Origin of the sequence: Erythrobacter sp. WG (assembly GCF_026586795.1) — a bacterium.
Taxonomy (GTDB): domain Bacteria; phylum Pseudomonadota; class Alphaproteobacteria; order Sphingomonadales; family Sphingomonadaceae; genus Erythrobacter.
This window is the reverse complement of record NZ_JAPFGY010000007.1, coordinates 1-55,573: the sequence shown is the minus strand read 5'-3', so window position 1 is coordinate 55,573 and position 55,573 is coordinate 1. Positions and strand designations below refer to the sequence as shown.

At 67.7% G+C, this 55,573-nt stretch carries 58 protein-coding genes and 1 tRNA gene (1 of these 59 cut by a window edge); 38 read left to right on the top strand and 21 right to left on the bottom strand.

Annotated features, from left to right (window positions below; genetic code table 11):
- Both OPU67_RS05415 and radC read right to left on the bottom strand, forming a co-directional pair.
- A protein-coding gene (locus tag OPU67_RS05415; RefSeq protein ID WP_267618187.1) for an acyltransferase family protein crosses the window boundary here: on the bottom strand, positions 1-1,078 show its 5' portion. It extends 809 nt beyond the left edge of the window; only the first 1,078 of its 1,887 coding nucleotides appear in the window; its start codon is at positions 1,076-1,078; its stop codon lies beyond the left edge, outside the window.
- Positions 1,078-1,812 carry a RadC family protein gene (gene radC / locus OPU67_RS05410; RefSeq protein WP_420708956.1) on the bottom strand — a complete coding sequence of 245 codons (735 nt, stop codon included), beginning with the start codon at positions 1,810-1,812 and terminating at the stop codon, positions 1,078-1,080. Before radC ends, OPU67_RS05415 begins: the two co-directional genes overlap by 1 nt.
- Before the next feature lie 81 nt (positions 1,813-1,893).
- On the opposite strand from radC, the gene OPU67_RS05405 reads away from it, so the two are divergent.
- From OPU67_RS05405 to OPU67_RS05365, 9 genes are all read left to right on the top strand, one after another.
- Positions 1,894-5,118, top strand: a complete 3,225-nt coding sequence (locus OPU67_RS05405) for an intermembrane phospholipid transport protein YdbH family protein (protein WP_267618185.1) — start codon at positions 1,894-1,896, stop codon at positions 5,116-5,118.
- A 74-nt stretch (positions 5,119-5,192) separates the two neighbouring features.
- Positions 5,193-5,369, top strand: a complete 177-nt coding sequence (locus OPU67_RS05400) for a YnbE family lipoprotein (RefSeq protein ID WP_267618184.1) — start codon at positions 5,193-5,195, stop codon at positions 5,367-5,369.
- A 26-nt stretch (positions 5,370-5,395) separates the two neighbouring features.
- Complete coding sequence (locus OPU67_RS05395; protein WP_267618183.1) at positions 5,396-5,785, top strand: YdbL family protein; 390 nt, start codon at positions 5,396-5,398, stop codon at positions 5,783-5,785.
- Positions 5,786-5,939: 154 nt separating this feature from the next.
- Positions 5,940-6,287: an AtpZ/AtpI family protein gene (locus tag OPU67_RS05390; RefSeq protein ID WP_267618182.1), complete on the top strand. Its 348-nt coding sequence runs from the start codon at positions 5,940-5,942 to the stop codon at positions 6,285-6,287.
- Positions 6,288-6,381: 94 nt separating this feature from the next.
- The gene (locus tag OPU67_RS05385; protein ID WP_267618180.1) at positions 6,382-7,170 is read left to right on the top strand and encodes a F0F1 ATP synthase subunit A; all 789 of its coding nucleotides are present in this window, start codon (positions 6,382-6,384) and stop codon (positions 7,168-7,170) included.
- 63 nt (positions 7,171-7,233) lie between these two features.
- Entirely contained in the window at positions 7,234-7,458 is a 225-nt protein-coding gene (locus OPU67_RS05380; protein ID WP_054118254.1) for a F0F1 ATP synthase subunit C, read from the top strand.
- Positions 7,459-7,546: 88 nt separating this feature from the next.
- On the top strand, positions 7,547-8,041 hold the full coding sequence (locus OPU67_RS05375; RefSeq protein WP_267618175.1) for an ATPase: 495 nt from the start codon (positions 7,547-7,549) through the stop codon (positions 8,039-8,041).
- Positions 8,034-8,570, top strand: coding sequence for a hypothetical protein (locus tag OPU67_RS05370; protein WP_267618173.1), 537 nt, complete (start codon positions 8,034-8,036; stop codon positions 8,568-8,570). The genes OPU67_RS05375 and OPU67_RS05370 overlap by 8 nt, the downstream gene beginning before the upstream one ends.
- A 158-nt stretch (positions 8,571-8,728) precedes the next feature.
- Positions 8,729-9,337, top strand: a complete 609-nt coding sequence (locus OPU67_RS05365) for a flavodoxin family protein (protein ID WP_267618171.1) — start codon at positions 8,729-8,731, stop codon at positions 9,335-9,337.
- On the opposite strand, the gene OPU67_RS05360 is transcribed toward OPU67_RS05365, so the two are convergent.
- The 3 genes from OPU67_RS05360 to rpsA form a co-directional block, all read right to left on the bottom strand.
- On the bottom strand, positions 9,325-10,302 hold the full coding sequence (locus tag OPU67_RS05360) for an NADPH:quinone oxidoreductase family protein (protein ID WP_267618169.1): 978 nt from the start codon (positions 10,300-10,302) through the stop codon (positions 9,325-9,327). The two genes, OPU67_RS05365 and OPU67_RS05360, sit on opposite strands and share 13 nt — an antisense overlap.
- A 4-nt stretch (positions 10,303-10,306) precedes the next feature.
- Positions 10,307-11,062: a hydroxyacylglutathione hydrolase gene (gene gloB / locus OPU67_RS05355; protein ID WP_267618167.1), complete on the bottom strand. Its 756-nt coding sequence runs from the start codon at positions 11,060-11,062 to the stop codon at positions 10,307-10,309.
- 114 nt (positions 11,063-11,176) lie between these two features.
- Complete coding sequence (gene rpsA, locus OPU67_RS05350) at positions 11,177-12,883, bottom strand: 30S ribosomal protein S1 (RefSeq protein WP_267618165.1); 1,707 nt, start codon at positions 12,881-12,883, stop codon at positions 11,177-11,179.
- A 305-nt stretch (positions 12,884-13,188) separates the two neighbouring features.
- On the opposite strand from rpsA, the gene OPU67_RS05345 reads away from it, so the two are divergent.
- Entirely contained in the window at positions 13,189-13,563 is a 375-nt protein-coding gene (locus OPU67_RS05345) for a hypothetical protein (protein WP_267618163.1), read from the top strand.
- A gap of 10 nt (positions 13,564-13,573) precedes the next feature.
- Here the strand turns inward: OPU67_RS05345 and OPU67_RS05340 are convergent, their stop codons facing one another.
- From OPU67_RS05340 to aroA, 3 genes are read right to left on the bottom strand one after another with little or no spacing between them, the layout of a single operon-like run.
- On the bottom strand, positions 13,574-14,218 hold the full coding sequence (locus tag OPU67_RS05340) for a (d)CMP kinase (RefSeq protein WP_267618161.1): 645 nt from the start codon (positions 14,216-14,218) through the stop codon (positions 13,574-13,576).
- Positions 14,215-14,487 carry a CBU_0592 family membrane protein gene (locus OPU67_RS05335; protein WP_267618158.1) on the bottom strand — a complete coding sequence of 91 codons (273 nt, stop codon included), beginning with the start codon at positions 14,485-14,487 and terminating at the stop codon, positions 14,215-14,217. The genes OPU67_RS05340 and OPU67_RS05335 overlap by 4 nt, the downstream gene beginning before the upstream one ends.
- Positions 14,484-15,800 carry a 3-phosphoshikimate 1-carboxyvinyltransferase gene (gene aroA / locus OPU67_RS05330; protein WP_267618156.1) on the bottom strand — a complete coding sequence of 439 codons (1,317 nt, stop codon included), beginning with the start codon at positions 15,798-15,800 and terminating at the stop codon, positions 14,484-14,486. The genes OPU67_RS05335 and aroA overlap by 4 nt, the downstream gene beginning before the upstream one ends.
- Positions 15,801-15,972: 172 nt before the next feature.
- On the opposite strand from aroA, the gene OPU67_RS05325 reads away from it, so the two are divergent.
- The 13 genes from OPU67_RS05325 to OPU67_RS05265 all read left to right on the top strand — a co-directional run bounded on the left by OPU67_RS05325 (position 15,973) and on the right by OPU67_RS05265 (position 27,078).
- Complete coding sequence (locus tag OPU67_RS05325; protein ID WP_267618153.1) at positions 15,973-16,308, top strand: TIGR02300 family protein; 336 nt, start codon at positions 15,973-15,975, stop codon at positions 16,306-16,308.
- Positions 16,309-16,396: 88 nt separating this feature from the next.
- A tRNA-Ala gene (locus OPU67_RS05320) sits at positions 16,397-16,472 on the top strand.
- A 132-nt stretch (positions 16,473-16,604) separates the two neighbouring features.
- Positions 16,605-18,071, top strand: coding sequence for a signal recognition particle protein (gene ffh, locus OPU67_RS05315; RefSeq protein ID WP_267618151.1), 1,467 nt, complete (start codon positions 16,605-16,607; stop codon positions 18,069-18,071).
- Positions 18,072-18,126: 55 nt separating this feature from the next.
- Positions 18,127-18,597, top strand: coding sequence for a 30S ribosomal protein S16 (gene rpsP, locus OPU67_RS05310; protein ID WP_267618149.1), 471 nt, complete (start codon positions 18,127-18,129; stop codon positions 18,595-18,597).
- 116 nt (positions 18,598-18,713) lie between these two features.
- On the top strand, positions 18,714-19,217 hold the full coding sequence (rimM, locus tag OPU67_RS05305; protein ID WP_267618147.1) for a ribosome maturation factor RimM: 504 nt from the start codon (positions 18,714-18,716) through the stop codon (positions 19,215-19,217).
- 137 nt (positions 19,218-19,354) lie between these two features.
- Complete coding sequence (locus OPU67_RS05300; RefSeq protein ID WP_267618145.1) at positions 19,355-20,173, top strand: TIGR04222 domain-containing membrane protein; 819 nt, start codon at positions 19,355-19,357, stop codon at positions 20,171-20,173.
- Positions 20,174-20,196: 23 nt separating this feature from the next.
- Complete coding sequence (locus tag OPU67_RS05295; protein ID WP_267618143.1) at positions 20,197-21,147, top strand: carbon-nitrogen hydrolase family protein; 951 nt, start codon at positions 20,197-20,199, stop codon at positions 21,145-21,147.
- Positions 21,144-21,983, top strand: coding sequence for a tRNA (guanosine(37)-N1)-methyltransferase TrmD (gene trmD, locus OPU67_RS05290; RefSeq protein ID WP_267618141.1), 840 nt, complete (start codon positions 21,144-21,146; stop codon positions 21,981-21,983). The genes OPU67_RS05295 and trmD overlap by 4 nt, the downstream gene beginning before the upstream one ends.
- On the top strand, positions 21,980-22,348 hold the full coding sequence (gene rplS / locus OPU67_RS05285; RefSeq protein ID WP_069310445.1) for a 50S ribosomal protein L19: 369 nt from the start codon (positions 21,980-21,982) through the stop codon (positions 22,346-22,348). The genes trmD and rplS overlap by 4 nt, the downstream gene beginning before the upstream one ends.
- 161 nt (positions 22,349-22,509) lie before the next feature.
- Positions 22,510-24,741, top strand: coding sequence for a S9 family peptidase (locus OPU67_RS05280; protein ID WP_267618139.1), 2,232 nt, complete (start codon positions 22,510-22,512; stop codon positions 24,739-24,741).
- A gap of 78 nt (positions 24,742-24,819) precedes the next feature.
- Positions 24,820-25,845 (top strand): aspartate-semialdehyde dehydrogenase, encoded by a 1,026-nt coding sequence (locus OPU67_RS05275; RefSeq protein WP_267618137.1) that lies wholly within the window; start codon positions 24,820-24,822, stop codon positions 25,843-25,845.
- Between the two features lie 5 nt (positions 25,846-25,850).
- On the top strand, positions 25,851-26,417 hold the full coding sequence (locus OPU67_RS05270) for an aspartate-semialdehyde dehydrogenase (RefSeq protein WP_267618135.1): 567 nt from the start codon (positions 25,851-25,853) through the stop codon (positions 26,415-26,417).
- Between the two features lie 10 nt (positions 26,418-26,427).
- A complete protein-coding gene (locus tag OPU67_RS05265) occupies positions 26,428-27,078 on the top strand; it encodes a 2-hydroxychromene-2-carboxylate isomerase (protein WP_267618133.1) in 651 nt (216 codons plus the stop codon).
- A gap of 6 nt (positions 27,079-27,084) precedes the next feature.
- Here the strand turns inward: OPU67_RS05265 and OPU67_RS16335 are convergent, their stop codons facing one another.
- The 3 genes from OPU67_RS16335 to OPU67_RS16365 all read right to left on the bottom strand — a co-directional run bounded on the left by OPU67_RS16335 (position 27,085) and on the right by OPU67_RS16365 (position 29,040).
- The gene (locus OPU67_RS16335) at positions 27,085-27,633 is read right to left on the bottom strand and encodes an MFS transporter (protein ID WP_324255343.1); all 549 of its coding nucleotides are present in this window, start codon (positions 27,631-27,633) and stop codon (positions 27,085-27,087) included.
- 76 nt (positions 27,634-27,709) lie between these two features.
- Positions 27,710-28,807, bottom strand: a complete 1,098-nt coding sequence (locus OPU67_RS05255; protein WP_267618131.1) for an HlyD family secretion protein — start codon at positions 28,805-28,807, stop codon at positions 27,710-27,712.
- A 74-nt stretch (positions 28,808-28,881) separates the two neighbouring features.
- Positions 28,882-29,040, bottom strand: coding sequence for a hypothetical protein (locus tag OPU67_RS16365; RefSeq protein WP_420708963.1), 159 nt, complete (start codon positions 29,038-29,040; stop codon positions 28,882-28,884).
- 281 nt (positions 29,041-29,321) lie between these two features.
- Between OPU67_RS16365 and OPU67_RS05245 the strand changes: the two genes are divergently transcribed.
- Genes OPU67_RS05245 through rimK form a run of 3 tightly spaced genes read left to right on the top strand, consistent with a single transcriptional unit; the run spans position 29,322 to position 31,495 of the window.
- Entirely contained in the window at positions 29,322-30,110 is a 789-nt protein-coding gene (locus tag OPU67_RS05245) for an alpha/beta fold hydrolase (protein ID WP_267618127.1), read from the top strand.
- Positions 30,110-30,565, top strand: coding sequence for an ATP-dependent zinc protease (locus tag OPU67_RS05240; RefSeq protein WP_267618125.1), 456 nt, complete (start codon positions 30,110-30,112; stop codon positions 30,563-30,565). The genes OPU67_RS05245 and OPU67_RS05240 overlap by 1 nt, the downstream gene beginning before the upstream one ends.
- 24 nt (positions 30,566-30,589) lie before the next feature.
- Positions 30,590-31,495: a 30S ribosomal protein S6--L-glutamate ligase gene (gene rimK, locus OPU67_RS05235; protein WP_267618123.1), complete on the top strand. Its 906-nt coding sequence runs from the start codon at positions 30,590-30,592 to the stop codon at positions 31,493-31,495.
- 134 nt (positions 31,496-31,629) lie between these two features.
- Here the strand turns inward: rimK and OPU67_RS05230 are convergent, their stop codons facing one another.
- The 5 genes from OPU67_RS05230 to rpsF all read right to left on the bottom strand — a co-directional run bounded on the left by OPU67_RS05230 (position 31,630) and on the right by rpsF (position 35,192).
- Positions 31,630-32,397: an SDR family NAD(P)-dependent oxidoreductase gene (locus OPU67_RS05230; RefSeq protein ID WP_267618121.1), complete on the bottom strand. Its 768-nt coding sequence runs from the start codon at positions 32,395-32,397 to the stop codon at positions 31,630-31,632.
- Positions 32,398-32,407: 10 nt separating this feature from the next.
- Complete coding sequence (locus tag OPU67_RS05225; RefSeq protein WP_267618119.1) at positions 32,408-33,844, bottom strand: AMP nucleosidase; 1,437 nt, start codon at positions 33,842-33,844, stop codon at positions 32,408-32,410.
- A gap of 138 nt (positions 33,845-33,982) precedes the next feature.
- Positions 33,983-34,588 (bottom strand): 50S ribosomal protein L9, encoded by a 606-nt coding sequence (gene rplI / locus OPU67_RS05220; RefSeq protein ID WP_267618117.1) that lies wholly within the window; start codon positions 34,586-34,588, stop codon positions 33,983-33,985.
- Between the two features lie 14 nt (positions 34,589-34,602).
- Positions 34,603-34,827 carry a 30S ribosomal protein S18 gene (gene rpsR, locus OPU67_RS05215; protein WP_017665523.1) on the bottom strand — a complete coding sequence of 75 codons (225 nt, stop codon included), beginning with the start codon at positions 34,825-34,827 and terminating at the stop codon, positions 34,603-34,605.
- Positions 34,827-35,192 carry a 30S ribosomal protein S6 gene (rpsF, locus tag OPU67_RS05210; RefSeq protein ID WP_267618110.1) on the bottom strand — a complete coding sequence of 122 codons (366 nt, stop codon included), beginning with the start codon at positions 35,190-35,192 and terminating at the stop codon, positions 34,827-34,829. Before rpsF ends, rpsR begins: the two co-directional genes overlap by 1 nt.
- 211 nt (positions 35,193-35,403) lie before the next feature.
- Between rpsF and OPU67_RS05205 the strand changes: the two genes are divergently transcribed.
- The 4 genes from OPU67_RS05205 to OPU67_RS05190 all read left to right on the top strand — a co-directional run bounded on the left by OPU67_RS05205 (position 35,404) and on the right by OPU67_RS05190 (position 39,833).
- The gene (locus OPU67_RS05205; RefSeq protein WP_267618109.1) at positions 35,404-36,342 is read left to right on the top strand and encodes a DUF808 domain-containing protein; all 939 of its coding nucleotides are present in this window, start codon (positions 35,404-35,406) and stop codon (positions 36,340-36,342) included.
- A gap of 11 nt (positions 36,343-36,353) precedes the next feature.
- The gene (locus tag OPU67_RS05200) at positions 36,354-37,001 is read left to right on the top strand and encodes a glutathione S-transferase family protein (protein ID WP_267618107.1); all 648 of its coding nucleotides are present in this window, start codon (positions 36,354-36,356) and stop codon (positions 36,999-37,001) included.
- Positions 37,002-37,101: 100 nt separating this feature from the next.
- Positions 37,102-38,907, top strand: a complete 1,806-nt coding sequence (locus OPU67_RS05195) for a DUF1963 domain-containing protein (RefSeq protein WP_267618104.1) — start codon at positions 37,102-37,104, stop codon at positions 38,905-38,907.
- Positions 38,908-39,050: 143 nt separating this feature from the next.
- Positions 39,051-39,833 carry a transglutaminase-like domain-containing protein gene (locus tag OPU67_RS05190; RefSeq protein ID WP_267618102.1) on the top strand — a complete coding sequence of 261 codons (783 nt, stop codon included), beginning with the start codon at positions 39,051-39,053 and terminating at the stop codon, positions 39,831-39,833.
- An 18-nt stretch (positions 39,834-39,851) separates the two neighbouring features.
- Here the strand turns inward: OPU67_RS05190 and OPU67_RS05185 are convergent, their stop codons facing one another.
- Entirely contained in the window at positions 39,852-40,100 is a 249-nt protein-coding gene (locus OPU67_RS05185) for a hypothetical protein (RefSeq protein WP_267618101.1), read from the bottom strand.
- 35 nt (positions 40,101-40,135) lie between these two features.
- Entirely contained in the window at positions 40,136-41,563 is a 1,428-nt protein-coding gene (locus tag OPU67_RS05180; RefSeq protein ID WP_267618100.1) for a glutamate ligase domain-containing protein, read from the bottom strand.
- Between the two features lie 57 nt (positions 41,564-41,620).
- Here OPU67_RS05180 and OPU67_RS05175 point away from each other — a divergent pair, with 57 nt between their 5' ends.
- The 5 genes from OPU67_RS05175 to OPU67_RS05155 all read left to right on the top strand — a co-directional run bounded on the left by OPU67_RS05175 (position 41,621) and on the right by OPU67_RS05155 (position 46,594).
- The gene (locus tag OPU67_RS05175) at positions 41,621-42,451 is read left to right on the top strand and encodes an LD-carboxypeptidase (protein ID WP_267618099.1); all 831 of its coding nucleotides are present in this window, start codon (positions 41,621-41,623) and stop codon (positions 42,449-42,451) included.
- A gap of 38 nt (positions 42,452-42,489) precedes the next feature.
- Positions 42,490-43,428, top strand: coding sequence for an ACP S-malonyltransferase (gene fabD / locus OPU67_RS05170; RefSeq protein WP_267618098.1), 939 nt, complete (start codon positions 42,490-42,492; stop codon positions 43,426-43,428).
- Positions 43,428-44,189: a 3-oxoacyl-[acyl-carrier-protein] reductase gene (fabG, locus tag OPU67_RS05165; RefSeq protein ID WP_267618096.1), complete on the top strand. Its 762-nt coding sequence runs from the start codon at positions 43,428-43,430 to the stop codon at positions 44,187-44,189. Before fabD ends, fabG begins: the two co-directional genes overlap by 1 nt.
- A 166-nt stretch (positions 44,190-44,355) precedes the next feature.
- A complete protein-coding gene (gene dnaN, locus OPU67_RS05160) occupies positions 44,356-45,483 on the top strand; it encodes a DNA polymerase III subunit beta (protein WP_267618094.1) in 1,128 nt (375 codons plus the stop codon).
- 28 nt (positions 45,484-45,511) lie between these two features.
- The gene (locus tag OPU67_RS05155; protein ID WP_267618092.1) at positions 45,512-46,594 is read left to right on the top strand and encodes a DUF2855 family protein; all 1,083 of its coding nucleotides are present in this window, start codon (positions 45,512-45,514) and stop codon (positions 46,592-46,594) included.
- Between the two features lie 12 nt (positions 46,595-46,606).
- On the opposite strand, the gene OPU67_RS05150 is transcribed toward OPU67_RS05155, so the two are convergent.
- A complete protein-coding gene (locus OPU67_RS05150) occupies positions 46,607-48,373 on the bottom strand; it encodes an N-acyl-D-amino-acid deacylase family protein (protein WP_267618090.1) in 1,767 nt (588 codons plus the stop codon).
- 104 nt (positions 48,374-48,477) lie between these two features.
- Between OPU67_RS05150 and OPU67_RS05145 the strand changes: the two genes are divergently transcribed.
- Complete coding sequence (locus tag OPU67_RS05145; protein WP_267618088.1) at positions 48,478-49,431, top strand: glycerophosphodiester phosphodiesterase family protein; 954 nt, start codon at positions 48,478-48,480, stop codon at positions 49,429-49,431.
- A gap of 19 nt (positions 49,432-49,450) precedes the next feature.
- Positions 49,451-49,732, top strand: coding sequence for a DUF427 domain-containing protein (locus OPU67_RS05140; protein WP_267618087.1), 282 nt, complete (start codon positions 49,451-49,453; stop codon positions 49,730-49,732).
- Positions 49,733-49,734: 2 nt separating this feature from the next.
- Here the strand turns inward: OPU67_RS05140 and OPU67_RS05135 are convergent, their stop codons facing one another.
- Both OPU67_RS05135 and OPU67_RS05130 read right to left on the bottom strand, forming a co-directional pair.
- On the bottom strand, positions 49,735-50,595 hold the full coding sequence (locus OPU67_RS05135) for an alpha/beta fold hydrolase (protein ID WP_420708962.1): 861 nt from the start codon (positions 50,593-50,595) through the stop codon (positions 49,735-49,737).
- Between the two features lie 145 nt (positions 50,596-50,740).
- On the bottom strand, positions 50,741-52,438 hold the full coding sequence (locus OPU67_RS05130) for a PHA/PHB synthase family protein (protein ID WP_267618084.1): 1,698 nt from the start codon (positions 52,436-52,438) through the stop codon (positions 50,741-50,743).
- A gap of 202 nt (positions 52,439-52,640) precedes the next feature.
- On the opposite strand from OPU67_RS05130, the gene OPU67_RS05125 reads away from it, so the two are divergent.
- Positions 52,641-55,346, top strand: a complete 2,706-nt coding sequence (locus tag OPU67_RS05125; protein ID WP_267618082.1) for an EAL domain-containing protein — start codon at positions 52,641-52,643, stop codon at positions 55,344-55,346.
- Positions 55,347-55,573 lie beyond the last annotated feature (227 nt).

Below are 55,573 nucleotides of genomic sequence, written 5' to 3'. Positions count from 1 at the left end.
CAAGCGCAAGGCCGCCGACCGCCAGCAGCATCCTTCGCGATCCCAGCAGCGCCTTGCGCCGCACTGGCTGTTCGATAAGGTGATAGGACAGGGCCCCGAGGCCCACCGATCCGGCCACCAGCGCGAGCGTCGCCAAAATGGGCAGCGGGCCGAACCAGACGTAATGCCCGAGCACCAGCAGCGGCTGGTGCCACAGGTAGGTGCCGAAGCTGACGAGGCCGAGCCACACGAAGGGGCGCCATGCGAGCAACCGCCCGGCGGCGTTGGCGGGCGCGGCGAAGAGAATCACCAGCGCGGTGCCGAGTGTGGGCAGCAGGAACATTGCGCCCGGCGCGGGGGTCTCGGGCCGGATCAGGGCGTAGCCCGCCGCGATCAGCGCGATGCCCGCAAGGCCGGGCGCGCCGCGCGGGGCGGGGCGGCGGGGCAGAAGGGCGCAGGCCGCGCCGATCGCGAACTCCCAAAGCCGCGCCGGCAGCAGGTAGAAGGCGCCCTGCGGCCAGCTTTGCGCCATCCACAGCGCGAGGCCGAAGCTGGCGAGCCCGAGCCCCGCCACCACCGGCAGCATCGCCTGTCGCCGCCACCTGAGGCAGGCGATCAGCACCAGCGGGAAGACGAGGTAGAACTGCTCCTCCACCCCCAGCGTCCAGGTGTGGAGCAGCACCTGCATTCCTTCTTCCGAATCGAAGTAGCCCGTCTCGCGCGCGAACAGCAGGTTGGAGGCGAACAGCGCCGAGGCGGTGAGGCTCTGGGCGAAGGGGCGGAAATCTTCCGGGGTGAGGATCGCCCAGGCGGCGCCGGCCGTCACCCACAGCATCAGCGCCAGCGCCGGCACGATGCGGCGGATGCGCCGTTCGAGGAAGCGCCACTGGCTGAAGCGGCCGGCGGCCATCTCGGCGGCGATGATCCCGGTGATGAGATAGCCCGAGATGACGAAGAACACGTCGACCCCGGTGAAGCCGCCCGGCACGATGCCGAGGCCCGTATGGTGCGCGACGACCCCGCCGACCGCGAGCGCGCGCAGGCCGTCGATCTCGGCGCGGTAGCTCGCGCCGCTCGGGTGTCCGGCGGGCTGGTCCATCAGATCAGGCCCCGGGCCCTCAGACTGGTGTGGCCCTCGCGGCCGATGATGACGTGGTCGTGGACGGTCACGCCCATGTGCCGCCCGGCCTCGGCGATGCGCTGGGTGATCTGGATGTCGGCGCGGCTGGGTTCGGGCGAGCCGGAGGGGTGATTGTGGACGAGGATCATGGCGCTGGCGCCAACGTCCATCGCCCGGCGGATCACCTCGCGCGGGTGGATCGCCGCCTCGTCGATGCTGCCGTCGCCCACATGGTGGTCCTCGATCAGGCGGTTCTTGGTATCGAGGTAGAGCACCCGGACGCGCTCGAAATTGAGGTGCGCCATGTCGGTGGTGAGGTAGTCGATCAGCGCCTGCCAGGAACCGAGCACGGGTTTGCCCATGATCTCAGCTCTCGCCATGCGCCGGGCGGCGGTGGCGACGGCCTTCAAGGCCGCGGCCGAGTTTTCGCCCACGCCCTTGACCCGCTGCAAGGCCTTCGGGTCGGCGTTGAGCACGCCCGCAAGGCTCCCGTATTGCGCGAGCAGCGCCTTGGCGATCGGCTTGGTGTTGCCGCGCGGTATCGCGGCGAAGAGCAGGTATTCGAGCACCTCGTAATCGGCGAGCGCCTCCGCCCCGCCGGTCAGCAGCCGCGCCCGCAGGCGCGCGCGGTGCCCGTCGCCCGCGGCCTTCCCGGGCTCGAAATCGGGCACCGCCCCATCCGAAAAATCGAATTCCTCTTCAGCTTCCGGCAAGGTGCCCCTCCGGAAAAGTGCCGTTTTCCTTGTCCCTCATTGCCTTTGCGCGGCGATGCGCGCAAGGGTCGGAGGATGCCGGTGGCACAGGCTGAGACAGTGGAGGCGCCGGACGGCGACGGGCTGGACGCGCCCCGGCGGCGGCGCTGGCCGCGCCGCATCGGGCTCGGCCTTGCCGCAGCGGTGCTGGTGGCGGGCGGCGGCGCGTGGCTGAGCCGCGAGCGAATCGCCCGCGACGTGATCGACGATTACCTCGCCGCGCGCGGCGTGCCCGCGACCTATCGCATCGTCAGCCTCTCGCCCGATCGGCAGGTGGTCGACAACCTCGTCGTGGGCGACCCGGCGCGGCCCGATCTCACCGTCCGGCGCATGGTGATCGACATGGGCTTCGGCTGGAGCGGCCCGGCGGTGCGTCGCGTCAGCCTCAAGGGCGTGCGCCTCTTCGCCACCCAGCGCGGCGGGCGGTTCAGCCTCGGCGCGCTCGATCCGCTGGTGTTCACCGGCAGCAAGGAGCCCGCGGCGCTCCCCGCCATCGCCGTCACCCTCAGTGACGCGCGCGCCCTCGTCGCAAGCGACTTCGGGCGGATCGGGGTGAGCCTCGAGGGAAGCGGGCGGCTCGATGACGGCTTTGCCGGAACGCTCGCGGCGAGCGCGCCGGGGCTGGGCACCGCCGGTTGCCGCACCGAGCGGGCGACGCTCTATGGCGAGCTCACCACCAAGGGCGGCGCGCCCACGCTCGACGGCCCATTGCGGCTCGCGGGCCTTGCCTGCGGCGGCGCGCGGCTTGCGCGGGCGGATATCGGCACCCGCGCGCGCCTCGCCCCCGATCTGGCGGCGGCGCGGGCCGATTTCAGGGTGGACGCCGGGGGCGCCGGGATGGCCGACGTCACCGCCGCCGGGCTCGGTGGGACGGCGCGGGTGGACTGGTCGCAGGGGCGCATCGCGGTGGGCCACGATCTCGCGCTGACCGGGATCGCCAGCCCGCAGGGCCGCCTCGCCCGGCTTGCCGCCGAGGGCAGCTGGCGCGGCGCGGCGGACGGGGCGAGCGGGCAGTGGGAAGGGCAGCTCGAGGGCACGGGCCTCACGCCTGCACCGGGTCTTGCCGCAAGCCTTGCCGAGGCCCAGCGCTCGCTCGAGGGCACGCTTCTCGCCCCGCTCCTCGGCAAGGTCCGCATGGGCCTCGCCCGCGCGCTTGACGGCGGCACCCTGAGGACCGAGGCGGTGGTGCGCCACAAGGGTGGGGAGGCGACCCTGACGCTCCCCGAGGCCAGCCTCGCCGCCCGCTCGGGCACCCGCGTCCTCGCCCTCTCGCGCGCCGGAGCGCGGATCGGCGCGAAGGGCGTGAGCGGGCTTGGCGGCAACCTGCTGGCCGGCGGGGAGGGGCTCCCCAGCCTCAACGGGCGGATCGAACAGAGGCAGGGCGGCGGCTGGACGGCACGCTTCGCGATGGCGGATTACGCCGCAGGCAGCAGCCGCCTCGCCGTGCCGCGCCTGGCGGTCGAGAGCGCGACGGACGGAAGCCTCTCCTTCGCCGGGCTGGTCACGGCCAGCGGCCCGCTGCCGGGCGGGGCGGTGAGTGACCTGACCGTGCCGATCGAGGGGCGTTACGCCCCGGCAAGCGGTCTTGCCGTGGGCACGCGCTGCACCCCTTTGCGCTTCGCCAGCCTCAAGCTCTCGGGCCTCGCGCTCGGCAGCCAGAGCATCACCCTGTGCCCCGAGGGCGGCGCCCCGATCCTCGCCTGGCGCGGCAGCCTGCGCCTTGCCGCTCGCACCGGGGCGCTGAACCTCGCCGGAAAGCTCGGCGAGAGCCCGGCGACCCTTGCCGCCGGCAGCGTCATGCTGCGCTATCCGCAGCCCTTCACGATCGCCAATCTCGCCGCCCGGATCGGCACCGGCGACAGCGAAGTCCGCCTTGCCGCCGCGAGCCTCACCGGGAGCCTCTCGGGCACACCCGGCGGCGAGGTCGCCGGCGGCACGGCAAGGCTCGCCGCCGTGCCCTTGGATCTCGATGCGATCGCCGGACGCTGGGCCTATGCAGACGGGGCGATCACGCTCGCCGATGCCGCCTTCACGCTCTCCGACCGTCCTGCCGATGGCGGCCCGGCGCGCTTCGTCCCGATGGCGGGGCGGGCAGGGCGCCTGACCCTTGAAGGCAACCGTATCGCCGCCGACGCGCGCATCGATCACCCGGCGAGCGGGCGGCAGGTCCTTGCCGTCGAGGTCGAGCACGATCTCGGGACCGCGGCGGGCAACGCGCGGCTGACCGTCCCTGCGCTCGTCTTCGACAAGGGGTTGCAGCCCGACGATCTCACCCCGCTTGCCAAGGGCGTGATCGCGCTTGCCAAGGGGACGATCATCGGCACCGGGCGGGTCGACTGGCGTGACGGCGTGGTGACGAGCGGGGGCACCTTCACCACGCAGGGCCTCGATTTCGCTGCCGCCTTCGGCCCGGTCCGGGGCCTCGCCGGCGCGGTCACCTTCACCGATCTCCTCAGCCTCACCACCGCGCCCGATCAGATGCTGACCATCGCCGCGATCAACCCCGGCATCGAGGCGCTGGGCGGGCGCGTGCAGTTCGAGCTCGCCGATGCGACCCGCCTGACGCTCGAGGACGCGCGCTTCCCCTTTATGGGCGGCACGCTGGTGATGCGCCCGCTCACAATGGAGCTCGGCGCGGCGGAGGAACGGCGCTACGTCTTCGAGATCACAGGGCTCGATGCGGCCAAGTTCGTCGCGCAGATGGAGCTCGGCAACATCAGCGCCACCGGCATCTTCGACGGCAGCGTGCCGATCGTCTTCGATGCGGCAGGCAACGGACGGATCGAGGGCGGGGTCTTGCTCTCGCGCGAAGGCGGGGGCAATGTCTCCTATCTCGGCGAGCTCAGCTACGAGAACCTCGGCGCGATGGGCAATTACGCCTTTTCGGCGCTGCGCTCGCTCGACTACCGGCAGATGAGCGTCGCGCTCGATGGCGCACTGGCGGGCGAGATCATCACCAGCTTCAATTTCGACGGGGTGCGCCAGGGGGCCGGCGCGAGCCGCAATTTCATCACCCGGCGGCTGGCGAAGCTGCCGATCCAGTTCCGCATCATTGTCCGCTCGCAGACCTTCACCCAGCTGGCGATCATCGCGCGTGGCTATTCGGATCCCACCGCCTGGGGCAACCCCTTCGACCGGGGGCTGCTCAGTATCGAGGGCGGCCGGATCATCCGCGGGCCCCGCCGCGAGGGGCCGCCCGTCACCGTGACGCCGGTGCAAAAGCGCGTCACGCCCGTTCAACCTCCAGAAAGCGAACCTCAGCCATGATGATCCCGAATTTGACCTCTCGCCCCGGCGGTGCCACCCCTCAATGCGGGCGACGGCGGGGAAGGGGACGCGTGATGAAGGGGTTGGTTGCCGTGGCCGGGCTGGCGGCGTTGTGCGGAGGGTGCATCAACATCACCGCGCCCGACAAGCCGATCGTCATCCAGCTCGACATCAACGTCCGCGCCGAGGTGCTCTATGCCCTCGCCGAGGACGCGGCCAACACCATCGACCAGAACCGCGACATCTTCTGATGCCGGGTTCGTCAGGGAGTAGAACGATGCGCAGTCCTCTTCACATGACGCTCGCCGCGCTGGGCGGGGCCGCCGTCCTGGCGGCGCCGGCGCTCGCGCAGGATCGCAACCCCACCTATGCCAAGGCGCGTGCCCAGGGCGAGGTGGGCGAGCAGCCCGACGGCTATCTCGGGATTGTCGGCGCGGCGGACGATACCCTGCGCGGTGTCGTCGACGACATCAACATCAAGCGGCGCGCGGTCTATATCGACGGCGCGCAGAAGAACGCCGCCACGCTCGAGGCCTATGCCTTCGCGGCCGGGTGCACCGCGATCCGGCGGACCGTGCCGGGCGAGAAGTATCGCGCGCCGGACGGTTCGTGGCAGACCCGCACCAATGACGCTCCGGTGCTCGATCCGCGCTGCCCGAAAGGCTGAGGGCGCGCGCGGGGTGCCCGCGCGGCTTATTTCGCACTTGCGGCATATCGTGTCCCCTCACGGTTGACACAATTCTGCCCCCCTTCTAAGGGGGCGGCGCCCTCGGCGGGCAGCTTGTTGGATGTGCCGTGTTCTTGCATTCTGGGAGCATGGCATGAGCGACGAGAAACCCGCCCGAGAACCCATTCAAGAGGATGCGCGGATCGACGCGCTCGAAGCGCGGCTCAGGGCCGCACGCGAGCGCGAAGAGGAGCGCAACCGGCGATTGGTCAAGGGCGTCGATGCGAACTATCGCAGCGGCGACCGGGTCCTCGCCAACCTGTTGGGCGGGATCGTCGGCGGCCTGGTGATCGGCTTTGCGATTGACGCATTGCTCGGCATCGCGCCCTGGGGTCTGCTGGCCGGACTGTTCCTCGGAACGGGCTCGGCCTTCAGAAGCATCATCCTGAGCGCGAAGGCGCGTCCCGCAGAGCCGGACCAGGGGCCCGATAGCGACGTCTAGACCCCCGCCAGGGTCGGCCTAGACCCCCGCTACACCCCCTCCACACCCGGCTTGAGGGCGTGTTTCACGTGAAACATCTGGGGTTTTTCCGATCGTGGCAGCCGAAGGCAAGGTCGATCCGATGAAGCAGTTCACCATCCACCCGGTCGCCGGGGCGGATTGGCAGCTGGCCGACGGGGTGGGCATCGCATTCACCAACTCCGCGCTGTGGATGGCGATCACCGCCGTCTTGGTATGGGTGTTCGTCGCGGGCGGCATGAAGCGCGCGCTGGTGCCGGGCCGGTGGCAGATGGCGGTGGAGACCATGACGGGCTTCATCGACAACCTGCTCGAGGCCAACGTGGGCAAGGCCGGGCGCAAGTATGTGCCTTACATCTTTACGCTTTTCATGTTCATCCTGGTCGGCAACCTGCTCGGCCTGGTGCCCCTGGGGCTGATCCCGGGCGTCCATGCCTTCACCTTCACGAGCCACTTCACCGCGACCGGCGTGCTCGCGATCCTGAGCTTCTCGATCGTCCTGATCGTCGGCTTCTGGAAGCACGGGCTGCACTTCTTCTCGCTGTTCTGGCCCGCCAACACCCCGATTTTCCTCGCACTTCCGATCAGCCTGATCGAACTCGTGTCCTTCATGGTCCGCCCCTTCAGCCTCGCTTTGCGCCTGTTCGTGGCGATGATGGCCGGCCACGTGCTCCTGAAGGTGCTGGCGAGCTTCGTCATCGCCGGCGGCAATGGCGGGCTCGGCATCGGCGTCGCGGTCGGCGTACCGAGCTTCATCCTGATGGTCGCGATCAGCGCGCTCGAGATCCTCGTCGCCGGCATCCAGGCCTACGTCTTCGCGCTGTTGACCTCGCTCTACATCAACGACGCGGAAAACCTTCACTGAGAGCCTTGAGCGGCTTTCTTCACTACCCTCGACAACAACCAGAATTTCAACGGAGTTTAAGTCATGGACGCTACTGCTGCAGCTCTTCTCGGTGCCGGTCTCGCGGCGATCGGCGCGGGCCTTGCCGCGCTCGGCGTGGGCAACGTCTTCGCCTCGTTCCTCGAAGGCGCGCTGCGCAATCCGGGTGCTGCCGACGGCCAGCAGGGCCGCCTGTTCATCGGCTTCGCGGCCGCCGAACTTCTCGGCCTGCTCGCCTTCGTCATCGCCGTCCTGCTGATCTTCCGCTAAGATCCGCCACATTGCCGCGCCGGGACCGGGGATGCGTCCCCGTGCCCGGCGCGGCGAAGTCCTCGGCGCTGCCCGCTAAAGGTCCCTCATGCCTCAGATCGCACAACTCTCGGAAACGCTGACGAGCCAGGTGTTCTGGCTGCTGGTGTTCTTCGGCCTCACCTTCGTGGTCGTCGGCCTCGGCATGGTGCCGAAGATCCTCGGCACGGTGGAGATGCGTGACAACCAGATCGCCGGCGACCTCGCCGCCGCCCAGGCCGCCCGCGACGCCGCGACGGCCGAGGAAGAGGCGTGGCGGACCCGCGAGAACGCCAACCGCGCTGCAGCCCAGGCGGTGATCGGCGAGGCCAAGGCGAAGGCGGCCGCCGCCAACGCGGCCAAGCTTGCCGAGACCCAGGCCCGTCTCGACGCCCGGCTCGCCGAGGCAGAAGCCGCCATCGACGCCGCCCGTAGCAGCGCCATGGCCGAGATCGAAGGCGTCGCCGCCGACGCCGCGCGCGACATCGTGGCCCGGGTCGCGGGTGCCCATGTCGAACCTGCCGCTGCCGAGGCTGCGGTCAAGGAGGTAATGGCCCATGTCTGACATCCTGATGCTGCTCGCCGCCGCCGGCGCCGAGGCGCACCATGCCGAGCCGAGCGTGTTGGGGGTCGATTCCTACCAGTGGGTCGCGCTCGCGATGACCGTGCTGCTCGGTGTCTTCCTGTGGAAGAAGGTTCCCGGGGTGATTACCGGCGGGCTCGACGGCCGGATCGCCGCGATCCGCACTGCGCTCGACGAGGCCAAGACCCTGCGCGCCGAGGCCGAGGCCCTGCGCGCCGAATATGCCGCCAAGATTGCATCGGCCGAGAAGGATGCCGAGGCGATGCTGGCGGGCGCGCGTGAGGAGGCAGACGCCATCCTCGCCCGCGCAGAGGCCGACAGCGAAGTGATGGTCGCCCGCCGCCAGCGCATGGCCGAGGACAAGATCGCCGCCGCCGAGCGCGCTGCGGTCGCCGAGGTCAAGGCCCGCGCGGTCACCGCTGCCGCTGCTGCATCGCGCAAGCTGATCGCTCAGGCGCATGACGGTGCGGCCGACCGCAGGCTCGCCGACGAGGTGATCGCCTCGCTCTGAGCGACACGAAGCCTGCATATGGAAAAGGGGGCGGTCCGGCGGGGCCGCCCTTTTTCGTTGCGCGCTCTGCCGGTCGCGGCGAGCGGGCGTGCCGCCGGACGCGATGAAACAATTGCGGTTTGCCCAAGCTTCTTCTTCCTTTGACGAAGGAGATGCCCGTGACCCTCACCGCCTGCGCCATTAATTGCTCGCTCGCATCTTCGGGCAAGCGCGAAAGCTCGACCGACGCGATGATCGCAGTGCTGCGCGAAGCCTTCGCGGAGCATGACGTGACGGTGGGCGAACCGATCCGCATCGCCGATCACGACGTGAAGCCCGGCGTCACCTCGGACGAGGGGGAGGGCGATGCATGGCCCAGAATCCGCGAGCAGATCCTCGCCGCCGACATTCTTGTCTTCGGCACGCCGATCTGGCTGGGCCAGGCCTCGTCCGTCGCCCGGCGGGTGCTCGAACGGATGGACGCCTTCCTATCCGAGACCGACGATAGGGGCCGGATGCCGAGCTACGGCAAGGTCGCGGTGGCGGCGATCGTCGGCAACGAGGACGGCGCGCACTGGGCAAGTTCGCAGCTGTTCCAGTCGCTGAACGATACGGGCTGGACGATCCCGGCAGCGGCGGCCTGCTACTGGGTCGGCGAGGCGATGGGGAGCACCGATTTCAAGGATCTCGCCAAGACTCCCGACAAGGTGCAGGAGACGGCGAAGATGGTGGCGAGCAACGCTGCGCACCTCGCCCGGTTGCTCAAGGACGCGCCCTATCCGGGCTGAAACACGACTTTTCCGACGAGTTCGCGCCGCGCCATCGCCTCGAACCCCTCGCGCCAGCGGGCGAGGGGGAGGATGCGGTCTATCGCGGGGGTGATGCGGCCTTCTTCCGCGAGTTTCGCGATGGCGCTCTGGATCGCTCGGCCTCGTTCGGGGAAGCGGCGGGCATATTCGCCGGCACGCAGGCCGAGGATGCTGAAGCCCTTGATGAGCGGGACATTGGTCGGGATGTCGGCAATCCGGCCCGAGGTGAAGCCGACCACCACCAGCTTGCCGCCGAAGGCGACGCAGCGGGTGGATTCGTCGAAGACGTCGCCGCCAACGGGATCGAAAACGATGTCGGCGAGGCGGCCGCCGGTGAGCTCCGCGACCCGGTCGCGGAAGCGCCCCTCGGCGACGAGCACCGCTTCGGGGCGCGCAAGGGCGGCGATCCGCCCCGCCTTCGCGGGCGAACCGGTTGTGGCGATCACCCGCGCGCCCAATGCGCGGGTAAGATCGCAGGCGGCCAAGCCCACGCCGCCGCTCGCGCCGTGGACGAGCACCCAGTCGCCCTCCTGCATCTGCGCTTGCTCGACGAGTCCCGTAAACGCGGTCGCATAGGTTGCGCCCAGTGCTGCGGCTGCGGGAAAGTCCATGCCGCGCGGCATGAGCGAGAGCTTGCCTGCGGGAATGCAGGCAAGCTCGGCGAAGGCGCCCGTCTTGTTGCTGCCCATCACCCGGTCGCCGGGGGCAAAGCCGCTGGCGGGATCGGCTTCGATCACCTCGCCCGCGAATTCGAGGCCGCTCGTGAAGGGGACCTCCGGCTTAAACTGGTATCCGCCGCGGGTCATCAGCAGGTCGGGAAAGTTGAGCGACGCCGCGCGCACCCGCACCAGCACCTCTTCCGGTGCGCGGTCAGGCGGCGGCACGTCGGCGAGCGTGAGGCCCGACAGGTCGTCGGACAGGCGATCGACCCTGAGGGCCTGCATTACCCTAGAAGTTGTCCTTGGCCGCCCGCAGCGCCGCGAAAGTCTCGTGCGGAGCGCTGCCGCCCCAGCGTTCCATGATGGCCGGATCGTCGGCCCGGAGGAAGGGGTTGGTGGCGAGCTCGCGGCGCAGCGTCGTCGGGACGGTCGGCTCTTGCCTGCCGCGCTTGTCGGCAATCTCGTCGGCATAATCCTGGAGCGCGACGTTGTCGGGATCGGCATGGAGCGCGAACTTCGCGTTCGAGGCGGTGTATTCGTGCGCGCAGTATAGGAGCGTCTCGGCCGGCAAGGCCTTGATGCGCGACAGGCTCGCCCAGAACTGCTTGGGTTCGCCCTCGAACATTCGCCCACATCCCAGCGCGAAGACCGAATCGCCGACAAAGGCGATGCCGTTCTCGGCGAAGTGGAAGGCGATGTGGCCGTTGGTGTGGCCCGAGACGTCGATCACGCGCGCGCGCACCTTGCCGACGGTGACGACATCGCCGTGGGCGACGATGCGGTCGACCGGGAACCTGCCCTCGACCTCGGCGGGGCCGAGGATCGTGCAGCCGGTCTCCTTCTGGATCAGCGCGTTGCCGCCGGCGTGATCGGGGTGCCAGTGGGTGTTCCAGATCTGGGTGATGCGCCAGCCCTTGAGCTCGGCCTCGGCGAGGTAGGCCCTTCCGTCGGGCGTGTCGATCGCGACGGTTTCATGGCTTTCGGTGTCGTGGACGAGAAAGCCGTAGTTGTCGCTGAGACAGGGGAACTGGTGAACATGGATCATGCGCCAACCCTACAGGGGGTGCAGGCAAAGGAAAAGACCCGCCTGCTCGGGTGAGCGGGCGGGCCTTTCCGGATGTCGATGAGACCCGCCGGCAAGCCGGCGGGCCCCACGAAATCAGTCGTCCTTGCGCTTGAGCGCTTCGCCCAGGATGTCGCCGAGCGAGGCACCCGAATCCGACGAGCCGAACTGCGCCACGGCTTCCTTCTCTTCGGCGATCTGACGCGCCTTGATCGAGAAGTTCGGCTTCTTCGAACGGTCGAAGCCGATCACCATCGCATCGACCTTGCTGCCGACCTGGAAGCGGTCCGGACGCTGCTCGTCGCGGTCGCGGCCGAGGTCCGAACGCTTGATGAAGCCGGTCGCGCCGTCTTCGCCGACCTGCACTTCGAGGCCGCCGTCGCGCACTTCCAGCACGGTGACGGTGACGGTCTGGTTCTTGCGCAGCGAGCCGGCGGTCGAGGCGCCTTCAGCCGAGGGCGCGCCCTTCTCGAGCTGCTTCATGCCGAGGCTGATGCGCTCCTTCTCGACATCGACGTCAAGCACGACGGCCTGCACCATCTCGCCCTTGCGGTGCAGCGCCAGCGCGTCCTCGCCCGAAATGCCCCAGGCGATGTCCGACATGTGGACCATGCCGTCGACGTCGCCGTCGAGGCCCACGAACAGGCCGAATTCGGTCGCGTTCTTGACTTCGCCCTCGACGACCGAGCCCACCGGATGCTTCTCGGCGAACTCGTCCCACGGGTTGCGCTGGGCCTGCTTGAGGCCGAGGCTGATGCGGCGCTTGTCGCTGTCGACCTCGAGCACCATCACTTCGACTTCCTGCGAAGTCGAGACGATCTTGCCGGGGTGGACGTTCTTCTTGGTCCAGCTCATCTCCGAGACGTGGACGAGGCCCTCGATGCCCGGCTCCAGCTCAACGAAGGCGCCGTATTCGGTGATGTTGGTGACCTGGCCCGACAGCTTCATGCCGACCGGATACTTGGCCGAGACACCGTCCCACGGATCGCTCTCGAGCTGCTTCATGCCGAGGCTGATGCGCTGCGTTTCGGCGTTGATGCGCACGATCTGCACGGTCACGGTGTCGCCGATGGCGATCACTTCGCTCGGGTGGTTGACGCGCTTGTAGCTCATGTCGGTGACGTGCAGCAGGCCGTCGATGCCGCCGAGATCCACGAAGGCGCCGTAGTCAGTGATGTTCTTGACCACGCCGTCGATGATCTGGCCTTCGACCAGATCGTTGATGAGTTCGCTGCGCTGTTCGGCGCGGGTCTCTTCAAGGACGGCACGACGCGAGACAACGATATTGCCGCGGCGGCGGTCCATCTTGAGGATCTGGAAAGGCTGCGGCACGTCCATCAGCGGAGTGACATCGCGAACCGGGCGGATGTCGACCTGCGAGCCGGGGAGGAAGGCCACGGCGCCGTCGAGATCGACGGTGAAGCCGCCCTTGACGCGGCCGAAGATGCGGCCTTCGACGCGCTTGCCTTCGCCGAATTCGCTTTCCAGCTTGTCCCAGGCGGCTTCGCGGCGGGCACGGTCACGGCTGAGCATGGCTTCGCCGTCGGCGTTCTCGACACGGTCGACATAGACTTCGACTTCGCCGCCGACGGTCAGGCCGTGGTCGTCCTCGCCGCGCGAGAATTCCTTCAAGGAGATGCGGCCTTCGCTCTTGAGGCCGACGTCGATCACGGCAAAGCCATTCTCGATCGCGGTGACGGTGCCCTTGACGACGCGGCCTTCGAAGCCTTCGTCGCCGGCGCCGCCGAGCTGTTCGTTGAGAAGCGCTTCAAAGTCAGCGCGGGTGGGCATCTGGGTTGCCATAAGGTCAGCAGGTCCTGTTTCGTTGTGCTACCGGCCACCGGTTTTTCCGGGGTCTTTTGCCGCTTCCCAGGCACCATTGCCGGGGCTGGCGGGGCAAGAGGCAGACTTCCCCGCGCGGCCCCATGCCGGCGCGAGGGTTCCTTCAACCTTCAGGGATTGCGAGAACGGCCGCGCGCCTAGGGGAAAGTGGAGGCGAAGGCAAGAATTTTCGCCCGGCGCTCACCGGCAGTCAAAGGGCGACGGGCACTAAGTCGATGTAAAGCAATGGCGGCTACCCTGGAATCGGAAACGAGGAGGCTGTCCTGGTGCGTCACGTGCTGATCCCCATCATCCTTGCTGCTCTGTCACTGGCGGGCTGCAACGAAGCCGATGTCTATCCGCTGTCGGTCGATGCGACAAAGAACAGGCTGTCCGACAAGGCCGCCACATACTTCTACAAGGACAACAAGATCCTCATGCGTTTCGAGCGGGGGGCGGGCCATTCGGTCGCGGTTAAGCTGCGCGGCAAGCTGTGGATGGCGGAGTGCACCATCCTGCTCGAGCCGGTGGACGAGACCAGCACGCGGCTGGTTCCGGATTGTGGCAAGTCCGACAACGAGTACCAGCAGAAGGGGCGCGACGCCAAGAAGCCTCTTATCATGGAAAAGGCGAGGGAAATCCTTTCCAGCACGCCGTTCTGACGCAAGCGGGTCAGGCCCCGGGCGGCGTCGGCGGCGCAGACAGCCGCGCACCCACCGCCTCGATCGCGGCTGCGATCGCCTCTTCGCGGCCAAGCGTGGTGGTGTCGAGCACCAGCGCTCCCGGGGCTGCCATCAGGGGGGCGTCGGCGCGGTTCATGTCCCGGTCGTCGCGTGCTGCGATGTCGCGCTCCATCGCGGCGAGATCGACAGCAATCCCGCGCGCGGACATCTCCAGCCAGCGGCGGTGTGCGCGCTCGGCAACGCTCGCGGTGACGAACAGCTTCACCTGCGCCTCGGGCGCGATGACGGTGCCGATGTCGCGCCCGTCGAGCACCGCGCCGCCTGGCTGGAGGGCGAAGGCGCGCTGACGGTCGTAGAGGGCGCGGCGCACCGCAGGATGCACCGAGACGCGGCTCGCCAAACTGCCCGCCGCCTCGGAGCGTAGGGTCTCCTCCTTGAGCAGCGCATCGGGGAAGGTGCAGGCCGCCAGAGCATCCGCAGGGTCGTCCGGGTCGCCGCCGTGCAGCGCCACCTGCCGCCCGACCGCGCGGTAAAGCAGCCCGGTGTCGAGATGCGGGAGGCCGAAATGGGCCGCCAGCGCCTTGGCGATGGTGCCTTTGCCGCTCGCGGTCGGGCCGTCGACGGCGACGATCATTCGGCCACCTCACCTGCGTCCTTGCGGGAGAGCCACGCGCGCGCTAGGCCGACCAGTGCGATCGCGGCCCAGAAGAATTCGAGCACGAGGCTCGCCCAGTTGGTGTGGTAGACGAGCGAGACCGTCAGCAGCGCGGCGCCCATGAAGTTGGTGCCGTGGAGCACGAAGGGGTTGGTCGCCTTGGCGAGCGTCAGGTAGGCGTAAGCGCCGATGATGCAGGCAGTGCCCGCAAAGCCGACGAGGCTCGGCCAGTCGAGCGGGACCGTCACGCGCTCGCCTCGCCGAGAAGGCTCGTGAAGGTCGGGAAGCTGGTGGCGATCGGGGCGATATCGTCGATTTCCACACCGCCGGTGCTGGCGAGCCCTGCGATGGCCATGCTCATCGCGATGCGATGATCGAGCAACGAGCGGACCGCCGCCTCGGTGCTGCCGCGCAGGGGCTCGCCGCCGGTGCCATGGATGGTGAGGCCGTCCTCGTGCTCTTCGACCTGCGCGCCCACGCTGGCGAGCGCGGCGGCCATCGCCGCGAGGCGGTCGCTTTCCTTGACGCGTAGTTCCTCGAGCCCGCTGGTGCGGGTGGTGCCCGATGCGAGCGCGGCGGCGACGAAGAGCACCGGGAACTCGTCGATCATCGCCGGGACGATGGCCGGATCGACCGCGATTCCCGTGAGCGGGGCGTGGCGCACGCGCAGGTCCGCGACCGGCTCGCCGCCGATCTCGCGAGGGCTGATCTCCTCGATATCCGCGCCCATCTGGCGCAGCACCGCAAGGAGCCCCGCGCGGGTCGGGTTGAGGCCGACGTTGAGGATGGTGAGGTCGCTTCCCGGAACGATGCTTGCCGCGACCATGAAGAAGGCGGCAGACGAGGGATCGCCGGGGACGGTCACGTCCATGGGCTTCAGGTCAGCCTCGCCGTGGATGGCGATCACCGTCTCGCCGTTCTCCTCGCCCACCTCGAGCCTCGCCCCGAAGCCCTTCAGCATCCGCTCGGTGTGGTCGCGGGTGGGGACGGGTTCGATCACGCGGGTGATGCCGGGGGTGTTCAGCCCTGCCAGCAGCACCGCGCTCTTGACCTGCGCGCTCGCGACCGGAAGGCGGTAGGTGATCGGCACGGCTGGACTGGCGCCGCGCAGCATCAGCGGGAGGGTGCCGCCGGACGAAGCCTCGATGCTGGCTCCCATGTGCGAGAGCGGATCGATCACCCGCTTCATCGGCCGGCCCGAAAGGCTCGCATCGCCCACGAAGGTTGCGCTGATCGCATGGCTTGCTACCAGCCCCATCAGCAGCCGGGTCGAGGTGCCCGAATTGCCCATCTCGAGCGCTTGGCGCGGCTGGAGCAGGCTGCCCACGCCCACCCCGTCGACCACCCAGTTGCCATCGCCCTCGCGCGCAATCTGCGCCCCGAACTGGCGCATCGCCGCTGCCGTCGCCAGCACGTCCTCGCCCTCCAGCAGGCCGCTGATCCGGCTGCGCCCCATGGCGAGCCCTGCGAACATCAGCGCGCGGTGGCTGATCGATTTGTCGCCGGGCACTCGGATCGCGCCCTTCATCGGGCCCATCGGCAGGAAGCGGTGGCTCGTCATAAGGCGGCGGTCTTTGACAGCGCCCCGCGCTTCTGGCAAGGCGCGCCGCGCTGGTGGGCCGGTCCCCTTGAATCGGGGCTTGCCGGAACCCACAACTTGCGTGCAATCCCGCGAAATCGCGAGCCCGCGCTTCGCCCGCCCTGCATCGGGGCGGCTTATTTGAGGAATACAGATGGCAAAGCCCGAATGGGGTACCAAGCGTACCTGCCCCAAGTGCGGTGAACGCTTCTATGATCTGGGCAAGGATGACCCGGTCACCTGCATCGAATGCGGCGAGACCTGGAACCCCGAGCCCGTGCTCAAGTCCAAGCAACCGATCCCCTTCGAGGAGGTCGAGAAGAAGGTCGATGTCGATGCCGATGCCGATCTCGGCGGTGACGATGATCTGGAGGATATCGAGGACATCGACGAGGACGGCGATTCGCCCGATAACGATGTCGACCTCGGCGGTGACGACGATCTTGGCGTCTCGACCGGCAGCGGCGACGATGACGAGGACGAAAGCTGATTTTTCGCTTGCAAGGGGGAGGTGGTCCTTATAATGGCCGCCTCCCGCGAACAGGGCGCCTTGGCCCGGTTCGCATGATGACTGGCTCGGGGCCTTAGCTCAGCTGGGAGAGCGCAACACTGGCAGTGTTGAGGTCAGCGGTTCGATCCCGCTAGGCTCCACCAGTCACCATCGATCAAAGTCGGGAAGTCCGACCCCCAGAGGGGCGCTTTTCGCAACGCTGGCCGACGAGGTTTCGTCCGCCGGCGTTTTTCGCATGATGCGCACGCGGCCAGCGGCGCGAGGAGAAGTGAGCGATGTTCGACACGCTGTCAGATCGGCTTGGCGGGGTCTTTGACCGCCTCAAGGGCCGCGGCGCGCTGCGCGAGCAGGACGTGCGCGATGCCATGCGCGAGGTCCGCATTGCGCTCCTCGAAGCCGACGTCGCGCTCCCCGTCGCCCGCCGCTTCATCGATGCCGTCACCGAAAAGGCCGTGGGGCAGGATGTCCTGAAGTCGGTCACCCCCGGCCAGATGGTCATCAAGATCGTCCATGACGAGCTGGTCGAAACGCTGGGCGGCATGGAGGTCGAAGGCCTCAAGCTCGATGCGCGGCCGCCGGTGGTGATCATGATGGTCGGCCTTCAGGGTTCGGGCAAGACGACCACCACCGCCAAGCTCGCCAAGCTGATCCGCGAACGCCATGGCAAGAAGGCGCTGATGGCCTCGCTCGACGTGAACCGTCCGGCGGCGCAGGAGCAGCTCGCGGTGCTCGGCACGCAGGTCGACGTCGCCACCCTTCCGATCGTTCCCGGCCAGCAGCCGGTCGACATCGCGCGCCGTGCGATGGAGTCCGCGCGGCTCCAGAACTTCGATGTGTTGCTGCTCGACACCGCGGGCCGCCTGCACGTCGACGATGCGCTGATGGCCGAGATGAAGGCCGTCGCGAGCGTCTCGGCGCCCAACGAGGTGCTGCTGGTGGTCGATTCGCTCACCGGTCAGGACGCGGTCAACGTCGCCCAGTCCTTCAGCGGCGAGGTGCCGCTCACCGGCGTGGTGCTGACCCGCATGGACGGCGACGCCCGCGGCGGCGCGGCGCTCTCGATGCGTGCCGTGACGGGCAAGCCGATCAAGTTCGCGGGAACAGGCGAGAAGCTCGACGCGATCGAGCCCTTCCGCCCGGGTTCCGTCGCCGACCGCATCCTCGGCATGGGCGACGTCGTCAGCCTGGTCGAGCGCGCGGCGGCGACGATCAAGGAGGAAGAGGCCGAAAAGCTCGCCCGCAACCTCGAAAAGGGCAAGTTCGACCTCGATGATCTTGCGATGCAGCTCAGGCAGATGCGCAACATGGGCGGCCTCGGGATGCTCGCCGGCATGATGCCGGGGATGAAGAAGGCCAAGCAGGCCATGCAGGCGAGCGGCATGGACGACAAGGTGCTGGTCCACATGGAAGCGATCATCTCCTCGATGACCGCCAAGGAACGCGCCAACCCCGATCTGATGAACGCCAAGCGCAAGAAGCGCGTCGCGGCGGGCAGCGGCACCGATGTGCAGACCGTGAACAAGGTGCTCAAGATGCACCAGGAAATGGCTCGAGCGATGAAGCAGATCAAGAAGATGGGCGGCCTCAAGGGCCTCGCTGCGATGTTCGGCGGCGGCATGGGCGGCGGCGGCCCGATGGGCGGCCTCGGCGGTTCTCCGTCAGGCGGTCTGCCGGGTCTCGGCGGCCCCGGACCAATGAGCGGTCTGCCCGGGCTCGGCGGGCCTCCGCGGTTCAAGAAATAGTTTCAAGTCAGTCAGTTCAGTCCAAAAGTTCAATCTTCTCGAAAGGTAACTACTCATGTCGATTTCCATCCGGCTCTCGCGCGGCGGTGCCAAGAAGCGTCCTTATTACCGCATCGTCGTCGCCAACAGCCGCAGCCCGCGCGACGGCAAGTATCTCGAGCAGATCGGCACCTACAACCCGCTGCTCGCCAAGGATTCGCCGGAGCGCGTGAAGCTGGTCGAAGACCGCGCCCGCTACTGGCTCGGCGTCGGCGCGCAGCCGACCGACCGCGTCGCCCGCTTCCTCGATGCCGCCGGCATCAAGGAGCGTGCCGCGCGCAACAACCCCAAGAAGGGCGAACCGGGCGAGAAGGCCAAGGAGCGCGCCGAAGAGCGTGCCGCCAAGATCGCCGAGGCCGAGGAAGCCGCGCGCGCTGCCGAGGAAGAGGCCAAGGCCGCTGCCGCCGCTCCGGCTCCGGCCGAAGAGGAAGCGCCGGGCGCTGACGAAGCTGCCGCGGAAGTCACTGAAGAGCAGGCCGAAGGCTGATCACGCGTGCCTCCCTCCGTTCGTCCTGAGACTGCCGAAGGACTGTTCTTCCTTTTGGTTGGCGTGCCGGAAGAAGTGCAGGGCTGCGACAAGCTCAGCCCGAACGGCGGTGGCGCATGAATTCCAAGCCCGTCACCCTTGCCGCCATCGTAGGCGCTCACGGGGTGGCGGGCGAGGTGCGCCTGAAGCTCTTCGGCGAAGGCGTCGCGACGCTTGCGCACCACAAGAGCTTCAATGATGGCGCTCTCACCCTCCTCAAGCTGCGCGAGGACGGCAAAGGCGGGGCGATCGCCCGCCTTGCCCAAAGCACCTCGCGCGCCGATGCCGAGAAGCTGCGCGGCACCGTTCTCACCGTCCCGCGCGAGGCCCTGCCGCCGCTGGCGGAGGGCGAGTTCTACCATGCCGACCTGATCGGCCTGCCGGTCGTCACCGACACGGGCGATACTGTCGGCACGGTTACTGCGATCGAGAATTTCGGCGCAACCGATCTCGTCGAGATCGCCCGCGATCCGGTGCCCGCCAAGGGGCCGAAGACCTTCATGGTGCCGCTCATCCCCACGGCCGTGCTTGGCTGGGATGAGAGCCGGCTGACCATTGCGGCGGCTTTCGCCGAGGATTGACGTGCGCTCGTCGAACAGCGCCACGCGCAGCTTGCGGACGATTAACCTTTTTGATGCTAGATTTGTCCCCGCCGGGTCGCGCTGGCGCCGGTTCCGCTTGCCGCGAGGCGAGACGGGGCCGGGAGAAGGGTGGACTGATGCAGCTGTTCTCGTCCTCGACGGGCAGCGATTTCCTGTTCGTGTACGGCGTCCTGCTGGCTGCGAGCAGCGTGGCGGCGTGGCTGATTCCGGCGCGCTGGCGCGATGCCGGGCGGCACAGCGAGGCGACCGATGCGGAAAGTGCGGCAATGCTCGCCGGGGGCCGCGCCCGTCTCGCCGAGACGGTGATGGCCGATCTCTATGTGCGCGGCGCGCTGGAGGCTTGGTCGGGCCGCAGACTGGTGATTGCGCAGCGCGACGTGTCGGTTGGCCCTGCGGGCGAGGCGCTGCTTGCCCACGAAGGTCCGGTCACCACGTCCACCGCCAAGCGCGCGGTCACGGTTCAAGCCGAGCGGCTCGCCGCGCGATTGCGCCGGGCCGGGCTCCTCATGTGGCCTGACGATCTCCTGCGCTTGCGCTGGCTGTCGGTCGCGCCGCTTCTCGCAGTTCTGCTCTTCGGTCTTTACCGGATGCGCGCGGCGGGTGCCGCGGGTGCGCCGACCGGGATGCTGGCGCTCCTGCTCGCCATCACGGCCGCACTTGCCGTGATCCGCTTCGCACGGAGCGATCCCCGCACCAAGGCCGGCATCGCCATGATCGAGGACCTGCGCGCGCGGCGCGGGGAGAGCGTCGGCTGTGTCCGGGGCGACGAGGTGGCCATGGCGGTGGCGCTCTACGGCACCGGCGTTCTGGTCGGTACGCCATGGGAGGCGCTCCATGCGCTCCGCCATCCAGCCAATTCGGGCGGGGCCGACGGCAGCTCCGGCGACGGGGGAAGCGGATGCGACCTCGGCGACGGGGACGGTTGCGGGGAGTGAGGCGCGCGCCTAAGCGCTCGTCCATGACGAAGCTTCCTGTCGCCGTCGTCCAGGCCGCACCGATCCCGCTCGATTTTCAGGGTGGGATCGACAAGGCCGTGACCCTCGCCCGCGCAGCGGTGGAGAACGGGGCGAGGGTGGTCGCTTTCGGCGAGACCTTTCTCGGCGGCTACCCGCTGTGGCTCGACGAGGCGCCGGGCGCGGCCTTGTGGGACCATCCGGGGGCGAAGGCGCTGCACCGGATCATGTTCGAGCAGGCGGTGGTGCCCCAGGATGAGCGGCTGCTGCCCTTGCAGGATCTCGCCGACGCGAGCGGTGCAACCATCAGCATCGGCGCACACGAACGGGTGCGGCGTAGCCTCGTCAACAACCAGCTGACCTTCCGCCCCGGCCTGCCGGTGTTGGATCACCGCAAGCTGGTCCCCACCCACGGCGAGCGCCTGATCTGGGCGCGCGGCGATGGATCAACGCTGGGCGTGCATCAGGCGGATTGGGGCCGCCTCGGCACGCTGATCTGCTGGGAGCACTGGATGCCCTTGGCGCGCGCGGCGATGCACAACCTTGGCGAGGACGTGCACATCGCCGCATGGCCGACGGTGCGCGAGAGCCACCAGATCGCCTCGCGCCACTATGCGATGGAGGGCCGTTGCTTTGTGCTGGCGGCGGGGCTGGTGCAGACGCGCTACGATTTGCTCGACGGGCTGGAGCGGGTCGGCGGCGATGGCGAAGCGCGCGAGTTGCTGGAGGCGATCCCTTCGCAAGTGCTCAACCGCGGCGGCTCCCTGATCGCCGCTCCCGACACCCGCGTGATCGCGCAGGCAGGCGAGGGGGAGGAGACGCTCCTTGCCGAACTCGATCTTGCCGAAGTGGCCGAGGGGCTGACAAACCTCGATACCGACGGGCATTATGCGCGGCCGGATGTGTTCGAGCTGACGGTCGATACGCGGGCGAAGAATGGGGTTAACTGGCAGTGACCTTCGCCGCTACCGTCGTCACGCTCTATCCCGAGATGTTCCCGGGGCCGCTCGGGCACTCCATTGCGGGGCGCGCGCTTGCCGAGGGCAAGTGGGCCTGCGAGACGGTGCAGATCCGCGACTTCGCCACCGACAAGCACCGCACGGTCGACGATACCCCCGCAGGCGGCGGGGTGGGGATGGTGCTCAAGTGCGACGTGCTGGCGCGGGCTTTGGATAGTGTGACGGGGGAAGAAGAATCCCGTTCGTCTCGAGCGAAGTCGAGAGACAGTGGCGCGGAGCTTACCCAAGGTGTCTCGACTTCGCTCGACACGAACGGAGTTGGGGGGCAGCGCCCCATCCTCGCCATGACCCCGCGCGGCATACCCATCACCCAGTCGCGCATCCGCGAGCTTGCCGCAGGCCCCGGGGTCATCATCCTGTGCGGCCGTTTCGAGGGGTTCGATGAACGCCTGTTCGAGGCCCGCCCGCAGATCGAGCAGGTCTCCCTTGCCGACATCGTCCTTAGCGGCGGCGAGATGGCGGCGCTTACCCTCCTTGACGCTTGCATTCGCCTCATTCCCGGCGTAATGGGCGCCGCTTCAAGCGGGGCGGAGGAGTCGTACGAAAACGGCCTTCTCGAATACCCGCACTATACCCGACCTCAGGAATGGGAAGGGCGCACGATCCCCGAAGTGCTGCGATCGGGGGATCATGCGAAGATCGCGGCGTGGCGCAAGCTGCAAAGCGAAAACGACACACGGTCACGCAGGCCGGACTTGTGGGAGCGCCATGAGGGCGCTCGGGTCCAGTCTGCCTCTGGCGCGCGGCGCAAAACCAAGGAATCGGACCAGTGAACCTGATCCAGCAGATTGAAGCCGAAGAAATCGCCAAGTCTGGCAAGGACATCCCTGAATTCCGCGCAGGCGACACCGTCCGCGTCGGCGTGAAGGTGAAGGAAGGCAACCGCGAGCGTATCCAGGCCTATGAAGGCGTCGTGATCGCCCGCTCGAACCGCGGCATGGGTTCGAACTTCACCGTGCGCAAGATGAGCTTCGGCGAAGGTGTTGAGCGCGTCTTCCCGCTCTACTCGCCGATCGTCGAAAGCATTACCGTGGTCCGCCGCGGCGTGGTGCGCCGTGCCAAGCTCTACTACCTGCGCGGCCGCACCGGCAAGAGCGCGCGCATCGTCGAGCGCAAGGCGACTGCGCCCAAGGCGTAGGCGCTTCCGGCCAGCAATTCGAAGGGCGGCTCCGCAAGGGGCCGCCCTTTTCGATTCCGGCCCCTATTTCGTCATTGCGAGCGTCAGCGAAGCAATCCAAGGACAGACCATGGATTGCCGCGCAACCTAGCGGTTGCTCGCATGACGAGGTGACTTTTGGAATGCGTTTCATCCTTGCTGCCGCCACGCTTTTTCTCGCCGCTCCAGCCATGGCGGAGGCTCCCATGACTGAAGCCGCGCCCACACTGACCTTCGAGCGCGTCTTCGCATCGCCCTCGCTCGACGGGCCTGCTCCGCGGCAGGTCAAGCTCTCCCCCGATGGGCGCTTCCTCACCCTGCTCAGGAACCGGCCCGAGGAGCGTGAGCGCTACGACCTGTGGGGCTACGACATCGAGACCCGCGAATGGCGGATGCTGGTGGACTCGGCGAAGCTCGGTTCGGGCCGCGAACTTTCCGAGGACGAAAAGATGCAGCGCGAGCGGGCCCGCGTCGGCAGCCTCAAGGGGATCATTTCCTACCAGTGGGCGAGCGACGGCGCTGGCGTTCTGGTGCCGCTGGATGGCGATCTGTTCCTCGCCAGGCTCGATGGCACCGTCACCCGCCTCACTGACACCGAGGCGAACGAACTCAACCCGGGCCTGTCGAGCAAGGGCGGATATGTCAGCTTCGTGCGCGATCGGCGGCTGTGGGTCGGCCCGGTCGGCGGGGAGACGCAGCCGGTCACGCCCGCAGGAGAGGCCGAGACGATTCGCTGGGGCGAGGCCGAGTTTGTCGCTCAGGAGGAGATGCACCGGCTCCAGGGTTACTGGTGGAGCCCCGACGACCGGCGCATCGTCGTCCAGCGCACCGAAGAGGCAAGCGTGGGCGTGGTGACCCGCGCAGCGATCGGCGCCACGGGCACCAAGGTCTTCGACCAGCGCTATCCGGCGGCCGGCACCGATAACGCGGTGGTCGACCTCTACGTGATCGACCCGGACGGGGGGAACAAGATCAAGGTCGATCTCGGGCTCAACGCGGACATCTATGTCGCCCGGGTCGACTGGGCGCCCGATGCCTCGGCGATCTATGTCCAGCGACAGGACCGGGCTCAGACCCGGATAGACGTGCTCAAGGTCGATCCCGCGACGGGGGCGAGCGCGATCTGGTTCACCGAGAAGGCGGCGCGGTCCGATTACTGGATCAACCTCACCGACAATTACCGCTTCCTCAAAGACGGCAGCCTGCTGTGGTGGTCCGAGCGCGACGGCTTCGGGCACTTCCACCGCTTCGCGAGCGGGCAATGGACGCAGCTCACCCGTGGCACTTCCCCCACCACCACGCTGGTGGGCCTCGACGAAGCTGCGGGCACCTTCACCTATCAGGCCGTCAAGGACGTGCTCACCCAGCAGGTCTACCGCGCGCGGCTCGACGGGACGGGCGAGCCGGAACTGCTCACCGACCCCGCCTTCACCAACGCCGCGAGCATGGATGGGAAGGGGCGGCTGCTCTATGTCACGCGCTCGGCGCCGGGCCAGCCGCCGCAATCCTACCTCGCCACGCCGGACGGCAAGCAGGTGGCGTGGATCGAGGAAAACCGGGTCGCAGGCGAGCATCCCTACGCGCCCTTCCTCGCGGGCCACGTCGTCCCGGAATACGGCACGATCGCCGCCGAGGACGGCACGCCGCTGCACTGGATGATGCTCAAGCCGAAGATGGAACCCGGCAAGCGTTATCCGGTGTTCTTCAGCCACTATGGCGGGCCGGGCCCGCAGATGGTGACCAAGGGCTGGGGCGGGGCGCTCGCACAGGCGATCGTGGACCGGGGCTATATCTACTTCGTCCTCGACAATCGCGGGTCGGCCAACCGCGGCGTGGACTTCGAACAGCCGATCTACCGCGCGATGGGCGGGGCCGAGGTGCGCGACCAGAAGGCGGGAGCTGAGTTCCTCAAGAGCCTGCCTTTCGTCGATCCGGCCAAGATCGCGACCTATGGCTGGTCCTATGGCGGCTACATGACGCTGAAGATGCTTGAAGCCGACCCTGGCCTTTATGCCGCCGGGATCGCGGGTGCGCCGGTCACCCGTTGGGAGCTCTACGACACCCACTACACCGAGCGCTACATGGGTGATCCGCGCGAGATGAAGGCGGCGTACGACAAGGCGAGCGTCATTCCGGATGCCACGAAGATCGCCGATCCGATGCTGCTGATCCACGGCATGGCCGATGACAATGTCGTGTTCGAAAACGCCTCCGAGCTGATCTCGGTGCTCCAGGAAAACAACGTGCCCTTCGAGATGATGCTCTACCCCGGCTACACGCACCGGGTGTCGGGGCCGAAGATCGGGCCGCACGTCTGGAACGGCATCTTCCGCTTCCTCGCGGCGCACGGGGTGACGCCTCCTACCAAGGAATAGGTCTGCATAGGACCTTTGCGGTTGCGCTCGGGCGAGCGCACGCTATCTCGCGAGGCCCAAGTCTCAGGAGAATGCCAAGTGGGTTACCGGGTGGCAGTGGTCGGCGCGACCGGCAATGTCGGGCGCGAGATGATGCAGGTCCTCGCCGAGCGCGAGTTTCCGTGCGACGAGGTCGCCGCGGTCGCCTCGAGCCGCTCGGTCGGTACCGAGGTCGAGTTCGGGGACACGGGCAAGATGCTCAAGTGCAAGAACATCGAGCATTTCGACTTTGCCGGATGGGACATTGCGCTGTTCGCGGCCGGGAGCGGCCCGGCCAAGGAATATGCCCCCAAGGCGGCCGCTGCCGGCTGCGTCGTGATCGACAATTCCTCGCTCTACCGCATGGACCCCGATGTGCCGCTGATCGTGCCGGAGGTGAACCCGGATGCGATCGACGACTATGCCAAGCGCAACATCATCGCCAACCCCAACTGCTCGACCGCGCAGCTGGTGGTGGCGCTGAAGCCGCTCCATGATGCCGCGACGATCAAACGGGTGGTAGTGAGCACCTACCAGAGCACTTCGGGCGCGGGGAAGGCCGGGATGGACGAGCTCTTCGCCCAGAGCCGCGCGATCTTCGTCGGCGATCCGGTCGAACCCGCCAAGTTCACCAAGCAGATCGCCTTCAACGTCATCCCGCACATCGATAGCTTCCTCGACGACGGCTCGACCAAGGAAGAGTGGAAGATGGTGGTCGAGACCAAGAAGATCCTCGATCCGAAGATCAAGCTCACCGCGACCTGCGTGCGCGTGCCTGTGTTCGTCGGGCATTCCGAAGCGGTCAATATCGAGTTCGAGAACGAGATTTCGGCGAGCCAAGCGATGGACATTCTGCGCGAAGCCCCCGGCGTGATGCTGGTCGACAAGCGCGAGGACGGCGGATACATCACCCCCATCGAATGTGTCGGCGATGCCGCGACCTTCGTCAGCCGCGTGCGCGAGGACCCGACGGTCGAGAACGGGCTCACCATGTGGGTGGTCTCGGACAACCTCAGGAAGGGCGCCGCATTGAACGCGGTGCAGATCGCCGAACTGCTCGGCCGCCGCCACCTGAAGAAAGGGTGAGGCCGATGCGGGGCATCTCGATCGCGCTGGCAGCGGCACTTGTCCTTGCCGGGTGCAACGGCGGCGGGGCGCCCAACGCCCCCGCGACGCCCGAGGCCGGTGATGCGCAGGCTCCGGTCAGCGCCAATTCCGCCGAGTTGCGCGGCAAGGGGCTCGTCGCCGGGGCGGAGGCCTTCTACTTCGACGCCGGCCAGGCCGAGGTCGAGGCGGCGCTCGCCAAGGCCTTGGGGCCGAAACTGCGCAGCGGCGAAAATGGCGAGTGCGGGGCCGGACCGATCACCTTCACCGACTTCGCGGGCGGGCTCACCGCGCACTTCCAGGAGGGCAAGCTGGTCGGCTGGAACTGGCACGGCCCGCAGGACGGCGACCGCGCCGCGACAGGGACCGTCACCTTTGCCGGGCCCGTGCAGCTCGGTGCCCCGCGCGCCGCGGTCGAGGCCAAGCCCGGCTTCGCCAAGGTCGAAGACAGCACGCTGGGCGAGGAATTCATGCTCGGCGAGGATGTCGGCGGCTTCATCGAGGGCGACGCCGTCTCGATGCTCTATGCCGGAACGCAGTGCTTCTTCCGCTGAGGACCAGGCGGTGACTCTGCAGGCGGACCTGTTCTTCAGCTTCCGCTCGCCATATTCCTATCTCGCCATCGGGCGTTATTGGGCACTTGTGCAAGAATACGACCTCGCGATCGCGCTGCGCACCGTGCTTCCCATCGCGATCCGCGATCCTTCGATCCTCTTCACCGGCAACCCGAACGTGGGGCGCTACATCTTCATGGACGCCGCCCGCAGCGCGCAGATGCTTGGCCTGCCGTTCCGCTGGCCGCGCCCCGACCCGGTGGTCCAGAACCTCGCCACCCGCGAAATCGCCGCCGAGCAGCCCTACATCCACTGGCTTTGCCGGATGGGGCAGGCGGCTGAGCGGCGCGGGCTCGGCCTTGCCTTCGCGAACGAAGTCTCGAAGATCATCTGGGACGGCAGCACCGATGATTGGTTCCTGGAGGACCATATGTATCCGGCCTGCGCGCGGGCCGGGCTCGACTTCTGCGAGCTCGACGGGGAGGCGCAATACGAGGCGCAAGCGCTCGATGCGGAGATCGCCGCCAACCAGGCAGCGCTCGAGGCGGCGGGGCACTGGGGCGTGCCGACGCTGGTGTTCAGGGGCGAGCCATTTTTCGGGCAAGACCGAATCGCCATGGCCCAGTGGCGCATGGAGCAACACGGCCTCAGGCGGCGCTGAACCGACCTATTCGGACAGCGCCACGGGCTCGCCCGGACGCTTGTTCTTGCGCATCAGGAAGGCGAGCGGCGCGGCGGCGAGCGTGATCCACATCATCGCCCAGAAATGGTGGATATAGGCGATCATCGCCGCCTGCCGCGTCACCTCGGCATCGAGCAGCACCAGCGCCCTGTCGCCCAGCGCCTGGAAGCGGTCGACGGTGGAGAAGTCAATCACACTGCCCGTCGCCGCCGTCACGTTGATGCCGAGATCGGCGTGGGCGGTCTGCGCAAGGCCGCACATCATCGAGGCGAGGATGAAATCGGCCACCGAGCCGATGAACAGCGTGCGCGCGCCGATGCGGTCGGACAGCCACCCGGTCACCGGCAGCGCCACCGCCGAGGCGATGATGTAGCTGGTCAGCACCCGGGTGATCGTGTCGACCGTCACCCCGAGCGAGCTCTGCATATGCGGCAGGGCGACATTGGCGATAGTGGTGTCGAGGATCTGGAGCAGTGAGGCAGCCATCGCCCCGGCGATCATCAGCGGATAGTTGCGCGAGACCAGTTCGGGCACATCGCCCGCTGGCCCTCGCGCCCGGGTGCCGGCGAGACGTCCGGGAGGCTGTGCGGGCGCGGCCCGGGTCGCCATGTCAGCGCTTCGCGGCCCGGTCGGTGAAGACCGTCACCTCACTCGAGAGCCCCGCGATCAGCCGCCGTGAGCTCTGCCCGTCGATTGCGATGCGCAGCGGCACGCGCTGAGTGACCTTGACCCAGTTGCCGGTGGCATTCTGCGCCGGCAGCACCGAGAACTCGGACCCCGTCCCGGCGCCGATGGTGGCGACCCGGCCCTTGAGCACGACATCGGGGTAGGCATCGAAGCGGATCTCCGCCCGCTGGCCCACCGCCATGTCGGCAAGATCGGTCTCCTTGAAGTTTGCCTCCACATAGGTCGAATTCTCGCGCACCAGCGTCAGCACGGGAAGGTTGGGGACGGCCTGCTGGCCAACCTGCAAACGTTCCGCCTGCGCGATACGCCCGGCGGCTGGCGCGCGCACCTCGGTGCGGCGCAGCGAGAGCTGGGCATTGGCGCGTCGCGCCTCGGCGACGGCGATCTGCGGGTTGACGCCCGGGACCGCCGGACCGCTGGCGAGCCGCGCGCGCGCCTCGCGCTGGCGATCTTGCGCCTGGCGCACCCCCTCGCGGGCCTGCAACACCTGCTGCTCTGCGGCTTCGTATTCGGCCTTCGTCGAGAAGCCGCGCTCACGCAGCGCACGGACCCGCTCGAAGCGCGCCTCGGCAAAGGCGACGTCGCTGCTGGCCGCCTCGATGTCCGTGCCGGTCAATTGGGAAGCGTTGCTGAGCGCGATCACGTTGGCCTGCGCCGAGGCAATCGCCGCGTTTGCCTCGTTGATCTGTAGCCGGAATGGCTCGGGATCGATGCGGAAGAGTAGCTGCCCGGCCTGTACCACGTCGCCGTCCTTGACGAGGACTCCGGTGATCGCTCCACCGACTTCCGCGCTCACCGAGACTATGTCCTGCTTGAGGTAGGCGCTGTCGGTCGAGACCTTGCCGGCAATGCTCTGCCAGTAGAGCAAGGCGCCGATTGCCAGACCGACCGGCACGATCAGCATGAGAGTCCAGCACAGCCACGGGCGGCGCGTGACGGCAGCCTCGGCTGCGGGCGATGCGAGCGGCGTCGCGCTACCGGTGCCGCTGGCGGGGGTGCGGGCGGGATCGGCGTCAGCCATGAAGAGCCTCCGGCTGGCGGGCAGCGACAAGGTTGGCGGCGATCCGGTCGAGCAGATCAGCGCAGACCTCGCGCTCATGGGTGCTGAGGTCGAAGAGCATCTTTTCCGTCATTGCCGCGATGCTGACGCGCGGGCGGGTGACGATTCCCGCGGCTCTTGTCGGTCAGGTGCAGGATTCGCGCACGGCGGCCGGCGGGGTCGCTCTGCCGCTCGATCCAGCCGGCGTCCTCCAGCCGATCGACGATCCGGGTGAGGGTGATCGGCTCGACTGCGAGGCGTTAGGCATAGAAGGCTTGGTTCTGGTCCGGCTGCCGCGCGAGGCTGAGTAGCAGCCGCGCCTGCGGACCAGTTAGGCCGAGCCGCGCACCCGCTCGCCGAAGAGGCGGCGCGAATGGCGCGAATTGTCGGCGAGTCGGTAGCCGATGTCGTCAATCAGAAATCCACATACAATAAGCTTGCTTACTATCTTCAAGCGCGCTGGCGTGCCGGGGCGGGACGCGCTAGCAGGCGCGTGATGACCCTCACGACCGAACATTTCGCCTCCTTCGAAAGGACGTGTCTCGCTGTCCACGCGGTGGGTGAGGGGCCGCCTGTGATCCTGCTCCACGGGCTTTTTTCCTCAGCGCAGATGAACTGGATCAAGTGGGGCCACGGCGATCGACTGGCGGCGGCGGGGTTCCGGGCGATCATGCTCGATTTCCGCGCGCATGGCGAAAGCGCCGCGCCGCACGATCCGGCTGCCTATCCCACGGGCGTGCTGGTGCGCGACGTTGCCGCGCTCGCGGAACACTTTGCGCTTGCCCCCGGCGCCTTCGATCTCGTCGGCTTCTCGCTGGGCGCGCGCACGGCGGTCCATGCGGTCGCCAGCGGCGTACTCGAGCCGCGGCGGCTGGCCGTATGCGGGATGGGTGTGGAGGGTCTCGCCGGCTGGTCGCGCCGGGCGGACCACTTCAAGCGGGTGATCGACGAGTTCGACACGATCAAGCCGGGCGATCCGGCCTACACCGCGCGCACCTTCCTCAAGTCGCAGGGCACCGACCGGGTAGCGGCGCGATTGCTGCTCGATGCGATGGGCAATTTCGACCTCGCCGCGCTCGCCGCCATCGCCATGCCCACCGCCGTCATCTGCGGTGCTGACGACCGCGACAATGGCTCGGCAGAGGAACTTGCCGCGCTGATCCCCGGGGCACGCTATATCGAGGTGCCCGGCGGGCACCTGAACTCGGTCACCTTCCCCGAACTCGGCGAGGCGGTCGCCTCGTTCCTCGCCGAGAGCGGCGACGGGCGCGCAGCACAGCCCTGATGTCGGACCGGCGCCCGCTGACCGTCGTCGGGTGGCGCGAGATCGTCAGCCTGCCGGAACTGGGCCTTGCGGGCATCCCGGCCAAGATCGACACCGGCGCGCGCACCTCTTCGCTGCACGCCCATGTGCTCGAGGATTTTTCCCGGGACGGAAGGCGTTTCGTGCGTTTCGCGGTTGACTGGGACGGCGTGCGTCACCAGTGCGAGGCCGTCCATGTCGATGTGCGCGGCATCACGAGTTCCAACGGCGACCAGCAGACGCGCTTTGTCATCAAGACGCCGCTCAAGATCGGTAAAATGACGTTCCGGGCGGAGATCAGCCTGGCGGACAGATCCCAGATGCAATTCCCGATGCTGATCGGGCGCACCGCGCTCAGGCGCCGGATGGTGGTGGATAGCGGCCATTCCTGGCTGCAATCACATGCGATAACGCATAAGGGGCCCGTCCGCCGGTAAGACGCCGGGTTCGAAAGGGTCTTCATGAAAATCGCGATGCTGGCGCGCAACGCCAACCTCTACTCGCACCGGCGGCTGAAGGAAGCCGCCGAGGCGCGGGGGCACACGCTCGACATACTCAACACGCTGCGCTGCACCGTGCACATCGCCAGCCACCGGCCGCAGGTCTTCTACAACGGCGCGCCGATCGCCGCCTACGACGCGGTGATCCCGCGCATAGGGGCATCGATCACCAATTATGGCCTCGCGATCCTGCGCCAGTTCGAGATGAGCGGGATCTGGTCCCTCAACGAAAGCGTCGCGATCGGCCGGAGCCGCGACAAGCTGAGGAGTTTGCAAATCCTCGCCAAGCATGGGCTGGGCCTACCGCTCACCGCCTATGCCAACGATCCCAAGCAGGCCGAGGAGATCATCAGGGCCGTGAAGGGGCCGCCGGTGGTGATCAAGCTTCTCGAGGGGACGCAGGGCATCGGCGTGGTGCTCGCCGAGACGATGTCGAGCGCCAAGTCGGTGATCGAGGCATTCCGCGGCGCCAACGTCAACATCCTCGTCCAGGAGTTCATCAAGGAGGCGGACGGGGAGGACATCCGGGCGCTGGTGGTCGGCGGCAAGGTCGTCGCCTCGATGAAACGCCGGGGCGCTGCGCACGAATTCCGCTCCAACCTTCACCGCGGCGGGAGCGCCGAGGTGATCAGGATCACGCCGGAGGAACGCTCAACCGCGGTGCGGGCAGCCAGGCGGATGGGCTTGAACGTGTGCGGGGTGGACATGCTGCGCAGCAATCACGGGCCGGTGATCATGGAGGTCAATTCCTCGCCCGGCCTCGAGGGGATCGAGACCGCCACCGGCAAGGACATTGCCGGGCAGATCATCGATTTCATCGTCGCCAACGGCAAGAACGGTTCGACCAAGACCAAGGGACGGGGCTAACCGCCCGCCTGCCGCACCCCGCGCGATGTTTCACGTGAAACACGCCTGCGATGCCGGGTCGAGAGGGGGTCTGGCGGACGCGGAGGGGGATCTGGCGGGGGCCAAGCCGGGGTCTGGCCCCGGTCTAAGCCGGGTCAGGCGTTGCGCACGCTCAGCCCGCCGTCGACCGGGATCGCCGCGCCGGTGATGTAGCTGGCGGCCGGAAGCACCAGGCTAAGGATCAGGTGCGCAACCTCCTCGGGCTCGCCGTAGCGATGCAACGCGGTGCGGCGCCTGGCGAAGGCGCTCTTGTGCTCCTCGGACAGGCGCTCGGTCATCGCGGTGCGGATCGGGCCGGGGCACACGCAGTTGACCGTGATCCCCTCGGGCCCGAGATCGACCGCCAGGCCGCGCGAGAGGCCCACCACCCCGGTCTTGGCGGCGACATAAGGCGTATCCCCCGGCATCGCGCCCAGCCCTTCGGTCGAGGCGATGTTGACGATCCGCGCCGCATCGCTCTGCCGCAGCCACGGGAGCGCCGCGCGCACCATGCGCTGGTGCGCGGTGAGCATCACCGAAACCGCGCGATGCCAGACCTCCTCGTACGCTGGATCCTCGAGCGGGCAGAAGCTCGAGACACCGGCGTTGTTGAGCAGGATGTCGATGCGCCCGAAATCGGCGGCGATCGCGGCGGCGGTGCGGGTGATCGCCTCGCCGTCAGAAACGTCGAGCGCATAGGCCCGGGCGCCGTTCCCGCACTCGGCCACGACCGCCTCGCAGGCGGCAAGATCGAGGTCGGTCACCGCGACATGCGCGCCCTCGGCGGCGAACAGCCGCGCTGCGGCACGGCCCATGCCGCTCGCGGCGCCGGTGACGATGGCGACGCGCCCGGCGATCGAGCGCGAGAGGTTGAGTTCGGTCATGCTGGGCACCTTACCGGAACGGCGGCTCGTTGAAGGCACGCAGCTTGCGGCTGTGCAGCCGGTCGCCCTCGCCGCGCAGCATCGCGCAGGCGACGAGGCCGATCTGGAGGTGCGCCGCGATGGCTTCCTCGTAGAACTTGTTGGCCTGTCCAGGCAGCTTGATCTCGCCGTGCAAGGGTTTGTCCGAGACGCACAGCAGCGTCCCGTAGGGCACCCGGAAACGGTAGCCCTGCGTGGCTATGGTCGCGCTCTCCATGTCGATGGCGATCGCGCGGCTCTGCGAGAAGCGCTTGGCCGAGGAGGAGTAGCGCAGTTCCCAGTTGCGGTCGTCGGTGGTGACGACCGTGCCGGTGCGCATCCGCTGCTTGAGGTTTGCACCCTGCACGCCCGAGACCTGCTCGGCCGCCGCCGCCATCGCTTGCTGGACTTCGGCAATCGGCGGGATCGGCACCTCGGGCGGCAGCACCGGATCGAGCACGTGATCGTCGCGCAGATAGGCGTGGGCGAGCACGAAATCGCCGATCTTCTGGGTGGAGCGAAGCCCGCCGCAGTGGCCGATCATCAGCCACGCGTGCGGGCGCAGCACCGCAAGGTGATCGCAGATCGTCTTGGCATTCGACGGGCCGACCCCGATGTTGACGAGCGTGATCCCGCTGCCGTCCTCCCGGATCAGGTGATAGGCGGGCATCTGGTGGCGGCGCCATGCGGTATCGTTCAGCTGCCCCTGCGCGTGGGGGGTCGGCTCGCGGATGTCGAGACCCGCCGCGCCGGTCAGCGCGACGAAGCCGTCCGTGCCGATCTGGGTTGCCCCCCAGTTCACGAATTCATCGACATAACGGTGGTAGTTGGTGAACAGGATATAGTCCTGAAAATCGCTCACCTCGCTGCCGGTGTAGTGCTTGAGGCGGGCAAGCGAGTAATCGGTGCGAAGCCCGTCGAACAGCGACAGCGGGATGTCCGAGGTGCCGTCGATCTCGATGCCGTCGGCAAGTTCGTCGCCGATGAGGGCAAGGTCGGTCGATGGGAAATGCGCGGCGATGTCCTGCGGGGCGATCCCCACCATCTCCGCCCCCGCCTCGCTGTCGAGGACATAGGGGAAGGGGATTTCCTGGCGCGAGCGGCTGACCGTGATATCGACGTCATAGGCACCGGCGATCAGTTCAAGCTGTTCGGTCAGGTAGCGCGCGAAAAGGTCCGGGCGGGTGATGGTGGTGACATAGGTGCCCGGCAATTCGAGCCGCCCGAAGGCCCGGGCCCGGTCGTGCGGGGCGCCCACGCCGTTGTAGCGCAGGGTAATCTGGGGATAGGCGTAGGATCCGTCGGCGCGGCGCGCGGGCGGGGGGATGGTGCCGTCGCGGCCGAAGGCGATCACATCGTCCCGCAGGGTGCGCACCGCTTCGTCGTAATGCTGCTGAAGCTCCTCGAGGATCCCCGGAATGTCGATCATGGCAGTTGCTCTGCTCCTTTGTTGTTATGGTTGTATGGCAGCACCTTCGCGCGTGCGGGCGCTGTTTACAAGAAGGGCGCGAAGATCATGGTGATCTTCGCGCCCTTCCTTGTTTCGGGCCGGTGAAGGCCGGAGGACTTAGGCGTCCTCGCCGCCTTCGAGCAGTTCGGCGGGGATTTCACCCGGCTCGAGGCTGGTGTCGATGCGGGTCGCTTCGGCCTGCTCTTCGATCTCGCGCTGTTCGTCGGCGAACATCTGGGCGAGCACGTCGACGCCCTCGCTCTGGAGCTTGGCTTCATCGTCCGAACGGGCGACGTTGGCCTTCACGGTCACGCGCACTTCGGGGTGCAGGGCGATGGTCACGTCATGCATGCCGATGGTCTTGATCGGCGCGCCGAGGATGACCATGCGCTTGTCGACGCTGTGGCCCTGATCGGCGAGGCCGGCGACGATGTCGCGCACGCTCACCGAACCATAGAGCTGGCCGGCGTTCGAGGCGGCGCGGATCAGCACGACCTCGGCCCCGGCGACCTTCTCGCCCAGGCCTTCGGCGACAGTGCGACGCTCGGCGTTTTCCTTCTCGAGGCGCTCACGGTTGGCTTCGAAGACCTTCTTGTTGGCTTCGTTGGCGCGAAGGGCCTTCTTCTGCGGCAGCAGGAAGTTGCGCGCATAGCCGTCCTTCACGGTGACCACGTCACCGATCGAGCCGAGCTTCTCGATGCGCTCAAGGAGAATGATGTCCATGTCCCGTTCTCCTCTTACTTCACGATGAAGGGCAGCAGGCCGATCTGGCGGGCGCGCTTGATCGCCTGGGCCAGTTCACGCTGCTTCTTCGCCGAGACGGCGGTGATGCGCGAGGGCACGATCTTGCCGCGCTCGGACATGAAGCCCTGGAGCAGGCGCACGTCCTTGTAATCGATCTTGGGGGCGTCCTTGGCCGCGAACGGGCAGGACTTGCGGCGGCGGAAAAACGGGCGGGCCATCAGTCGCGCTCCTCACGGGTTTCGCGACGCTTACGCTCGCGGTCGTTCTTGCGCATCATCACCGAGGGGCCTTCCTCGTGGGCGTCCACGCGGATGGTCATGTAGCGGATGATGTCTTCGTTGATGCGGGTCTGGCGCTCGAGCTCTGCAACGACCGAGCCGGGGGCATCGATGTTCAGCAGCACGAAGTGCGCCTTGCGGTTGCGCTCGATCTTATAGGCGAGCGACTTCAAACCCCAGGTTTCGGTCTTGGTGACCTTGCCGTTGCCGGCTTCCACGATTTCGGTGGCTTGCGCCGCCAGCGCGTCGACCTGAGCCTGGCTCAGATCCTGACGCGCAAGAAAGACGTGCTCGTAGAGCGCCATCTTCTCGTCCTTTCACTACCTGCCGATCGCTGGCTGATCCTCGCGCTTTGCGCTCGGGGCCCCTCCGGCTTTCTTCCATATCCGCGGGGGCGTATCCCGCCGCGAAGCGCGGCCCCTTACAGCATCGCGGGCCAATTGCAAGTCTTGTCGGCAGGGAACCGGACGGGCAGGCGAGCGGTTTCTTGCCCGAATCGCAAAGGGGGAATTCCAAGTGCCGTCAGGACTGGTCGCACTGCTCGACGATGTTTCCGTGATCGCCAAGGCGGCTTCCGCCTCGATCGACGACGTGGCGGTCGCCGCCGGCCGCGCGGGCACCAAGACCGCGGGCGTGGTGATCGACGATGCCGCCGTCACGCCGAGCTACGTCACCGGCCTCTCGCCGGCGCGCGAGCTGCCGATAATCTGGAAGATCACCAAGGGCAGTTTGAAGAACAAGCTGGTCTTCCTGCTCCCCGGCGCGCTGCTGCTGTCCGAATTCCTGCCCGCCGCGATCACCTATCTGCTGATCGTGGGCGGGGCCTTCCTGTGCTATGAAGGCGCGGAAAAGGTGATGGAAAAGCTCGGCTTCGCCAAGCACGGCGAGACGCTGGAGGACGAGATCACCGATCCCGTCGCCTTCGAGAACGAGCGCGTCACCGGGGCGATCCGCACCGACTTCATTCTCTCGGCCGAGATCATGGCGATCGCGCTCGCCGAGGTCGCCGACGAGAGCCTCGTCATGCGCGGCGCGGTGCTGGCGCTGGTGGCGGTGGCGGTGACGGTCGCGGTCTATGGCGCGGTCGGGCTGATCGTGAAGCTCGACGATATCGGCCTCCACCTCACCAAGAAGGCGAGCGCGGGGGCGCAGGCCTTCGGGCGCTTCCTTCTGCGCTTCGTGCCCAAGCTGCTGACCGCGCTCTCCCTCATCGGCACGGCGGCGATGCTGTGGGTGGGCGGGCATATCGTGGTCGATAGCCTGCACAAGCTGGGCCTCGACTGGTTCTACGGCCCGATCCACGCCGCCGAACACGCGGTCCACGAGGTGGCGGGCGGGGTGCTCGGATGGCTGACGGCGACGACACTCTCGGCGATCTTTGGCCTCATACTCGGGAGCATTATCGCCTTCGTGCTGCACAAAGTGCTGGGTGTGGGCGCCGACAAGCCGCACTGAATCTTCGCCCCATGACCGCACCCGTGCTCTACACCTGCGCAGGATCGCGCGGCCTGCGGGCGACATGGGCGGCGGAAGAGGCAGGGGTCCAGATCGACCTCAACATCCTGCCTTTCCCCCCACGCCACCTCGCACCCGGCTATATGGCGATGAATCCGCTTGGCACTGTGCCGATGCTGGTGGACGGCGAGACGCGCATGACCGAGAGCTGCGCCATCGCCCACTACCTCGCCAGCAAGGACGGCCCGTCGGACCTCGTCATCGCGCCGGGCGAGCTTGATTACGCCGCCTATTGCGATTTCACCCACCACGCCGACGCGACGATCACCTTCCCGCAGACCGTCTTCATGCGCTTCGCCCTGTTCGAAAAGGACAAGGGCTTGCAGGAGGCCGGCCACGCCTATGCCCGGTGGTACTGGAAGCGGCTCGTGAAGGTCGAGCAGCGGCTCGCGGGGCGGAACTACCTGTGCGGCAACCGGTTCACCGTCGCCGACATCTGTGTCGGCTACGCGCTGGTCCTCTCGGCCCGCGTCGGCCTGGACGAGGGCGTGCCCGACAGCCTCAAGGCCTACCGCGAGCGCCTGACTGCGCGCCCCGCCTACCAGCGCGCCGTCGCGCGCGAGGAGGAGGGGCGCAAGGCGCTGCCCAACCGATCCTGACGCCGTCCCCGCCGCAGCGTCGAAGCAGATCGGCTGCATTCGGAATGATTTAAGAGTCTGGTCGTAAGTCTGCCCCCTCCTTTCGATGAGGTGGCGGGCGATGTCTTTCTACGGGTTTCTGGGGCTGGCTGCGGTCGTTTTCGTGCTGGCGCTGCGCTTTGTGGCATTTGTCGCCCGCACGGTGGTTGCAGCCGGAGGCAGGCCCCGGGCCGGTTCCGAGCCGCCCCGCGGGCGGCAGGCCGATTTCCGCACCGCTACCGGGTCAGAACCGCCCGAGAGCGAATGGCTCCGGCCCGAACCTCTTGTCAACGTGCTGCGTGCCGCCGCCGCCCGCGCCGACTTTGCCGCAGACGCTGCGCGCGCTGCCTCCGCCCGAGCCGAAGCCAAACGCAAGCACGAAGAACATTCGGCAGAGCTGCGCGACCGGTGGAACGCCCGCCGCGCGCCCGAGCCGGTGGAAGAACGCGCAACCGTGGTCCTGCGCAAGCAGATTCCCCCGCGCGACGAGCCTCCGCGCTCGTGGATCGGTGGCTTGCCGATGATGCCGGAGCATATCGCCTGGCCGCGCTTGATCAATGACGAGAAAGACGGTGACGAAGAAGAACCCTGTCACTTCATCTGCCAGATCGCCCTCGCCGATTGCCATCCCGACCTGTGGGGCGGGCTTGGCCCGCGCGAAGGCTGGCTCCTGCTGTTTGCCAACAGCAACCACCACGAAGGCAATTACAGCTTCGTCTACACCCGCGAACTTGGCCCCGAACGCACGCCGCCGGCCGATATCGGCCCGATCCATGACGGCACCTATACCGGCCAGACCACATGGACGGCGCGTGAGACGGTCTATCCGCGCTTCCCCGTCGATCTGGTCAGCATGCCCAACCGCACCTATGAACGTGACGGCGTCATCTATGCCTCGCCCGAAAATCTCGCCCAGCTCCTCTATGAAGGTCAGCCCATCGGCAAAACTGGCCCTTATCGCGGACTGAAAGAGCCTTTCACTTGGGGCTGCGTCGCGCTGGCTGCGCGCGCGGCGATCGCCGCGATCGACGATAGGAGCGCAAAGGTGACGTCTGACCGTTACCGGAGGAACATGCGCGAGAAGCTGCTCGCCCCCGGCGGGTTCGAGGGCGTGATCATCGCCAAGCGGTACGATGTCGATCAGATGCTGGCCAGCCAGGGCATGGATGCAGTCCTCGCCGCCGATCCGGCCACGCTCGACGAGGTCGGGCGCGGGCGGCTGGCCACTCTCGAGAAGCGGCGCGAGGCGCTGGCTGCGACCGAGGCGCTGCTCGAACGCTATCGCGATCCCGAGGCGCTGTTGGCCTTCCTTGATGATGAGGGCGAGCAGGCCTGGTGCGACGACGCCCGGGCGGTGCTGGTGGTGCTGGCCGACTATGCCGAGGAAATGGGCCGCGATGCGCCCCTTGGGGAGGCGGAATGGGAAACGATCTGCACACGCCTGGCCGGCTATGACAAGCCGATCTGGACGCTGGCATGGGGTCGCACCAGCGAGCGCGGTCTGCCGGTGACGGTGGACCAGCGCACACTGAGCATTGTCGAGCGTCTTGGTCATCACATGACCGCAGCCTGCGTCGACGAGGCCATGCGGTGCTATCTGGATCAGCGCCTGCGTGCCCTGATCCCGGCGGATGAACTGCCCGGGCTCGAGGCCCACCTGCGCGGCCTCGACGATAATCGCCCGTGCCGCATGGGCGGATACAGCGATGGGGTGCAGCACGACGTCGGTCCGCATCCCCATGGCAAGCTGTTGCTGCTGCAGATGTCCTGCGACTGGAACATGGGAACGCTGTGGGGCGATTGCGGGGCGATCTATGCCTTCATCTCGCCCGGGGATCTCGCGGCAGGCCATTTCGACAGGGCCGATGTCCACCTTGAATGTTACTGACGCCTTATCGGGCGCGGGTCCTGCATGATCCGGGCTCACCCCGGGATGCGCAGCATATCTCTTGAAGCCAAGCCATGGCAGATCGGCTATGGCCCCCGCTTCCGGCCCCGGCTGCCTTCTTGAGAATCGGAAAAACCCCTCCCTTGCGCCTCCAGATCAACGTCGAGCTCGATTACGGCCTTTCGCGCGCCTGCGACCTGCTGATGCAGATCGAGGCGGCCGCCATCCCCGAGCAAGCCATCGAGGCGGCGCATCTCGAACTTTCGCCGTGCGAACACTTCGCCCGCGTCCCGGCGCAGGATCATATCGGCGAGCGCATCTGGCTGAGGGCCGCCGACCGGTTTTCGGCCCAGTACCGCGCCACCGTCCGCATCGAGCGGATCCTGCGTGACGTCGCCACGCTCCCGGCCCTCCCGCCGCACCGGTTGCCCGGCGAGACGGTGCAATATCTCCTCCCCTCGCGTTACTGTGCCTCGCACCAGTTCACCGACTTCGTGAACGAGCGCTTCGGGCACCTTGCAGGCGGGGCTAAGCTCGCCGCGATGCGCGACTGGGTAGCTGGGCACATGACCTACACTTCGGGGGCGAGCGATACGGAGACCAGCGCGGTCGATACTTTCCATTCCGGCAAGGGGGTGTGCCGCGATTATGCGCATCTCCTCATCACGCTGGCGCGCGCGGGCGAGATCCCGGCGCGCTTCGCCAGCGTCTATGCGCCGGGGGTGAAGCCCCCCGATTTCCATGCCGTCGCCGAAGTCTTCCTCGGCGGCGAATGGCACCTCGTCGATGCGACCGGCATGGCGAAAGAGGCGGAAATGGCCAAGATCGGCATCGGCCGCGATGGCGGCGACGTTGCTTTCCTCACCGCTTTCGGCCCTCTGTTCTTGCGGGAGCAGAGCGTCTCGGTGACCGCGCTGCCGGACTGATCGGGGTCCCCCGGGGTGTCATCGCAGGCCTGATGGTTCCTCTCCAAGGTCGCGTCCGCAGCGGGTGCAGGTGCGGTTGGGCCAGGGCACCACGAAGATGCCCCGGAGGAAGGCGTTCTTGCCGCAAGCCGGGCAGTTGAAGCGCAGCATCGGCGTGTTGGCGACCACCAGCATGACGATCGCCGCAGCGAAGGCGAGCGTGGAGTGGCCGTAGAGGCGGTCCACCGCCAGCACCAGCAGCACCGCCAGCAGCAATACGCCCATCATCCGCCGGGCATGGCGCACGGCGCGGGCGTGAAGGTTCAGGGCAGGCGGGCGAGGATCGATCGCGCGAACTCCGTCAGCGTGTCGTCGCGCGCGCCCATCACCGCGATCCGGTCTCCGGGGCGGGCGAGGGCGAGGATGCGCTCCCCGCACGCCTCGCGCGAGGGGATGTGCTCGGCCTGTCCGCCCCCGTCGTTGATGAGGCCGACGATCCGCTCGCTCCCGACGCTGCGGTCGACAGTCCCGCCGAAATAGACCGGGTCGCACATGATCGTCAGGTCGTTCGGCGCCAATTCGCGGGCGAAAGTCCGGGCGAGTTCCTCACCCATCTGGCGCAAGGGACCGTAGCCGTGGGGCTGGAAGAAGGCGATCACCCGCCCCGGCGTCGCCTTGAGAGTGCGCAGGGTGGCGGCGCATTTCTCGGGGTTGTGGCCGAAATCGTCGATCACCGTCACGCCGCCGGGCGAGGTGCCGATGACGTCGAACCGCCGGGCCAGGCCCGCGAAGCTGCGCAGGGCGTGAACGGCGGTCCCGACATCGGTGCCGATCGCACGCGCCGCCGCGATGGCGGCCACCGCGTTGGCGAGATTGTGGAGGCCCGGCATCGGCACGATGAGCGGGAAGGCCTCGCGCCGCCGGGTGTCGACCAGCACCGCCTCGATCCCCCGGTCGGTCTGGACGATGGTCCCGGGCTCGATGGAGATGTCGGCGTCCTGAGCCCTGACGCCGAAGGTCACCACCGACCTCGCCCGCGCGGCGAGCGCGCCCGCTTCCTCGTTGTCGAGATTGACGACCGCGGTGCCCGAGGCGGCGAGGTAATCGCCGAACAGCCCCCGCAATTCCTCGATGCTCTTGTGGTCGAGGCTGACGTTGAGCAGCACGCCCACCGAAGGGCGGTAGAGCGCGATCGAGCCGTCGCTCTCGTCAACCTCGCTGACGAACACCCCCTGCGCGCCGATCCGCGCGCTGGCGAAGGGGGTTTCGGGCGAGACGAAGTTCTTCATCACCGCGCCGTTCATGACCGTCGGGTCGCGCCCCGCGACCGTGAGTATCCATGCGATCATCGCGGTGACGGTCGACTTGCCCGATGTGCCCGCGACCGCCACCGACACATCGGCGGCGTTGAACAGCCGGGAGAGAAGCTCGGCGCGGCTGAGGCGCTCGCAACCCAGCGCGCGCGCGCGGGCGACCTCGGGCACGCTGTCCTCGATCGCGGCCGAGGCGACCAGCACCTGATCGGGCGAAGTGACGCCGCTGCCGTCCTGCGGGAAGAGCGCGAAGCCGCTCGCCTCCATCCAGGCGAACTTTTCGGGGGTGCGGCCCTGGTCGCGGCTACGGTCCGAGCCTGCGACCGCGTGCCCGCTCCCTTGCGCGATCTGCGCGAGCGGCAGCATCCCGGACCCGCCGATGCCGCAGAAGAACAGCGGCCGCCCCGCGAGCGGCCTGGCCTCGGACCCGTTATCCATAGGCGGGCTTGGTTATTGGCTTGCACGCGCCCTGACAAGCGCCATAGGCTGGCCCCCATGTCGAATATCGCGATCTGCGCCCCGGCCACCCCGATCGGCCCCGAGCACCGGGACGCGCTCGAGGCGCTCGTCGCGGCGGAGTATCCGGGGCACCGCGTCACCTTCCATCCCCAGTGCTTCGAGCGCGCCGGGCATTTCGCGGGCGACGACCTCATGCGTCTCACCGCGCTGCTCGAATGCGCCAACGACCCGGCTTTCGATGTCGTGTGGTTCGCCAAGGGCGGCTATGGCTCGAACCGCATCGCCGAGGCGGCGGTCCAGCAGATGAACCGCGCGGCGCGGGCCAAGACCTATGTCGGCTTTTCCGATTGCGGCTACCTGCTCGCCGCGCTGTACCGCGCCGGGATCGGCCAGTCGGTCCACGGCCATATGCCCGTGAGCGCCCGATCCGAAGGGGGCAAGGAGGGAATCCGGCGGGTCCTGAACTGGCTCCAAGGGGACACCAGCGGGGTCGAACCGAGCATCGACGGCGTCACCCCGGTCGCGGCCTTCAATCTCATCACGCTGGCAATGATGACGGGCACCCCGCTGATGCCCGACCTCACCGGCCACGTGCTGATGGTCGAGGAGGTGAGCGAGTATATGTACTCGGTCGACCGGCTGTTTTTCCACCTTGCCGGCAGCCTGCCGCGGTTGAAGGGCCTGCGGCTCGGCTTCGTCACCGACGTTCCGGAGAACGCCTTTCCCTTCGGCCAGGACGAGGAGGCGATCGCCCGCTTCTGGTGCGACCGGATGGGCGTGCCCTATCTCGGCCGCGCGCTGATCGGGCACACCTCTGCCAACAGGGTTGTGCCCTTCGGCCTTGCCAGCCCGCCCGTGCGGACGTAACCGCGCCCGCCAAAACACCACAAGCGGGGATCGCAAGAATGCGCGCGTTCATCTTTCCGGGGCAGGGTAGCCAGAAGGTCGGCATGGGCGCCGACCTCGCCGAAGCGAGCGCGGCGGCGCGCGAGGTGTTCGGCGAAGTCGACGAGGCGCTGCGGCAGAACCTCTTCGCGCTGATGCGCGGCGGGCCCGAGGAGCGGCTCACCCTCACCGAGAACGCCCAGCCCGCGATCATGGCCAACGCCTTCGCCACCCTGCGCGTGCTCGAGCGCGACTTCGGGGTGAAGCTCGCCGAGCACGGTGACTGCGTCGCCGGTCACTCGCTCGGCGAATACACCGCGCTCGCCGCGATCGGCGCCTTCAGCCTCGCCACCACCGCGCGCCTCCTGAAGCTGCGCGGCTGGGCGATGCAGGCGGCGGTGCCGGTCGGCGAGGGCAGCATGGCGGTGCTGCTCGGTGCCGATGTCGAGCAGGCCAAGGCGCTCGCCGACGCTGCGGCGCAGGGTCAAGTGTGCGAGGTCGCCAACGACAACGATCCCTCACAGGTGGTGCTCTCGGGCCACACCGCCGCGATCGAGCGCGCGGTGGCGCTGACCAAGGAGCACGGGATCAAGCGCGGCATGATCCTCAACGTTTCGGCGCCCTTCCACTCCTCGCTGATGGCACCCGCTGCCGAGCGCATGGCCCACGCGCTCGCCGCCACCCCGCCCGGCGCCTTCGCTCTCCCGCTCTATGCCAACGTCACCGCCGCCCCCGTGACCGACCCCGAGGAGGAGCGCGCGCTGCTCGTCGAGCAGGTCACCGCGCGCGTGCGCTGGCGCGAAAGCGTGCTTGCCATGCGCGCGGGCGGCGTGGAACACTTCGTCGAGTTGGGCGGCAAGGTGCTCGGCCCCATGGTCACCCGCACCGACCGCGAAGCGCAGGTCACCAGCCTCGTGACGATGCACGACCTCGAGGCTTTCGCGAAGGAGATCGCGTGATGTTTGCACTGAACGGCATGAACGCCCTTGTCACCGGTGCCGCCGGTGGGATCGGCTCGGCGATTGCCCATGCGCTCGCCAGCCAGGGTGCGCGGCTGGCGCTGTCGGGCTCGAACGCTGCGAAGCTGCGCGCCTTCCGCGACGAACTGAACCAGACCTACGCCCATCACGATCATGACGGGCACGTCGAGATCACCTGCGATCTCGGCAATCCCGCTCAGGTCGAGGAGCTGATCCCGGCGACGCTCGACACGCTGGGCGGTGTCGACATCCTCGTCAACAATGCTGGTATCACCCGCGACAATCTGGGGATGCGGATGAAGGATGAGGAGTGGGACCAGGTGATCCGCATCAACCTCGAAGCCGCCTTCCGCCTGATGCGCGGGGCCGCCAAGCCGATGATGAAGGCGCGCTTCGGGCGGATTATCAACATCACCAGCGTGGTTGGCGCGACGGGGAACCCGGGCCAGATGAACTACTGCGCGGCCAAGGCCGGCCTCACCGGCATGACCAAGGCCTTCGCGCAGGAGGTGGCATCGCGCGGGATCACCGCCAACTGCGTCGCCCCCGGCTTCATCCGCACCGCCATGACGGCTGCATTGGATGAGAAGCAGCAGGCCGCGATCAACACCCGCATCCCGATGGGCCGGATGGGCGAGGGCGCGGAGATCGGCGCCGCCGTCGCCTTCCTCGCCAGCCGCGAGGCGGCCTACGTCACCGGCGAGACGCTGCACGTCAACGGCGGCATGGCGATGCTCTGAGAGGCCGGGGGCGCGTTCTATCGTCCCTTATCCCCAACGGAGTCGCCCCTCGCAAAGCCGCCAACTTGCCCGTGGTGTGGCCCGCGCTAAGGTTTTATCGCAATTCTTGGCGCTTGGGGGCGATTCCTGCGCCCCTTCGCCACACACAGGACGATAGGGACAAGCGATGAAGGCCACGATCGAACGCGCGACGCTGCTGCGGTGCCTTTCCCATGTTCAGTCGGTGGTGGAACGCCGCAACACCATCCCGATCCTGTCGAACGTCCTGATCGACGCGGACGGCGGCAATTCGGTGCGCGTCATGGCGACCGACCTCGATCTTCAGGTGGTCGAGACGATGAGTGCCGCCTCGGTCGACCAGCCCGGCGCGATCACGGTCTCGGCGCACCTCCTGTTCGACATCGCGAGGAAGCTTCCCGAAGGCAGCCAGGTCAGCCTCACCACCAACGAAAACCGCTTGGAGGTCAAGGCGGGCCGCTCGAACTTCAAGCTGCCGACCTTGCCACGCGACGACTTCCCGGTGATCGTCGAGGGCGACCTGCCGACCAGCTTCGAGCTGCCGGCGCGCCTCCTCGCCGAGCTGATCGACCGCACCCGCTTTGCGATCTCCACGGAAGAAACGCGCTACTACCTCAACGGCATCTTCCTCCACGTCACCGACGAGGACGAGCCGCTGCTCAAGGCTGCCGCAACCGACGGCCACCGCCTCGCCCGCTTCACCCTGCCGCGCCCGGACGGCGCTGCCGGAATGCCCGACGTGATCGTGCCGAGGAAGGCCGTGGGGGAATTGCGCAAGCTCCTCGAAGAGGCGCTCGACAGCAATGTGCTGATCGATCTTTCGGCCAGCAAGATCCGCTTCACGCTCGGCGGGGAGGGCGGGGTGGTGCTGACCTCCAAGCTGATCGACGGTACCTTCCCCGACTACAGCCGCGTCATCCCGACCGCCAACGACAAGCTCCTCAAGGTCGATCCGAAGCTGTTCTACTCGGGCGTCGACCGCGTGGCGACCATCGCCACCGAGAAGACCCGCGCGGTCAAGATCGGGCTCGACAATGACCGCGTGACGCTTTCGGTGACCTCGCCCGACAACGGCACCGCCGCCGAGGAACTGGCCGCCGAATACCGCGCCGACGGGCTCGAGATCGGCTTCAACGCCAACTACCTCAAGGACATCCTCGGCCAGATCGACAGCGACACGGTGGAACTCCACCTCGCCGATGCTGGCGCGCCGACGCTGATCCGCGAGAACGATAGCGCCCGCGCGCTCTACGTGCTGATGCCGATGCGGGTGTGATTCCCGCCATATAGGGAGGGGAAAGGCGATGAACGCCCAGCAGGTTCACGTCCGCACGGGCGCGCTCACCGATGCCGTGCTCGCGGAGGTGCCGCTGCCTCCGCTTCCCGAGGGCGCGGTGCGGCTCCAGGTCGAGAGCTTTTCGGTCACCGCCAACAACGTGACCTATGCGGTGGTGGGCGACGGGTTCCGCTACTGGGACTTCTTCCCCGCTCCCGAGGGTCTCGGCATCGTGCCGATGTGGGGTCATGCGCGGGTGATCGAAAGCCGCCATGCCGACATCGCGGTGGGCGAGCGGGTCTACGGCTACCTGCCGATGGCGAGCCACCTCGACGTGGTGCCGGGACGGGTGAGTGCCGGGGGCTTCACCGACATGGCGGCGCACCGCCAGCCGATGAGCCCGGTCTACAACAGCTACACCCGCCTCGCCGCCGACCCCGAGCATGATCCGGCGCGCGAGGCGGAGCGGATGATTTTCGGCCCGCTGTTCCGCACCGGGTTCCTGATCGAGTATTTCCTGCGCGGGGAAGGCTGGTTCGGAGCCGAGCAGCTGGTCGTCACCAGCGCGTCGTCCAAGACCGCGATGGGGTTGGCGAGCGTGGCGCGTCAGTCCTCGCCGGGGATCAAGCGGATCGGTCTCACGTCCAAGGGCAACGTCGGTTTCGTGGAAGCGAGCGGGCTCTATGACGCGGTGCTCGCCTATGACGAGCTCGACAAGCTCGAAGTGCTGCGGACCGTCAGCGTCGACTTCGCCGGCAATGCCGACTTGCTCGCCCGCATCCACCGCCATTTCGAGGACGCGCTGGCGCACTCGGTGCTGGTCGGCGCGACCCATATCGAGGCACGCTCCGTATTCGGAAAGAGCGAGCCGCTGCCCGGCCCCAGGCCGCAGCTGTTCTTCGCCCCGGACCATGCGGTTGCCTTCTTCAAGGCGCATGGGCCCGAGGAAGGCGGGAGGCTGGTCGCCGCGGCGTGGCGCGCGTTCCTGTCGGCCGCGGAGGGCACCATCGCCATCGAGCGCCTGCCAGGGCTCGATGCCGCGAGGACGGTGTTCACCAGCATGGTGGCCGGGCAGATCGACCCCGCGAAGGGGATCGTGATCGAGCCCTGAGGCGGGGGAGGGTTACTCCGCCGCTTCGGCCAGCTCCACCCGCTGCGGCCCGCGGATCAGCCCGCCGGGGGTCGCGCCGGTCCACGCGCCATCGCGGAAGGTGACGATGCCGCTCTTAATCGTCGCCACGTAGCCGTCCGCTTTCTGGAGGAGGCGCTTGCCGCCCGCGGGGAGGTCGAAGGCGAGCCACGGCTTGCCGAGCTTCAGCCTGTCCATGTCGATGACATTGAGGTCGGCGAGATACCCCGGTGCGATGACCCCGCGATCCTCGAGGCCATAAAGCCGCGCGGTGTCGCGGCACTGGCGCTTGATCGCCTGTTCGAGGCTGATCCGCGCGCCTCGCCGGCGGCCTTTCACCCAGTGTTCGAGCATGAAGGTCGGCGAGGCGGCGTCGCAGATCGTCCCGCAATGCGCGCCGCCATCGCTGAGCGAGTTGACGGTATCGTCGGCGTGCTGGAGCGGGTGCAGGAAATCGAGGTTGCCGTCGGCATAATTGAGGATCGGCAGGTAGATGAACCCTGTGCCATCGCCTTGGCACAGGAGGTCGTAGGCATATTCCTGCGGCGAGACCCCCGCCGCCGCGGCGCGGGCGTTGATGCTCGCCTCCGGGCCCGGCTCGTAGTCGAAATCGGGGTCCATCTCGTATTGCAGGCTCCAGCCCATGCTGATCGCCATCACCACCCCGCCGATGTCCTTCGGCGCGTCGGTGTAGTCATTGGGCTCGGCCAGCATCTGCGCGCGGAAGGCGGGGTCGAGCAGCTTGGCCTTCTGCTGCTCCCACGGCAGGTCGGCAATCGCCATCCAGCTCGGGCGGAAGCGGAAGGGGTGGACGGTGCCCTGCCACGCCATGATGATCCCGTTCCCGCGCAGCGCAATCTGGGCGACGATGTTCGCGCCATTGTCGTTCTGGGCGCGCATTTCGGCGATCTGCTCATCGAGCGGCAGTTCCTTGGCGATGGATTGCAGCGCGGCGAAGGTGACGGGGATGCCGGCCTCGCGCGAAAGTTGCCCCATCCATTCGAACTCGTTCCATTCGCGCTTCAGGTCGCTCGCCATCTCGAACACGGCATGACCGCCCGCCGCCCGGGCGCGGCCCATCGCCTTGCCGATGGCGATCAGTTCTTCCGCCGTGGCGGTGGTGCCGGGGACGAGCTCGCCATCGACCGACTTGTGGAGCACGGTGCGCGAGGTCGAGAAGCCGAGTGCCCCGGCGCGCACGCCTTCCTCGACGATCCGGCTCATTTCGGCGATATCGTCAGCGGTCGGCACCGCGCCGGGCTGCTCGCGGTCGCCCAGCACATAGGCGCGCACCGCGCCGTGGGGGACGTGGGTGCCGATGTCGACAGTGCGGGGGAGCTTTTCCAAAGCGTCGAGATATTCGGGGAAGGTCTCCCAGTCCCAGGTGATCCCCTCGGCAAGAGCGGTGCCGGGGATGTCCTCGACCCCTTCCATCAGGCTGATGAGCCATTCGTGGCGGTCGGGCTTGGCGGGCGCGAAACCGACCCCGCAATTGCCCATGACGACGGTGGTGACCCCGTGCCAGCTCGAGGGTGCCATCTCCTGATCCCAGGTGGCCTGCCCGTCGTAATGGGTGTGGATGTCGACGAAGCCAGGGGCGACGATCATGCCGGTCGCGTCGATCTCCTCGGGCGCGCTTTCGACAATCCGGCCCACCGCCGCGATCAGCCCGTCCTTCACCGCCACATCGCCGGTGAAGGCCGGGCTGCCGGTCCCGTCGACGATCGTTCCGCCCCGGATGATCAGGTCGTATTGCGCCATTCTGTCTCTCCCTTATGGGGAGGGAGAATGTCGCAAAGCGGGTGGTCCTACAAGAGGACCTCGCGCAAGTTGATCAAGTGCAGGCGGAGCCAAGGGTGATGAGGATGGGTCTGAACAAGCGTTTTCGCATAGGATTTGTAGGACTTGTTGGATTTGCCTCGCTGGCCGCGCCGCTCGCCGCGCAGGAGACGGGCGCGTGGCGGCTGGCGCCGGAGAGCGATCTTTCGGCCATGCTCGATTGCTTCGAGGCATCAGGCCAGACGCTGATCTCGGCCCATCGCGGCGGGCCGACGCCGGGCCTGCCGGAAAACGCCATCCCCACCATGGACGCGCTGCTGATGGCCGCGCCTGCGATCATGGAGGTCGATGTCGGCCAGAGCGTCGATGGCGTTCTGTTCCTGCTTCATGACGACCGGCTCGAGCGCACCACCACCGGCACCGGGGAGGCGGCGGCCCAACCCTGGGCGGCGCTCAGCCAGTTGAAGCTCAAGGACAATTGGGGCTGGGTCACGCCCTATGCCATCCCCCGGCTGGAGGAGGCGCTGGCCTGGGCCAAGGGGCGCACCGTGCTCCAGATCGATTTCAAGCGTTCGGCCGATTACGGCAAGGTCGCCGCCGCGATCAGGGCGGCGGGGATGGAAAAGAGCGTGATCCTGATCGCCTATTCGGTCGATCAGGCGGCGGCCCTCCACCGCGCCGCGCCCGAGATGCTGATCTCGGTCTCGGTCGATGCGCTGGAAGATGTCGCCGCGCTCAAGCGGGCTGGTATCCCCGAGGAGCGCATGGTCGCCTTCACCGGCACCCGCCTGCCGCGCCCTGAGCTCTACCGCGAACTCGACAGCCAGAATATCGAGGTGATCTTCGGCACCCTTGGGCGCCCGCCGCGTTCGATCGACGCGGTCATCGATCGCTACGGGATGGATGAACGCTACGCGGAACTCGGCAAGGAGGGCGTCGACATCCTCGCCACCGACCGTCCGCGCGAAGCGGCGGCCGCGCTGGCCGAGGCGGGACGGCTGCCCAAGGCGGGCCAGTGCGGCGTCAGCCGCGGCGAATAGGACGCACGGAGAACGCGAAATGGTCAAGGCGACATGGAACGGCGCGGTGATCGCCGAGAGCGATGCGACCGTGGTGGTCGAGGGCAACCACTATTTCCCGAGGGATGCGGTCGATCCCGCCGTGCTGACCGACAGCGCCTCGACAACCCACTGCCCGTGGAAAGGGACCGCCCATTACCACAGCATCACTGTGGACGGCGCGACCAACCCGGATGCGGCCTGGTACTATCCCGAGCCCAAGCCTGCCGCCGCCGAGATCAAGGGCCGGATCGCCTTCTGGCGCGGGGTCGTGGTAAGCTAGCCTCAGGCCGCCGCGCGCTTCGCCTCGCGATCGCGCTCGCGCGGGCTGGCGGCCATGTCGAGGAAGTCGCGGATCACCGCCACGCTCTCGTCGGCGTGGGTGAGCAGGAACAGGTGCCCGCCGCCCTCGAAGACCTCGAGCCGCGAATGCGGGATCATCGCCTTCAGAATCTTGCCATTGACGAGCGGCACGATCTGGTCGTCCTCGCCCATCATGATCAGTGTCTCCTTCTTGAGGAAGGGCAGCGCCGGGAGGCTCGTCCAGCCCATCATGCACATCAGCTGGTACATGTAGCCACGCGGGGAGGGCGGCTTGAGGCGGCCGATGTGGCTGTCCTTCTGGTGCTCCGCCCCGTCCTTGTCGACCCCGCCATAGAGCGTGGCAAAGTGTTCGTTCATGAACTCGGGGTCGATGTAGCGGCGCGGGTCGGCCATCTTGGTGAAGGCGGCCGGATTGCCGGGCACCATCAGCATCCCCGGGGTGGTCGCGATCAGCGTCAGGCGGCGGGTCCGGCCCGGGTGCTGGAGCGCGAAGTGCTGCGCCATCGCGCCGCCCCACGAGACGCCCATCACGTCGACCTCGTCGAGCCCGAACCTGTCAAGCAGCTGGGCTGCGGTCCAGCTCATCGTGAAGGGGTTGTAGGGCACTAGCGGATCGGGCGATTCGCCCGTGCCCGGCATGTCGAACATGATGAAGCCGCGTTCCGGCAAGGCCGCTGCCAGCGGGGCGACCGCCTCGATGTTCGCGCCGATGCCGTTGAAGAACAGGATCGGCAGGTGGTCGGAGGGCATGTCGAGCCGCCAGGCCGCAGTCCGTAGCGTCCGGCCGCCCACCTGTTCGAGGGTGACGAGGGCATCGTCCATCGGATTAGTCACGGGAATTCTTCCTTTCTTCCGCCCTTCGCGGGGCGGGTTGGGCGCGCTCGCCGATCCCATAGCGGGCGCGCCCACAAGCTTTGCGCGAGGCCTCACGGAGATGCCGCAGGGCCTGTGCTGCGGGGGCGCCGTATCAGACTTCTTCGACGACGTAGAGTCCCGGGGCCGCTTCGAGGGGGCGGTACGTGTCGTTTCCGAGTGCGGCAGGGGCGGGCTTCTTGTCGCCCGAACGCTTTTGCACCCACTCCATCCACAGCGGCCACCAGCTGCCCTTGACCTCCTCGACGCCCTTCAGCCACTCGTCGGCGGTCGCGGGAAGCTTTCCCTTCTTCTTCTGGACGAAGTACTTGGCCTTGGGATTGCCGGGCGGGTTGAGGATCGCCTGCATATGGCCGCTCTGCGAGAGCACGTAGGTCACGTCCTTCGATCCGAACAGCTGGGTCGAACGGTACGTCGCCTTCCACGGGGTGATGTGATCGGTCACCCCGCCGAGGATGAAGAGGTCCGCGGTCACCTTGCTGAGATCGACCTTGTGCCCGGCCATCTCGACCTCGCCCTGCTTGGTGAAGGCGAGCGTTTCGAACAGGGTCAGGAAATCGGCCATCAGGCTTGCCGACAGATTGGTCGCGTCCGCATTCCAGAACAGGACGTCGAAGGCCGGAGGGTCCTGCCCCAGCAGGTAGTTGTTGATGACGTAGTTCCAGATGAGGTCGTTGGGCCTGAGCCAGGCGAAGCCGCGGGCCAGATCGTCGGCCTTGATGACGCCCTGCTTCATCGCGCGCTGGCGGGCGAGCTGCATCCCGTTCTCGCTGACCAGCGATCCGGCCTCGATATCGGTCGGCTTGGGGTGGAGCACGCAGACCATCAGCGTCAGCGTGCCGAGGATCGGGTTGTTCGTCGCGGCGAGCTTGGAGGCGAGCACCGACGCCGTCTGCCCGCCCGAGCATCCGGCCGAGACGTTGACCTTCTTCGATCCGGTGATCGAGGAAACGACTTCAAGCGCCTTCTCGCAGGCCGAGATGTAATCGGCCATGCCCCAGCGGCCCTGTTCCTTGGTGGGATTGCGCCACGAGATGACGAAGGTCTGGATGCCGTTGTCGACCTGCCACTTGATCACCGACTTGTCGGGCGAGAGGTCGTTGATGTACATCTTGTTGATCTGCGGCGGGATCGTCAGCTGAGGAATTTCATAGACTTCCTCGGTGGTCGGCGCATATTGCAGCACCTCCATGATCTCATCTCGGTAGACGACATTGCCCTTCGAGGTCGCGATGTTCTCGCCGATCTTGAAGGGCCGCTTGTCGACCTGGCTGACCATGCCCTTGTTGTGGACCATGTCGTTGTAAGCGTTCTGCAACCCCTTGATGAGGCTGAGGCCGCCCGAATTGATGATCTGCTTCTGCGCGGTCGGATTGCCGATCAGCGAGTTGGTGGGGGCAAGGCTGTCGAGGATGATGTTGGCGATGAAATTCGCGCGGTTCCTTTCGAGCTCGTCGAGTTCGAGCTCCTCGAGCCAGCCCTTCATCCCCTTCTGCACGGCGAGATAGTATTGCGCGCCCGCGCGGAAGAAGGGGTTGTACTGCCAGGCCGGGTCCATGAACCGCTTGTCCTTGGGATCGGGGGCGAGATCGCTCTTGCCGGTCATGATCTTGACCATGTCCTGCGCCATCGCGGTCGAATGGCGGATGAAGCGCGAGGGATCGGAGGCGGTCTCGCGCAGCAGCAGCGCGACCGCGCCGACGAAATCCTCGCGGGCGACGCCGATCAGGGGCCCCAGGGCGTTGGTGGACTGGGCTGCTTCGTTTTCGAGCTTCACTTCGCTGCGTGCCATGGGATCCTCTCTGCCTGGCCTTGCGCACCCGATTGCCGTGGCGGCATCAGGTTAACGCGGCCTCGGCGCGAGAATGCAGGCTTGGCCGACAAGTTGCAAGCTCCCCGCTTGGCCGCGAGGGCCTGCCCGGGCGGGCCAATCATTGCGGAATTAAGTATGCCGATTAACGCTTTTCTTAGCCCTGATGATGCAAGGCAGCACCATGGCTGGGGCTCCGATCAGAAAATTCGCGACCAACACCTCGCGCCCTGTGGGCGGGGGTCGCGATCTGCATTCGGTGGCGAGCGAGAAGGCGAGGGCCGAGGACCTGCGCGGGCGCGGCGACCGGCGAGGCGCCGCGCGCGCCGAGGCCGGGCAAGTTCCGAAGCCGGGCGCGGGCGAACCGGCGAGCGAACAGAGCTTCTTCCTTCCCCGCCAGGCCGGCGGCATGACCCTGTTCCTGGTCGCCGCCTACCTGATGGCGGGGATCGTCTTCAAGGGGATGCCCTCGACCACCACCTGCGCGCTCGCGCTCGGTTCGGCGGGGCTGTTCGCCCTGGGCACGCTGTTCGCCGAGACCGAACGCCGCGCGGACACCGCGCGCGCGGTGAAGATCGGGATCGTGATCGTCGGGATCGTGCTGCCGATGGCCTGCGCGGGGCTGGCGATGGCCTCGTGGGTGGGCGAGGGCCTGCCCTGGCAATGGGCGATCGGCACGATGGTATGCGTCAACGCCGCCGCGGCCGCGCTGTTCGACATGCGCATCGTGTCGCTGTTCTGCGCCAAGATCGCGAGCTGGGCGGGCTTTGCCGTGCTGGCGCCGCAGCCGGTCACCGCCGCCGCCGTCGGGGCTGCGGCGATCACCCTGCTGCTGATCGCCAGGCTCGAGATGAAGGCCGCCAACGACCGCCGGCTGGTGCGCGAGGCGCGCGAGCGGGTCGCGGCGCGTGCCGAGGACATTCTGAGGAGCTTCGAGGAGACCGGGCAGGGCTGGTTCTGGGAGACCGACCGGCGCGGCCTCATCACCTACATCTCGCCCAAGGCCGCGCTCGCGCTCGGCAAGACCACTGACGCGGTGGTGGGCCGCCCGCTCTCCGAGATTGTCGACGCCTCGCAAGGCCCTGCCGACGCGGAGCGCACGCTGGCCTTCCACCTCTCCGCCCGTTCGGCCTTCCACGATGTCGAGGTGCGCGCGGCAACGACCGGCGATGAACGCTGGTGGTCGCTCGCGGGCCGGCCGGTCTACGACAGCTACAAGAACTTCTGCGGCTTCCGCGGGCATGGCACCGACCTCACCGAAAAGCGCCGCAGCGAACAGCAGGTCTCGCGCCTGGCGCACTACGATTCGCTCACCGGCCTCGCCAACCGCGTGCAGATGAGCCAGGCGCTGGAGCAGATCCTTGCCGCCCCGAGCGGGCGCGAGCGGGCCTGCGCGGTGCTGATGCTCGATCTCGACCGCTTCAAGCACGTCAACGATACGCTCGGCCACCCGGCGGGCGACGCGCTGCTCAAGCAGGTTGCCCAGCGGCTCGAACGCGCGATCGGCGGGGCGGGGCGCTGCGGGCGCCTGGGCGGCGACGAGTTCAAGGTCATCATCCCCGGCCACCAGGACCGCGCGACGCTCGGCCACATCGCGCAGGAGATCATCGCCTCGCTCTCGCAGCCCTATTCGATCCAGGGCCAGTCGGTGGTGATCGGCGCCTCGGTCGGCATCGCGCTCGCACCCGAGCACGGCGGGACCAGCGACGAGCTGATCCGCAATGTCGACCTTGCGCTCTACGCCGCGAAGGACGCCGGGCGCGGGGTGTTCCGCTTCTACGCCGAGGACCTCCACGCCGCCGCCGAAGAACGCGCCGAGCTCGAACAGGACCTGCGCGAGGCGATCGCCAAGGGTGAGCTCGAACTCTATTACCAGCCGGTCGTCTATGCCGCGAACGAGAAGATCGTCGGCTTCGAGGCGCTGATGCGCTGGAACCATCCGCGAAAAGGCTGGATCAGCCCGGCCAAGTTCGTGCCCATCGCCGAAGACGCGGGCCTTATCGACCGGATCGGCCAATGGGCGCTGCGCACGGCCTGCGCCGACCTTGCCCGCTGGCCGCGCGCGATCCGCTGCGCGGTCAACGTCTCGGCGCTGCAATTCGCCAACCCGGACCTGCCGACCATCGTCGCCAACGCGCTCGCCCACAGCGGGGTCGCGCCCTCGCGGCTCGAGCTGGAAATCACCGAGAGCGTGTTCCTCAACGACAACGCCGGCACCGACGCGATGTTCAAGGCGCTCAAGCGCGTGGGCGTGCGCCTTGCGCTCGACGATTTCGGCACGGGCTATTCGTCATTGGGCTATCTGAAGAAGGCGCCGTTCGACAAGATCAAGATCGACCGCAGCTTCGTGCAGGGCGCGACCGAAGAGGGCAGCCGTAACGGCGCGATCATCGCCTCGATCACCTCGCTCGCCGAGGCGCTGCACATGGACACGACGGCGGAAGGCGTCGAGACGCTGGACGAGCTCGAACTCGTGCGCCTGCTCGGCTGCTCGCACATCCAGGGCTATATCTACTTCAAGCCGATGAACGCCTCGGATGCGACCGCGCTGGTGTCGGGCGATCTCGTCGCCGAGGCCGACGGGCCGCAATCCGCCCGCGCCCCGCGCCAGAACCTGCTGCGCCGCGTGGTCGTGGTCCACAACGGCAACCGCCTCAACGCCACCTTGCGCAACATCTCGGAAAGCGGGGCGATGATCGAGGGGCTGTGGAATATGCCCGCAGGCAGCGCCGTGCGCATCGAGTTCTCGGCCGACAAGGTCGTCACCGCACAGGTCCGCTGGTCGCGCGAGAACCGCGTCGGCATCGAATTCCACGCGCCACTCAAGCGCCGCGCCGACGGCACCTTCGCCGTGCTCAAGGGCCAGGGCGCCGGCGCCGGGGCGTGGTAAGCGGCGCCCCGCGCGCTCGCAGGTCCGCGTCTGCCGGTCGTATCAGCGCGCTTCGCCGGGCAGGACTTTAGCGGAATAATAACCATCGGCCTTTACGCCTTGCCAAGACGGCCGGGGGGTGCGCCGCATCCCTCCCGGTCCTTGGTCTGGAGGTCTGTCCACGAGATGTCCCTGAAGGGTCTCTTGTCATCCCGAGGCGGCGGGGGGGGGGGGGGGGGGGGGGGGGG

Coding starts and splice junctions, on each gene's coding strand:
- OPU67_RS05400 (WP_267618184.1), top strand. CDS start 5,193: ATGAAGGGGTTGGTTGCCGTGGCCGGGCTGGCGGCGTTGTGCGGAGGG.
- OPU67_RS05395 (WP_267618183.1), top strand. CDS start 5,396: ATGCGCAGTCCTCTTCACATGACGCTCGCCGCGCTGGGCGGGGCCGCC.
- OPU67_RS05390 (WP_267618182.1), top strand. CDS start 5,940: ATGAGCGACGAGAAACCCGCCCGAGAACCCATTCAAGAGGATGCGCGG.
- OPU67_RS05380 (WP_054118254.1), top strand. CDS start 7,234: ATGGACGCTACTGCTGCAGCTCTTCTCGGTGCCGGTCTCGCGGCGATC.
- OPU67_RS05375 (WP_267618175.1), top strand. CDS start 7,547: ATGCCTCAGATCGCACAACTCTCGGAAACGCTGACGAGCCAGGTGTTC.
- OPU67_RS05370 (WP_267618173.1), top strand. CDS start 8,034: ATGTCTGACATCCTGATGCTGCTCGCCGCCGCCGGCGCCGAGGCGCAC.
- OPU67_RS05360 (WP_267618169.1), bottom strand. CDS start 10,302: ATGCAGGCCCTCAGGGTCGATCGCCTGTCCGACGACCTGTCGGGCCTC.
- gloB (WP_267618167.1), bottom strand. CDS start 11,062: ATGATCCATGTTCACCAGTTCCCCTGTCTCAGCGACAACTACGGCTTT.
- rpsA (WP_267618165.1), bottom strand. CDS start 12,883: ATGGCAACCCAGATGCCCACCCGCGCTGACTTTGAAGCGCTTCTCAAC.
- OPU67_RS05340 (WP_267618161.1), bottom strand. CDS start 14,218: ATGATCGTCGCCGTCGACGGCCCGACCGCGAGCGGCAAAGGCACCATC.
- aroA (WP_267618156.1), bottom strand. CDS start 15,800: ATGACGAGCCACCGCTTCCTGCCGATGGGCCCGATGAAGGGCGCGATC.
- OPU67_RS05325 (WP_267618153.1), top strand. CDS start 15,973: ATGGCAAAGCCCGAATGGGGTACCAAGCGTACCTGCCCCAAGTGCGGT.
- ffh (WP_267618151.1), top strand. CDS start 16,605: ATGTTCGACACGCTGTCAGATCGGCTTGGCGGGGTCTTTGACCGCCTC.
- rpsP (WP_267618149.1), top strand. CDS start 18,127: ATGTCGATTTCCATCCGGCTCTCGCGCGGCGGTGCCAAGAAGCGTCCT.
- rimM (WP_267618147.1), top strand. CDS start 18,714: ATGAATTCCAAGCCCGTCACCCTTGCCGCCATCGTAGGCGCTCACGGG.
- OPU67_RS05300 (WP_267618145.1), top strand. CDS start 19,355: ATGCAGCTGTTCTCGTCCTCGACGGGCAGCGATTTCCTGTTCGTGTAC.
- OPU67_RS05295 (WP_267618143.1), top strand. CDS start 20,197: ATGACGAAGCTTCCTGTCGCCGTCGTCCAGGCCGCACCGATCCCGCTC.
- OPU67_RS05280 (WP_267618139.1), top strand. CDS start 22,510: ATGCGTTTCATCCTTGCTGCCGCCACGCTTTTTCTCGCCGCTCCAGCC.
- OPU67_RS05270 (WP_267618135.1), top strand. CDS start 25,851: ATGCGGGGCATCTCGATCGCGCTGGCAGCGGCACTTGTCCTTGCCGGG.
- OPU67_RS05255 (WP_267618131.1), bottom strand. CDS start 28,807: ATGGCTGACGCCGATCCCGCCCGCACCCCCGCCAGCGGCACCGGTAGC.
- OPU67_RS05245 (WP_267618127.1), top strand. CDS start 29,322: ATGACCCTCACGACCGAACATTTCGCCTCCTTCGAAAGGACGTGTCTC.
- OPU67_RS05240 (WP_267618125.1), top strand. CDS start 30,110: ATGTCGGACCGGCGCCCGCTGACCGTCGTCGGGTGGCGCGAGATCGTC.
- rimK (WP_267618123.1), top strand. CDS start 30,590: ATGAAAATCGCGATGCTGGCGCGCAACGCCAACCTCTACTCGCACCGG.
- OPU67_RS05230 (WP_267618121.1), bottom strand. CDS start 32,397: ATGACCGAACTCAACCTCTCGCGCTCGATCGCCGGGCGCGTCGCCATC.
- OPU67_RS05225 (WP_267618119.1), bottom strand. CDS start 33,844: ATGATCGACATTCCGGGGATCCTCGAGGAGCTTCAGCAGCATTACGAC.
- rplI (WP_267618117.1), bottom strand. CDS start 34,588: ATGGACATCATTCTCCTTGAGCGCATCGAGAAGCTCGGCTCGATCGGT.
- rpsR (WP_017665523.1), bottom strand. CDS start 34,827: ATGGCCCGCCCGTTTTTCCGCCGCCGCAAGTCCTGCCCGTTCGCGGCC.
- rpsF (WP_267618110.1), bottom strand. CDS start 35,192: ATGGCGCTCTACGAGCACGTCTTTCTTGCGCGTCAGGATCTGAGCCAG.
- OPU67_RS05200 (WP_267618107.1), top strand. CDS start 36,354: ATGACCGCACCCGTGCTCTACACCTGCGCAGGATCGCGCGGCCTGCGG.
- OPU67_RS05195 (WP_267618104.1), top strand. CDS start 37,102: ATGTCTTTCTACGGGTTTCTGGGGCTGGCTGCGGTCGTTTTCGTGCTG.
- OPU67_RS05185 (WP_267618101.1), bottom strand. CDS start 40,100: ATGATGGGCGTATTGCTGCTGGCGGTGCTGCTGGTGCTGGCGGTGGAC.
- OPU67_RS05180 (WP_267618100.1), bottom strand. CDS start 41,563: ATGGATAACGGGTCCGAGGCCAGGCCGCTCGCGGGGCGGCCGCTGTTC.
- OPU67_RS05175 (WP_267618099.1), top strand. CDS start 41,621: ATGTCGAATATCGCGATCTGCGCCCCGGCCACCCCGATCGGCCCCGAG.
- fabD (WP_267618098.1), top strand. CDS start 42,490: ATGCGCGCGTTCATCTTTCCGGGGCAGGGTAGCCAGAAGGTCGGCATG.
- fabG (WP_267618096.1), top strand. CDS start 43,428: ATGTTTGCACTGAACGGCATGAACGCCCTTGTCACCGGTGCCGCCGGT.
- dnaN (WP_267618094.1), top strand. CDS start 44,356: ATGAAGGCCACGATCGAACGCGCGACGCTGCTGCGGTGCCTTTCCCAT.
- OPU67_RS05155 (WP_267618092.1), top strand. CDS start 45,512: ATGAACGCCCAGCAGGTTCACGTCCGCACGGGCGCGCTCACCGATGCC.
- OPU67_RS05150 (WP_267618090.1), bottom strand. CDS start 48,373: ATGGCGCAATACGACCTGATCATCCGGGGCGGAACGATCGTCGACGGG.
- OPU67_RS05145 (WP_267618088.1), top strand. CDS start 48,478: ATGGGTCTGAACAAGCGTTTTCGCATAGGATTTGTAGGACTTGTTGGA.
- OPU67_RS05140 (WP_267618087.1), top strand. CDS start 49,451: ATGGTCAAGGCGACATGGAACGGCGCGGTGATCGCCGAGAGCGATGCG.
- OPU67_RS05135 (WP_420708962.1), bottom strand. CDS start 50,595: ATGGACGATGCCCTCGTCACCCTCGAACAGGTGGGCGGCCGGACGCTA.
- OPU67_RS05130 (WP_267618084.1), bottom strand. CDS start 52,438: ATGGCACGCAGCGAAGTGAAGCTCGAAAACGAAGCAGCCCAGTCCACC.
- OPU67_RS05125 (WP_267618082.1), top strand. CDS start 52,641: ATGGCTGGGGCTCCGATCAGAAAATTCGCGACCAACACCTCGCGCCCT.